The organism is Micromonospora sp. NPDC050187 (assembly GCF_044459745.1).
Classification (GTDB): Bacteria; Actinomycetota; Actinomycetes; order Mycobacteriales; family Micromonosporaceae; genus Micromonospora.
Genome location: NZ_JBITJH010000026.1, coordinates 1 through 56,659, shown reverse-complemented (window position 1 = coordinate 56,659; position 56,659 = coordinate 1). Strand labels below are relative to the sequence as shown.

General features: G+C 73.3%; 52 protein-coding genes (1 of these 52 cut by a window edge). 27 read left to right on the top strand and 25 right to left on the bottom strand.

The genetic code is table 11. From position 1 onward, the window contains the following. Together ACIBJE_RS27990 and ACIBJE_RS27985 are read left to right on the top strand one after the other, a co-directional pair. Positions 1–215: the 3' end of a glycoside hydrolase family 10 protein gene (locus tag ACIBJE_RS27990; RefSeq protein WP_396753263.1), read on the top strand. 1,450 nt of this gene lie to the left of the window's left edge; 215 of the gene's 1,665 nt are visible here — the last part of the coding sequence; its start codon lies beyond the left edge, outside the window; it ends in the stop codon at positions 213–215. 189 nt (positions 216–404) lie between these two features. After that, positions 405–944 (top strand): phospholipase, encoded by a 540-nt coding sequence (locus tag ACIBJE_RS27985; RefSeq protein WP_396753262.1) that lies wholly within the window; start codon positions 405–407, stop codon positions 942–944. Between the two features lie 19 nt (positions 945–963). Here the strand turns inward: ACIBJE_RS27985 and ACIBJE_RS27980 are convergent, their stop codons facing one another. Continuing rightward, positions 964–3,708, bottom strand: coding sequence for an ATP-binding protein (locus ACIBJE_RS27980; RefSeq protein ID WP_396753261.1), 2,745 nt, complete (start codon positions 3,706–3,708; stop codon positions 964–966). Between the two features lie 124 nt (positions 3,709–3,832). Continuing rightward, on the bottom strand, positions 3,833–4,054 hold the full coding sequence (locus ACIBJE_RS27975) for a zinc ribbon domain-containing protein (RefSeq protein ID WP_396753260.1): 222 nt from the start codon (positions 4,052–4,054) through the stop codon (positions 3,833–3,835). 78 nt (positions 4,055–4,132) lie between these two features. On the opposite strand from ACIBJE_RS27975, the gene ACIBJE_RS27970 reads away from it, so the two are divergent. From ACIBJE_RS27970 to ACIBJE_RS27955, 4 genes are all read left to right on the top strand, one after another. Then, positions 4,133–5,713 carry a lytic murein transglycosylase gene (locus ACIBJE_RS27970; protein ID WP_396753259.1) on the top strand — a complete coding sequence of 527 codons (1,581 nt, stop codon included), beginning with the start codon at positions 4,133–4,135 and terminating at the stop codon, positions 5,711–5,713. A gap of 70 nt (positions 5,714–5,783) precedes the next feature. Next, positions 5,784–6,803: a GNAT family N-acetyltransferase gene (locus ACIBJE_RS27965; protein ID WP_396753278.1), complete on the top strand. Its 1,020-nt coding sequence runs from the start codon at positions 5,784–5,786 to the stop codon at positions 6,801–6,803. Between the two features lie 94 nt (positions 6,804–6,897). Further along, on the top strand, positions 6,898–10,173 hold the full coding sequence (locus ACIBJE_RS27960) for a lamin tail domain-containing protein (protein ID WP_396753258.1): 3,276 nt from the start codon (positions 6,898–6,900) through the stop codon (positions 10,171–10,173). 168 nt (positions 10,174–10,341) lie between these two features. Continuing rightward, positions 10,342–11,310 (top strand): peptidoglycan DD-metalloendopeptidase family protein, encoded by a 969-nt coding sequence (locus ACIBJE_RS27955; protein ID WP_396753257.1) that lies wholly within the window; start codon positions 10,342–10,344, stop codon positions 11,308–11,310. Positions 11,311–11,686: 376 nt separating this feature from the next. Here the strand turns inward: ACIBJE_RS27955 and hemB are convergent, their stop codons facing one another. The 5 genes from hemB to ACIBJE_RS27930 are packed head-to-tail and all read right to left on the bottom strand — an operon-like array spanning position 11,687 to position 17,324. Then, positions 11,687–12,670, bottom strand: coding sequence for a porphobilinogen synthase (hemB, locus tag ACIBJE_RS27950; RefSeq protein ID WP_396753256.1), 984 nt, complete (start codon positions 12,668–12,670; stop codon positions 11,687–11,689). Positions 12,671–12,689: 19 nt separating this feature from the next. Continuing rightward, positions 12,690–14,270 (bottom strand): uroporphyrinogen-III synthase, encoded by a 1,581-nt coding sequence (locus ACIBJE_RS27945; RefSeq protein ID WP_396753255.1) that lies wholly within the window; start codon positions 14,268–14,270, stop codon positions 12,690–12,692. Then, a complete protein-coding gene (gene hemC, locus ACIBJE_RS27940; RefSeq protein WP_396753254.1) occupies positions 14,267–15,235 on the bottom strand; it encodes a hydroxymethylbilane synthase in 969 nt (322 codons plus the stop codon). Before hemC ends, ACIBJE_RS27945 begins: the two co-directional genes overlap by 4 nt. Then, the gene (locus ACIBJE_RS27935) at positions 15,232–16,557 is read right to left on the bottom strand and encodes a glutamyl-tRNA reductase (RefSeq protein ID WP_396753253.1); all 1,326 of its coding nucleotides are present in this window, start codon (positions 16,555–16,557) and stop codon (positions 15,232–15,234) included. The genes hemC and ACIBJE_RS27935 overlap by 4 nt, the downstream gene beginning before the upstream one ends. Beyond that, positions 16,554–17,324, bottom strand: coding sequence for a redox-sensing transcriptional repressor Rex (locus tag ACIBJE_RS27930; protein WP_396753252.1), 771 nt, complete (start codon positions 17,322–17,324; stop codon positions 16,554–16,556). The genes ACIBJE_RS27935 and ACIBJE_RS27930 overlap by 4 nt, the downstream gene beginning before the upstream one ends. 365 nt (positions 17,325–17,689) lie before the next feature. Here ACIBJE_RS27930 and ACIBJE_RS27925 point away from each other — a divergent pair, with 365 nt between their 5' ends. Together ACIBJE_RS27925 and ACIBJE_RS27920 are read left to right on the top strand one after the other, a co-directional pair. After that, the gene (locus ACIBJE_RS27925) at positions 17,690–18,988 is read left to right on the top strand and encodes a sensor histidine kinase (RefSeq protein WP_396753251.1); all 1,299 of its coding nucleotides are present in this window, start codon (positions 17,690–17,692) and stop codon (positions 18,986–18,988) included. Positions 18,989–19,035: 47 nt separating this feature from the next. Then, positions 19,036–19,692, top strand: coding sequence for a response regulator transcription factor (locus ACIBJE_RS27920; protein ID WP_396753250.1), 657 nt, complete (start codon positions 19,036–19,038; stop codon positions 19,690–19,692). Positions 19,693–19,696: 4 nt separating this feature from the next. Here the strand turns inward: ACIBJE_RS27920 and ACIBJE_RS27915 are convergent, their stop codons facing one another. Genes ACIBJE_RS27915 through ACIBJE_RS27905 form a run of 3 tightly spaced genes read right to left on the bottom strand, consistent with a single transcriptional unit; the run spans position 19,697 to position 22,237 of the window. Further along, positions 19,697–20,347, bottom strand: a complete 651-nt coding sequence (locus ACIBJE_RS27915; RefSeq protein WP_396753249.1) for an HAD family hydrolase — start codon at positions 20,345–20,347, stop codon at positions 19,697–19,699. Between the two features lie 32 nt (positions 20,348–20,379). Then, positions 20,380–20,634: a glutaredoxin family protein gene (locus tag ACIBJE_RS27910; RefSeq protein ID WP_396753248.1), complete on the bottom strand. Its 255-nt coding sequence runs from the start codon at positions 20,632–20,634 to the stop codon at positions 20,380–20,382. Further along, complete coding sequence (locus ACIBJE_RS27905; RefSeq protein WP_396753247.1) at positions 20,624–22,237, bottom strand: AMP-binding protein; 1,614 nt, start codon at positions 22,235–22,237, stop codon at positions 20,624–20,626. The genes ACIBJE_RS27910 and ACIBJE_RS27905 overlap by 11 nt, the downstream gene beginning before the upstream one ends. A gap of 459 nt (positions 22,238–22,696) precedes the next feature. On the opposite strand from ACIBJE_RS27905, the gene ACIBJE_RS27900 reads away from it, so the two are divergent. The 4 genes from ACIBJE_RS27900 to ACIBJE_RS27885 all read left to right on the top strand — a co-directional run bounded on the left by ACIBJE_RS27900 (position 22,697) and on the right by ACIBJE_RS27885 (position 27,034). Continuing rightward, positions 22,697–23,617 carry an ECF subfamily RNA polymerase sigma factor, BldN family gene (locus tag ACIBJE_RS27900; RefSeq protein WP_396753246.1) on the top strand — a complete coding sequence of 307 codons (921 nt, stop codon included), beginning with the start codon at positions 22,697–22,699 and terminating at the stop codon, positions 23,615–23,617. Between the two features lie 353 nt (positions 23,618–23,970). After that, positions 23,971–24,864 (top strand): DUF5667 domain-containing protein, encoded by an 894-nt coding sequence (locus ACIBJE_RS27895; RefSeq protein ID WP_396753245.1) that lies wholly within the window; start codon positions 23,971–23,973, stop codon positions 24,862–24,864. 44 nt (positions 24,865–24,908) lie between these two features. After that, a complete protein-coding gene (locus tag ACIBJE_RS27890) occupies positions 24,909–25,892 on the top strand; it encodes an HAD family hydrolase (RefSeq protein ID WP_396753244.1) in 984 nt (327 codons plus the stop codon). Beyond that, on the top strand, positions 25,889–27,034 hold the full coding sequence (locus ACIBJE_RS27885) for a hypothetical protein (protein ID WP_396753243.1): 1,146 nt from the start codon (positions 25,889–25,891) through the stop codon (positions 27,032–27,034). The genes ACIBJE_RS27890 and ACIBJE_RS27885 overlap by 4 nt, the downstream gene beginning before the upstream one ends. Before the next feature lie 46 nt (positions 27,035–27,080). Here ACIBJE_RS27885 and ACIBJE_RS27880 read toward each other — a convergent pair whose 3' ends face one another. From ACIBJE_RS27880 to ACIBJE_RS27860, 5 genes are all read right to left on the bottom strand, one after another. Further along, entirely contained in the window at positions 27,081–27,938 is an 858-nt protein-coding gene (locus ACIBJE_RS27880) for a lysophospholipid acyltransferase family protein (protein WP_396753277.1), read from the bottom strand. A gap of 119 nt (positions 27,939–28,057) precedes the next feature. Next, positions 28,058–29,128, bottom strand: coding sequence for an NAD-dependent epimerase/dehydratase family protein (locus ACIBJE_RS27875; RefSeq protein WP_396753242.1), 1,071 nt, complete (start codon positions 29,126–29,128; stop codon positions 28,058–28,060). 122 nt (positions 29,129–29,250) lie between these two features. Beyond that, the gene (locus ACIBJE_RS27870) at positions 29,251–29,352 is read right to left on the bottom strand and encodes a 30S ribosomal protein bS22 (protein WP_007465623.1); all 102 of its coding nucleotides are present in this window, start codon (positions 29,350–29,352) and stop codon (positions 29,251–29,253) included. Positions 29,353–29,595: 243 nt separating this feature from the next. After that, positions 29,596–29,805: a helix-turn-helix domain-containing protein gene (locus ACIBJE_RS27865; protein ID WP_088981934.1), complete on the bottom strand. Its 210-nt coding sequence runs from the start codon at positions 29,803–29,805 to the stop codon at positions 29,596–29,598. A gap of 410 nt (positions 29,806–30,215) precedes the next feature. Beyond that, complete coding sequence (locus ACIBJE_RS27860; RefSeq protein ID WP_396753241.1) at positions 30,216–31,505, bottom strand: hypothetical protein; 1,290 nt, start codon at positions 31,503–31,505, stop codon at positions 30,216–30,218. A gap of 83 nt (positions 31,506–31,588) precedes the next feature. Between ACIBJE_RS27860 and ACIBJE_RS27855 the strand changes: the two genes are divergently transcribed. Further along, complete coding sequence (locus tag ACIBJE_RS27855; RefSeq protein WP_396753240.1) at positions 31,589–31,930, top strand: PadR family transcriptional regulator; 342 nt, start codon at positions 31,589–31,591, stop codon at positions 31,928–31,930. Positions 31,931–32,243: 313 nt separating this feature from the next. Here ACIBJE_RS27855 and ACIBJE_RS27850 read toward each other — a convergent pair whose 3' ends face one another. Beyond that, positions 32,244–33,164: a proline dehydrogenase family protein gene (locus ACIBJE_RS27850; protein WP_396753239.1), complete on the bottom strand. Its 921-nt coding sequence runs from the start codon at positions 33,162–33,164 to the stop codon at positions 32,244–32,246. A gap of 136 nt (positions 33,165–33,300) precedes the next feature. Here ACIBJE_RS27850 and ACIBJE_RS27845 point away from each other — a divergent pair, with 136 nt between their 5' ends. Genes ACIBJE_RS27845 through ACIBJE_RS27835 form a run of 3 tightly spaced genes read left to right on the top strand, consistent with a single transcriptional unit; the run spans position 33,301 to position 35,339 of the window. Next, on the top strand, positions 33,301–33,597 hold the full coding sequence (locus ACIBJE_RS27845) for a hypothetical protein (RefSeq protein ID WP_396753238.1): 297 nt from the start codon (positions 33,301–33,303) through the stop codon (positions 33,595–33,597). 1 nt (position 33,598) lies between these two features. Then, on the top strand, positions 33,599–34,768 hold the full coding sequence (locus ACIBJE_RS27840) for a glutathionylspermidine synthase family protein (RefSeq protein WP_396753237.1): 1,170 nt from the start codon (positions 33,599–33,601) through the stop codon (positions 34,766–34,768). A 19-nt stretch (positions 34,769–34,787) separates the two neighbouring features. Beyond that, on the top strand, positions 34,788–35,339 hold the full coding sequence (locus ACIBJE_RS27835) for a CGNR zinc finger domain-containing protein (protein WP_396753236.1): 552 nt from the start codon (positions 34,788–34,790) through the stop codon (positions 35,337–35,339). A gap of 95 nt (positions 35,340–35,434) precedes the next feature. On the opposite strand, the gene ACIBJE_RS27830 is transcribed toward ACIBJE_RS27835, so the two are convergent. Then, positions 35,435–36,241, bottom strand: a complete 807-nt coding sequence (locus ACIBJE_RS27830; protein ID WP_396753235.1) for a sugar phosphate isomerase/epimerase family protein — start codon at positions 36,239–36,241, stop codon at positions 35,435–35,437. 121 nt (positions 36,242–36,362) lie between these two features. After that, a complete protein-coding gene (locus ACIBJE_RS27825) occupies positions 36,363–37,307 on the bottom strand; it encodes a Ppx/GppA phosphatase family protein (RefSeq protein WP_396753234.1) in 945 nt (314 codons plus the stop codon). Positions 37,308–37,380: 73 nt separating this feature from the next. Here ACIBJE_RS27825 and ACIBJE_RS27820 point away from each other — a divergent pair, with 73 nt between their 5' ends. After that, the gene (locus ACIBJE_RS27820; protein WP_396753233.1) at positions 37,381–38,178 is read left to right on the top strand and encodes a hypothetical protein; all 798 of its coding nucleotides are present in this window, start codon (positions 37,381–37,383) and stop codon (positions 38,176–38,178) included. 117 nt (positions 38,179–38,295) lie between these two features. On the opposite strand, the gene ACIBJE_RS27815 is transcribed toward ACIBJE_RS27820, so the two are convergent. Together ACIBJE_RS27815 and ACIBJE_RS27810 are read right to left on the bottom strand one after the other, a co-directional pair. Further along, complete coding sequence (locus tag ACIBJE_RS27815; RefSeq protein WP_396753232.1) at positions 38,296–38,979, bottom strand: response regulator; 684 nt, start codon at positions 38,977–38,979, stop codon at positions 38,296–38,298. A 22-nt stretch (positions 38,980–39,001) separates the two neighbouring features. After that, positions 39,002–40,315 carry a sensor histidine kinase gene (locus tag ACIBJE_RS27810; protein WP_396753231.1) on the bottom strand — a complete coding sequence of 438 codons (1,314 nt, stop codon included), beginning with the start codon at positions 40,313–40,315 and terminating at the stop codon, positions 39,002–39,004. 321 nt (positions 40,316–40,636) lie between these two features. On the opposite strand from ACIBJE_RS27810, the gene phoU reads away from it, so the two are divergent. Continuing rightward, positions 40,637–41,278, top strand: a complete 642-nt coding sequence (gene phoU, locus ACIBJE_RS27805) for a phosphate signaling complex protein PhoU (RefSeq protein ID WP_396753230.1) — start codon at positions 40,637–40,639, stop codon at positions 41,276–41,278. 90 nt (positions 41,279–41,368) lie between these two features. Here the strand turns inward: phoU and ACIBJE_RS27800 are convergent, their stop codons facing one another. Next, positions 41,369–42,136 carry a phosphoglyceromutase gene (locus ACIBJE_RS27800; protein WP_396753229.1) on the bottom strand — a complete coding sequence of 256 codons (768 nt, stop codon included), beginning with the start codon at positions 42,134–42,136 and terminating at the stop codon, positions 41,369–41,371. Positions 42,137–42,289: 153 nt separating this feature from the next. Between ACIBJE_RS27800 and ACIBJE_RS27795 the strand changes: the two genes are divergently transcribed. Then, on the top strand, positions 42,290–43,609 hold the full coding sequence (locus ACIBJE_RS27795) for an MDR family MFS transporter (protein WP_396753228.1): 1,320 nt from the start codon (positions 42,290–42,292) through the stop codon (positions 43,607–43,609). A 424-nt stretch (positions 43,610–44,033) separates the two neighbouring features. On the opposite strand, the gene ACIBJE_RS27790 is transcribed toward ACIBJE_RS27795, so the two are convergent. From ACIBJE_RS27790 to mshA, 3 genes are all read right to left on the bottom strand, one after another. Next, positions 44,034–44,774 carry a hypothetical protein gene (locus ACIBJE_RS27790; RefSeq protein WP_396753227.1) on the bottom strand — a complete coding sequence of 247 codons (741 nt, stop codon included), beginning with the start codon at positions 44,772–44,774 and terminating at the stop codon, positions 44,034–44,036. Positions 44,775–44,898: 124 nt separating this feature from the next. Then, positions 44,899–45,537 (bottom strand): YbjN domain-containing protein, encoded by a 639-nt coding sequence (locus tag ACIBJE_RS27785; RefSeq protein ID WP_396753226.1) that lies wholly within the window; start codon positions 45,535–45,537, stop codon positions 44,899–44,901. A 156-nt stretch (positions 45,538–45,693) separates the two neighbouring features. Continuing rightward, entirely contained in the window at positions 45,694–47,127 is a 1,434-nt protein-coding gene (gene mshA, locus ACIBJE_RS27780; RefSeq protein WP_396753225.1) for a D-inositol-3-phosphate glycosyltransferase, read from the bottom strand. Positions 47,128–47,269: 142 nt separating this feature from the next. Here mshA and ACIBJE_RS27775 point away from each other — a divergent pair, with 142 nt between their 5' ends. Together ACIBJE_RS27775 and ACIBJE_RS27770 are read left to right on the top strand one after the other, a co-directional pair. Next, complete coding sequence (locus tag ACIBJE_RS27775; protein WP_396753224.1) at positions 47,270–48,034, top strand: SDR family NAD(P)-dependent oxidoreductase; 765 nt, start codon at positions 47,270–47,272, stop codon at positions 48,032–48,034. After that, entirely contained in the window at positions 48,034–48,819 is a 786-nt protein-coding gene (locus ACIBJE_RS27770; protein WP_396753223.1) for a class I SAM-dependent methyltransferase, read from the top strand. Before ACIBJE_RS27775 ends, ACIBJE_RS27770 begins: the two co-directional genes overlap by 1 nt. A 42-nt stretch (positions 48,820–48,861) precedes the next feature. On the opposite strand, the gene ACIBJE_RS27765 is transcribed toward ACIBJE_RS27770, so the two are convergent. After that, positions 48,862–49,953, bottom strand: a complete 1,092-nt coding sequence (locus ACIBJE_RS27765; protein ID WP_396753222.1) for a UDP-N-acetylmuramate dehydrogenase — start codon at positions 49,951–49,953, stop codon at positions 48,862–48,864. A gap of 70 nt (positions 49,954–50,023) precedes the next feature. Between ACIBJE_RS27765 and ACIBJE_RS27760 the strand changes: the two genes are divergently transcribed. The 6 genes from ACIBJE_RS27760 (at position 50,024) to ACIBJE_RS27735 (ending at position 56,487) form a co-directional block, all read left to right on the top strand. Then, on the top strand, positions 50,024–50,788 hold the full coding sequence (locus ACIBJE_RS27760; protein WP_396753221.1) for a maleylpyruvate isomerase N-terminal domain-containing protein: 765 nt from the start codon (positions 50,024–50,026) through the stop codon (positions 50,786–50,788). A 179-nt stretch (positions 50,789–50,967) separates the two neighbouring features. Further along, positions 50,968–52,275, top strand: coding sequence for an ABC transporter substrate-binding protein (locus ACIBJE_RS27755; protein ID WP_396753220.1), 1,308 nt, complete (start codon positions 50,968–50,970; stop codon positions 52,273–52,275). Between the two features lie 23 nt (positions 52,276–52,298). After that, positions 52,299–53,264 (top strand): carbohydrate ABC transporter permease, encoded by a 966-nt coding sequence (locus ACIBJE_RS27750; protein ID WP_396753276.1) that lies wholly within the window; start codon positions 52,299–52,301, stop codon positions 53,262–53,264. Then, on the top strand, positions 53,261–54,094 hold the full coding sequence (locus tag ACIBJE_RS27745) for a carbohydrate ABC transporter permease (protein ID WP_396753219.1): 834 nt from the start codon (positions 53,261–53,263) through the stop codon (positions 54,092–54,094). The genes ACIBJE_RS27750 and ACIBJE_RS27745 overlap by 4 nt, the downstream gene beginning before the upstream one ends. After that, positions 54,091–55,461 (top strand): GH1 family beta-glucosidase, encoded by a 1,371-nt coding sequence (locus ACIBJE_RS27740; RefSeq protein ID WP_396753218.1) that lies wholly within the window; start codon positions 54,091–54,093, stop codon positions 55,459–55,461. The genes ACIBJE_RS27745 and ACIBJE_RS27740 overlap by 4 nt, the downstream gene beginning before the upstream one ends. 18 nt (positions 55,462–55,479) lie before the next feature. Beyond that, positions 55,480–56,487 (top strand): LacI family DNA-binding transcriptional regulator, encoded by a 1,008-nt coding sequence (locus tag ACIBJE_RS27735; RefSeq protein WP_396753217.1) that lies wholly within the window; start codon positions 55,480–55,482, stop codon positions 56,485–56,487. Positions 56,488–56,659 lie beyond the last annotated feature (172 nt).

Below are 56,659 nucleotides of genomic sequence, written 5' to 3'. Positions count from 1 at the left end.
ACGCGATCTACCGGCTGGACGGCCGGCAGCAGCCCGGTCGCTGCGACCTGGCGGACGCGACGCACCTGGTCGACACCGTGCGGGCGACCCCGGGCGCGGTGCAGTCCTGGGTGGACCCGACCGCCGAGGCGGGTAAGTCCTACACCTACCTGGTGACCGCGCTGGACCGGCTGTACAACGAGAGCCCGGCCAGCCCGGTGCGCTTCGTGCGCTGACCTGACGAGCACCGGATGCCCCGGGGTGGATCGTTCACCCCGGGGCATTCGTCGGTTTCTGAGCATGGCGGCAATTTTGAGCGAGACGACACCGGAAATCCATCAAGATCGATGAAAACTGTTCTCCACCTGGTAACCCGCCGGTGACACCATTCCGGCGCTCACCCCCACCCCCGGAGGAGAAATCCGATGCACCGTCGCCTCACCACCCTGCTCGCCGCCAGCGCGTTCGCGCTGCTCACCCTTCTCGGGGTCGCCTCGCCGGCCGCCGCGGTCACCCGTGACCAGAAGCTGTCGGTGATGTACAGCTGGACGCAGACCAGCGCCAGCAGCTACAACGCCTGGAACTCGGCCCGGCTGAACCAGGGCGCCTGGTCGGCGTACGCCTTCAACTGGTCGACCGACTACTGCTCGTCCAGCCCGGACAACCCGCTCGGGTTCACGTTCAACGTGTCCTGCTACCGGCACGACTTCGGTTACCGCAACCACAAGGCGATGGGCGTCTTCACCAGCGGCAACAAGGCCCGCATCGACAGCGCCTTCTACGAGGACCTCAAGCGCGTCTGCGCCACGTACAACAGCACCGTCCGCCCGGCCTGCACCAGCCTGGCCTGGACGTACTACCAGGCGGTCCGGGCCTTCGGCTCGCGGTCGGCGGTCAGCCAGGCCGACCTGGACCGGGCGGCGAAGATGAAGGCCGACGCCGAGCGGGCCGCCGCCCGGCGCTGACCCGCGCGGCGACCGACGCTCACCAGCTCGACGTGAACCGGGGGGAGGCGGGGGACAGGTCCGGGTGCTCCACCGCCAGGGCCAGCGCCGCCGCCTCCTCCAGTCCCAACTCCGTGCCGGAGGCGTAGGCGGCGTCGAACGCCGCGTCGCCCAGCCGCCGACGGGCCTCCGTCTGCCACCGCAGCCAGTACGCCCCGAACAGGCCCGGTGTGAACCGCATCCGGGCCCGGGTCGCCTGGGTCGCGCCGAAGAGCCGGGCGGCGGTGAGCGGATCGCCCCCGTCGACACAGCGCACCGCGAGCGCGTTCACCGTGTCGCAGGCCCGCCCGTGGTAGCCGTGGCTCATCCGGGAGCGGAGCGCCACCTGGAGGTGCTCGTGCGCGGCGACCAGGTCCCGCCGGGCCAGCGCCACCATGCCCAGCAGCATGTCCACCGAGCGCTGCCCCCGCTCCACCGGCCGGGTCGCCTCCACCGACCGGGCCGCGCCGAGCAGCTCCGCCGCCTCGTCCAGCGCCCCGCGCCGCCACAGCAGCTCGGCCAGACTGTAGACGGCGAGCAGCCCGTCGGCGGCCACCCCCCGCTCCCGCGCCCAGTCGATGACCTCCCGGCAGACCTGCTCCGCCTCGACGAACTGCCCCATGTCGACCAGGGGCGCGGCCCGGCCGGCGAGCACCCGGGCCAGCAGGCCGGCGTCCCCGGCCTGCCGGGCCGCCGCCTCGGCCCGCTGGGCGAAGCGCAGCTCCTCGGCGAACTCGCCGTCCGCCCCGGCGTGCAGCGAGTGCATGTGGTACGCCGCCGCCAGCTCCGCCTCGGGGATCCGCTCACCGGTCTCGGCGATCCGCCCGTAGAGCCGGAACAGCCAGAGCCGACCCTCCCGGGCCAGCCCCCGCTCCCGCCACCACAGGTCCAGGCCGCCGGCCAGGAGCAGCCCGTCCCGGGCCCGTCCCCCGGTGGTCGACCAGCGCAGCGCGGCCCGCAGCTCACCGGCGAGCGGGTCGAGCGAGTAGAGCGACAGGGTCACCGGCTGCCCGTCCGGACCGAGGTACGCCCGCCGCAGCACGTGCTGCGACCAGGCCACGTGCCGGTCCCGGGCGACCTGCTCCTCGCCGGCCGCCGCCAGCCGGCGGGCCGCGTACGCCCGGATCGGGTCGAGCATCCGGTACGTGCAGCCCGACGCGCTCGGCTCGGCCAGGATCATCGACTTGTCCACCAGCACCGAGAGGGAACCGAGCGGGTCCTCGTCGAGCAGCCACTCCACCGCCGCCAGGTCGACCGGGCCGGCGAAGACCGCCAGCCAGCGCAGCAACCGGGCCGACCGGGGGCCGAGCGTCCGGTACGACCAGGTCACGGTGGCCTGCATGGTGGCGTGCCGTTCCACCGTCGACCGGCTGCCGTCCCCGGGCAGCCCGTCGGCGGTCCGGAGTTCCACGGTGTCCTCCTGCCCGCCCGACCAGGGCCGGGGCGCGTCCGGCTCGTCCCGTCCGGCGTCCAGGGCACCGAGCACGTCGGCCAGGCGCTCGGCGAGCTGCCCCGCCGAGAGCACCCGCAGCCGGGCTGCGGCCAGCTCGATCGCCAGCGGGAGACCGTCCAGCCGGTGCACCACCCGGCGCAGATCGACGACCTCGGCCGGGCCGGGACGCCGTCCGCCCCGGGCGGCCGTGGTCCGGTCGAGCAGCAGGGCGACGGCGTCGCTCTCACCGCCGCCCGGTGACGGGTCGATCGACAGCGGCGGGATCCGCCACACCACCTCGCCGGGAAGGTTGAACGACTCCCGGCTGGTGGCGAGCACCCGCACGCCCCGCGCGCCGGTCAGCAGCCGTGAGATCACCTCGGCGATGGCGGCCGGTTGGGCGTCGCAGGTGTCCAGCACGACCAGCGTGCGGCGGGTGGCCGCGTACTCGACGAGGGTGTCCATGATCGGGCGGCCCGGCTCCGGCCGCAGACCGAAGGCGGCGGCGACCGCGAACGGCACGAGCCCCGGGTCGGTGACCGTGGCGACGTCGACGAACCACACCCCGTCCGGGTACGCCTCGACCAGCCCGGCGCACACCTCCACGGCGAGCCGGGTCTTGCCCGCGCCGCCCGCGCCGACGACGGTGACCAGCCGGTGCCCCGCCACCAGCCGCCGCAGCTCGGCCCGCTCCGCCTCCCGCCCGACGAACGAGGTGACCCGGGTGGGCAGGTTGTGTGGCGGGGCGTCAGCGGTACGCGGGCGCGGGAACTCCCGCTCCAGGCCGGGGGCGAGAACCTGGAACAGCCGTTCCCGGTCGTCGAAACCGCGCAGCCGGTGCAGCCCGAGGTCGAGCAGGGACGCCCCGGCGGGCAGCGGCTCGGCGTGCCGCACCGTCGACGCCGAACAGAGCACCTGGCCACCGTGGGCGGCGGCGGCGATCCGGGCCGCCCGGTGCACCTCCGGGCTGGCGTACTCGCCGTCGCGCGGTTCCGCGTACCCGGTGTGCAGCCCCATCCGGACCCGGGGGGCCGCCTCCGGGGTGGGCCAGTCGTGACCGGCCAGCGCCCGCTGCGCGGCCAGGCAGGCGGCGACCGCCGCGGCGGCGTCGGCGAAGGCGATGAAGAACGAGTCGCCCTCGGTGAGCAGCTCCGCGCCGTCGGCCGCGACCAGGGTGTGGCGCAGCAGGCGACGGTGTTCGTGCAGCACCGGTCGGTAACCGGCACCGAGCATCCGGGCCAGGCGCGTCGAGCCCTCGATGTCGGTGAACAGGAAGGTCACCCAACCGCTCGGGAGGCGGATCCGTGGCGACATGCGTGGAACCTCCGCCCCTGACGTCGCCGCCATGCTGCCCTATGTCGAAACCGTCACGCATCGTGAGAACGGCCGGACGGATTCGACCGCAAGGTACCGCAACCGACCGACGTGGGCGCGGGAATCAGCAGCCGCAACCGCCGCCGCAGCAGCCACCGCCGGCCGGGGCGGACCCTCCGCCGACCGGTCCGGCACCACCCCGGCCGGTCACCGCGACCGTGGAGAGGAGCTTGACGGTGTCGGCGTGGCCCTGCGGGCAGGAGGCCGGCGCACCAGCCTGCGCCATCGGCCGGTTGACCTCGAAGGTGGCGCCACAGGCGCGGCAGCGGAACTCGTACCGGGGCATGGCAACAAGGGTACGACCGGTCCTGACGTCGGCGCTGACATGGGTAATACTCGACGGGTGGTGGACGGAGAGGACAGCGTGCGGAGTCGGCCCCTGCGTCCGGCCGCGCCGCCCGACGGGCCGCTCACCGCGTCGGGCGCCGCCCCCGAATCCGTGCCGCGCACCGCCGACGTGGTGCCACAGCCCCGGACGCCGGTGCCGCCGGAGGCGCTCCGGCCGAGCGTCCCGGCACCGGCCGACTCCCCACCGGCCGACTCCCCGCCGGCCGACTCCCCGCCGGCCGACTCCCCACCGGCCGTCAGCGCACCGGTCGTCAGCGCACCGGCGGAGAACACCCCCGCCACGACCACCGCCGACCCGGCGGACGGCGCCACCCGCGCCGGAGACACGCCGGCCGACCCCGGTGCCACATCGGACGGCACACCCGGCGACACCGCAGCCGCCCCGGCAGGGAGCGCCGAGCCGGCGGCCGTCGAACCGGCCGCCACCGCAGCCGGCCCGCAGAGCAGCCCGGACCCGACGGGCGACCCCGGAGCGGAGTCGGGCGCGGCCGTCAGCGCCGGCCCCGAGGCCAAGACCGGCCCCGAGACGAAGACCGAACCCGGAACGAAGACCGAACCCGGGGCCAAGAGCGCATCAGGGGCCGGGACCGAAGCCGACCCGAAGGACGGGACCGAAGCCGACCCGAAGGACGGGTCCGACGCCGGCAAGGACGGGTCGGACGCGAAGGACGGGCGGGCCGCGCGACGCCGCTACCGGGTACCGTTCGCGCACGCCGTACGCCTGCCACCCCGGCAGGCCGCGGCCGGCGCGGTCCGGGTGACCCGGGACTGGTCGAGACGCCCCAGCGGCCGGTTCGCCCTCTCCGGGGTCTTCCTGCTCGCCCTGGTCTCCGCCACGGCGGCGGCCGGTGCGCTGCTGGTGCCGGCGACCGCCCCCGCGCCGCGCCCGGTCGCCGAGAGCGGCAGCCCCGACGCGTCCGGCGGACCGACCACCGTGCCGACCTTCCCCGGTGGGGTCGTGCCGCCCGGGACCCCGCTGCCGGGCGGGGTCACTCCCGGTGGCGTCGCCCCGTTGCCGACCGGCCGCCCGGCCGACGCGCTCGCCGACTGGGCCCGGGTCACCGGCGAGAAGGTCGGTGTCCCGCAGGTGGCCATGCAGGCGTACGGCTACGCCGAGCTGGTGCTCGCCCAGACCACCCCCAACTGCGCGCTGAGCTGGACCACCCTCGCCGCGATCGGGCACGTGGAGTCGGGGCACGGCGCGGCCAACGGCGCGAAGCTGCTGCCGGACGGGCAGGCGCTGCCGGAGATCATCGGTCTTCCGCTCGACGGCAACGGCAATCGCATGCGGATCCTCGACACCGACCGGGGCCGCCTCGACAGGGACCTCGTCTACGACCGGGCGGTCGGCCCGATGCAGTTCATCCCGACCACCTGGGAGGAGATCGGCGCGGACGCGGACAACGACGGCGTGAAGAATCCCCACGACCTGGACGACGCCGCGCTCGCCGCCGGGAACTACCTCTGCAAGGGCGGCCGGAGGATGACCGTCCCCGGCGACTGGTGGGGGGCGATCCTGTCCTACAACGACGTCCGCCAGTACGCACAGGACGTGTTCGACAAGGCCAACGAGTACGGCCGGACGAGTCGCGGCTGATCCGACGCATCCAAGCCGGACGTTCTGGATACTTCCCCCGGGCTGCCGTTGCCGGCAAGCTGTACGGGTGATGGTGCGCGAGTGGGATCCCCGGACCGCGTCGTCCGCCGAGATGGCGTCCCTGCTGGCGACGCTGAACGCGGTCCTGGCGGCCGACCTGCCCGACGACCCGCCCTGGCGGGAGACCTCGCTGCGGGAGTACCTCTCCGAGGTGATGCCCGGTGAGCGGCGGATCTCCTGGGTGGCCCAGGCGGAGCCGGCCGCCGACGGCACGCCGGGGGCGATCCTCGGTCACGTGCAGGTGCTCCTGCTCGGCGACATCGGCGTACTGGAGGTGCTGGTACACCCGGACGTGCGCCGCACCGGCATCGGCCGCACCCTGGTCCGGCTGGCCGCCCGCCGCACGTACCAGGAGGGTTTCCAGGCGGTCGGGGTCGAGGTGGTCGGCGGAACCCCGGCCATGGCGTTCTTCGAGGCGCTCGGCTTCGGTCGGGACTACGTGGAAACCCGCAGCGTGCTCCGGCTCGCCACGGTGGACTGGCCGGCGCTGGGTGCGATGGCCACCGGCATCGGCGCCGGGTACCGGATCGAGTTCTGCCCGGGCGGGCCGCCGGACGACCTGATCGAGTCGTACGCCCGGGCCAAGGCCGACTCGCGCGACATCGGGGACGGCGAGCTGAGACCCAGCTCCTACGACCCGCAGCGACTCCGGGACAGCCTGGACTGCCTGCACCGGCGGGGCATGAAGCCGTACATCGTCTTCGCCATCCACGAGCGCACCGGCGAGGTCGCCGGGCTGACCGAGGTGGTCGTGCCGGCGCAGCATCCCACCCGGGCCGACCAGTACGACACCATCGTCGTGCCGGACCACCGGGGCTACGGCATCGACCGGTCGATCAAGGCCCGGATGCTGCTGGAACTGCGCGCCGCCGAGCCGGAGCTGACCGAGGTGCAGACCTGGAACGCCCAGGCCAACGAGGCCATGCTGGCGGTGAACGCCGAGCTGGGTTACCGCCCTGACCGCCAGTGGTGCGAGTACGGCGCCGACGTGGCGGAACTGGTGCACCGGTTGGACGCACGGACCCGCTGACCGGTTGTTCACCGGCCCGTCCCGTGGGGGATGGACGTCGTACCGCATCGACGCCTACCGTGCGGTGGTCCCGCACATCCTTCGTGGAGGCCCTATGCGCCCGCGCCGCATCCTCGCCGCGCTCGCGACCGCCACCGCCGTGACAGCCACGGCCGTCGGCGTCGCACCCCTCGCGGCCAGCGCCGCGCCCACCGACCTGTTCATCTCGGAGTACGTCGAGGGCTCGTCGAACAACAAGGCGATCGAGCTGTTCAACGGCACCGGTGCCGCCGTCGACCTGGCCGCCGGTGGTTACCAGCTCCAGCTCTACTTCAACGGCTCGACCACGCCGACCAACCTGGCGTTGACCGGCACGGTCGCCGCCGGGGACGTCTTCGTCCTCGCCAGCTCCTCGGCCAACGCGGCGATCCTCGCCCAGGCCGACCAGACCACCGGCGCGAGCCTCTACAACGGCGACGACGCGATCGTGCTCCGCCGGGGCGCGACCGTGCTCGACTCGATCGGCCAGGTCGGCGTCGACCCGGGCACCGAGTGGGGCAGTGGCCTCACCAGCACCGAGAACAACACCCTGCGCCGACTGCCCACGGTGACCACCGGGGACACCGACCCGTCGGACGCCTTCGACCCGGCCGCCCAGTGGACCGGTTCCGCCACCGACACCTTCGACGGGCTCGGCACGCACACCGCCGACGGTGGCGGCCCGGTCGACCAGCCGGCCGCGCTGACCTGCGGCCCGGCCCTGGTCACCTCGGCCGGCACGGCAGCGACCCGGGAGGTCACCGCGACCGACGCGGACGACCGGATCGTCGACCTGGCGGTCAGCGCGGTCGCCCCGACCCCGACCGCCGGCACGATCGGCCGGACCGCGTTCACCGCCGCCGGCGCGGTGGGCGGCACCGCCCGGGCCACCGTGACCGCCAGCGCCGACCTGGCCGCCGGGGCGTACACGGTCACCCTGACCGCGACCGACGCGGACGGGGGCACCGCCACCTGCACGCTGGCCGTGACGGTGACCCGCGAGCTGACCGTCGGCGAGGTGCAGGGGTCGACCACCGACACCGAGTCCGGCCCGGCCGACCGGTCCCCGCTCGCCCCGCCCTCGGGCAACGGCACCAGCAGCGCCCTGTACGACGTCCGGGGCGTGATCACCCAGCGCACCCTGGCGCGGACCTCGGCCGGGGCGGACCAGCACGGCTTCTTCCTGCAGAGCCGGGCCGACGCCACCGACGGCGACCCGACCAGCTCGGACGGCATCTTCGTCTTCATGGGCTCGTTCACCTCGCTGATCGGCGGCTACGTGCCGACCGTCGGCGACGAGGTGGTGCTCCGGGCCCGGGTGTCGGAGTACTTCGACATGACCCAGCTCTCCTCGGCGTCCCTGGTCCGGAAGATCGCCTCCGGGCTGGACGTGAACGCCGTCGTCGCGGTCACCGACGCGGTCCCGCCGGCCGACCTGACCGCCGCCGGGCGGTTCTGGGAGCGGCACGAGGGGGCCCGGCTGCGGGTCCGCGCCGGCAGCGGCGCGGTGAGCGGGCGGGCGGTCTTCGCGTCCACCGCCGACGCCGAGACCTGGCTGGTCGACCGGGACGACCCGCTGCTGGACCGCGCCGACGCGTACGCCCGCCGGGTGTTCCGGGACGCGCACCCGCTGGACAACGACCCGACCCGCGTCTTCGACGACGGCAACGGCCAGCGGATCATGCTGGGCAGCATGGGCGTCAAGGCCACCGCCGGGGACAGCACCGCCCTGCTGCCGCCGGCGAAGACCTTCGACACCCTGACCGGGGACGCGTACGGCGCGCTCTACTACTCCTTCGAGAAGTACGGCGTGCAGGTCGAGCAGGCCGCCTTCACCTCCGGTGCCGACCCGTCGCGGAACGCCCCGCCACGGCCGGCCGACCGGTCGAAGGAGATCGCGGTCGCCACGTACAACGTGGAGAACCTCTACGACCACCGGGACGACCCCTTCGACGGCTGCGACTTCACCGGCAACGCCGGGTGCCCCGGAGTCCGGCCGCCGTTCGACTACGTCCCGGCGAGCGAGGCCGACTACCGTGAGCAGCTCGGCAACCTCGCCGACCAGATCGTCACCGACCTGCACGCCCCGGATCTGATCCTGGTGCAGGAGGCCGAGGACCAGGACATCTGCACGGTGGCCGGGGGCGCGCTGGTCTGCGGCGACACGAACGACGCCGACGGCGCGCCGGACACCCTCCAGGAGTTGGCACTGGCCGTCGCCGCCGCCGGTGGTCCGGCCTACGCCGCCGCGTACGACCGCACCGGCGCGGACGCCCGGGGCATCACCTCCGGGTTCCTGTACCGCACCGACCGGCTGTCGCTGGCCGGGGCGACCGCCGCCGACCCGCTGCTCGGCTCCTCCCCCACGGTCGTGTACCGGGCGGCGGGGCTGCCCTCCAACACGGACGTGCAGAACCCGAAGACGCTGAACGCGCTGCTCCCGCCGGACGTCGACACGTCCACCGGCAAGGACGGCGACAACGTCTTCACCCGGGCGCCGCAGCTCGCGAAGTTCACCGTCCGGGCCACCCCGGGCGGCTCCGAGTCGTACACCCTGTGGGCGCTGAGCAACCACTACTCGTCCGGGCCGGACAGCCGGGTCGGGCAGCGCACCGAGCAGGCCCGGTACGGCGCGGCGATCGTCACCGCGATCGAGGCGTCCGACCCGCACGCCCGGGTGGTCTACGGCGGCGACCTGAACGTCTTCCCCCGCCCGGACGACCCGATCGCCACCGGCGCGAACCCGACGCCGTCGGACCAGCTCGGTCCGCTGTACCAGGCGGGCCTGCGCAACCTCTGGGACGACCTGGCCGCCGAGGTGCCCTCGTCGGCGTACTCGTACAGCTTCGAGGGGCACGCGCAGACGCTCGACCACCTCTTCGTCAACGAGGCCCTGCACGCCGACCTGGTCCAGGTGCGGGCGGCGCACATCAACGCCGACTGGCCGGCCGAGCACGCCGGGGACGGATCGCGCGGCTCCAGCGACCACGACCCGCAGGTGGCCCGGTTCTCCTCCCGGGCGTCGTTGAGCGTGGCGGACGTCCGGGTGGTCGAGGGCGACCGGGGCGACACCCCGGCCACCTTCACCGTCACGGTGTCCCGGCCGCTGTCCCACCCGGTGCTGGTCTGCGCCGGCACGCTCGGCGTGACCGCCCGGTCCGGGCAGGACTTCCGGTCGTACGCCGGCTGCCGGACGCTCGCCCCCGGGCAGACCTCGGTCGCGTTCCCGGTCGACGTCCGGGGTGACCGCAAGCGGGAGGCCGACGAGAAGTTCGCCCTGGTGGTGACCGGCGTGCCGGGCCTGCTGCTGACCGACCCGATCGCGTTCGGCACCGTCGTCGACGACGACTGACCGCCTCGCGGCCCGACCACGGCCCGTCACCCGGACGCCCGGGTGGCGGGCCGCCGCCGTTCCGAGAGCTGTCCGCGCTGTCCATCGCCAGATCGACATTCATGATCTACGATCTGTTGCACCGGTCACCCCGCGAACCGGCCGGACCCCACGAACCAAGGATGGGCCATGTGTGAGAACGATCGTCCCGTCGGGATGTCCGGACTGACCGTCAGCCGACGCACCGTCTTCGCGGCGCTGGGCGTCGGGATCGGCATCGGGGCCGTCGGCCTGCCGACGGCGGCGAGCGCGGCGGTGTCCGGTTGGAGCAACCCCACCCTCGGCACCCTCACCTCCGGTTACAAGACCCCGTCCCGGCCCGGCCACTACGGGTGGGACATCGCCAACAGCCAGGGCACCCCGATCTACGCCGTCGCCGCCGGCACCGTGCGCGACATCCGCACCGGCTCCTACCCGGGCGACCCGAACAGCGGACCGCTGCCCGGTCGCACCGGCAACAGCGTCCACATCGACCACGCCGACAGCTACTTCTCGTACTACGGCCACCTGCACCGGGTGCTGGTCAGCGACGGCCAGCGGGTCAGTTGTGGTCAACTCATCGGCCTGATGGGCACCACCGGCAACTCCACCGGGCCGCACCTGCACTTCGAGATCCACCGGCCCCGTCTGACCTCGACGGACCCCCGGACGTTCCTCGCGAACCGGGGCATCAGCCTGGGTTCGACCGCGCCGATGGGCACCACGGGCTGGCCGAGCGTGTCGCAGGGCACCACGTCCTGGACGGCCCGGGTGATCCAGTACCTGCTGCGCGGACGGGGTGTCTCCACCGTGGTGGACGGCTACTTCGGCCCGGGAACCGCGTCCTCGGTCCGGACGTTCCAGAGCAGCAAGGGCCTGTACGTCGACGGCCTGGTCGGCCCGATCACCTGGACCGCGCTGATCCTGCCGTTGCAGCAGGGCAGCTCCGGGGACCTGGTCCGGGGCCTCCAGACGGCGCTCAACGCCCGGGGCGCCAGCGTCGCCGTGGACGGCTCGTTCGGCGCGCAGACCACCACCGCCGTCCGCAACTTCCAGAGTTCCCGTGGCCTCGTGGTGGACGGGCTGGTCGGACCGGTCACCTGGAGCACGCTCATCTGACCGACGCCACCGGGGTTGTGGGGCACCGCAGCAACCGGATCCGCTGACGAGCAGCGACCGCCAGCAGGGCGGCCAGGACCCGGTTCACCACGCCTCCGCCTGTTGAACCGGGGTCACCGCGGCACGGGTCCGGGTCCGCCGCCGGGCGTCGGCGGCGGCCAGCGCCGACCGGGCCCGGGTACGCCCCGCCGGCGGCAGCCGGTAGTAGCGGCGTCGCGGCCGCCCCTCGGGCCTGCTGGTCGATGACCTCCCACCGGCTGTCCACCCAGCCGGCCGCCTCGAGCCGGGCCAGGATCGGGTAGATCGTCCCGGGCGTGCCGGACTGCCGAACCGCCCGGAAGGGGCGGCAGGAAGGCGCGAGGAAGGGCGGCTGGGGTCAGTGACCGTCGCGCAGCAGGCCGGCGGCCTCGACCGCCCAGTAGGTGAGGATGATCTGCGCACCGGCCCGCCGGATCGAGGTGAGCGTCTCCAGCATCGCCCGCTCCCGGTCGATCCAGCCGTTCGCGGCGGCGGCCTCGACCATCGCGTACTCGCCGGAGACCTGGTAGGCCGCGACCGGCACGTCCACCTCGGCCCGGACTGCGGCGACCACGTCCAGGTACGGCAACGCCGGCTTGACCATCACCATGTCGGCGCCCTCGGCCACGTCCAGCGCGACCTCACGCAGCGACTCGCGCAGGTTAGCCGGGTCCTGCTGGTAGGTGCTCCGGTCCCCGTCGAGGCACGACTCCACCGCTTCCCGGAACGGGCCGAAGAAGGCCGAGGCGTACTTCACCGCGTACGCCAGGATCGCGACGTCCTGGTACCCGGCGGCGTCGAGCGCCCGGCGGACCACGCCCACCTGACCGTCCATCATCCCGGACGGGCCGACCACGCCGACCCCGGCGGCGGCCTGCGCCACCGCCATCTCGGCGTACGCGGCCAGCGTGGCGTCGTTGTCCACCCCGCCGTCCGGGGTGAGCAGCCCGCAGTGCCCGTGCGAGGTGAACTCGTCCAGACACAGGTCGCTCATCACCACCGTGGCGTCGCCGACCTCGCTCACCACGTCCCGGATGGCGACGTTCAGGATGCCGCCCGGGTCGATGCCGCCGGAGCCGGTGGCGTCACGCTGCGCGGGCACCCCGAACAGCATGATCCCGCCGACCCCGGCCTGGACCGCCTCCACCGCCGCCTTGCGCAGCGACTCCCGGGAGTGCTGGACCACCCCGGGCAGGGTGGCGACCGGCCGGGGCTCGGTCAGGCCCTCCTTGACGAACATCGGCAGGATCAGCTCCGACGGTGCGACCCGGGTCTCGGCGACCAGCCGCCGCACGGCCGCGTTGCGACGCAGCCGGCGGGGGCGGATCTCGGGGTACGGCATGACTGCTGCCTCCTGAGGGCTAGCGGAACCTGAGGGCGGTCGGCCCCTGCACCTTCGAGCCCCGGCGCTGCTTGGCCGGCATCGCGGCCAGCTTCTCCCGCAGTTCCACGGCATAGGCGGCGAGCGCCTCCACCAGGTCGGGCACCGAGGCGTGCGGCGGCTGCACGTCGACCCGGAGGCCGAACTCGGTGGCCGTCTCCGCCGTCTTGGGCCCGATCACGGCGACAACGGTACGCGCGTGCGGCTTGCCGGCGATGCCGACGAGGTTCCGCACCGTCGAGGAGGAGGTGAAAAGGACCGCGTCGAAGCCGCCCGACTTGATCGCGTCCCGGATCTCGGCCGGCGGCGGCGCGGCCCGGACCGTCCGGTAGGCGGTCACGTCGTCGACCTCCCAGCCCCGCTCGGTGAGCCCGGCGGCGAGGGTCTCGGTGGCGATGTCGGCGCGCGGCAGCAGCACCCGGCCGACCGGGTCGAGGACCTCGTCGTGCGGGGAGAACTCGGCCAGCAGCCCGTCCGAGGACTGCTCCCCCGCCGGGACCAGCTCCGGCTGGATACCGAACGCGCGGACCGCGTCGGCGGTCGCCTCGCCGATACAGGCGATCTTGACGCCGCCGAAGTGCCGGGCGTCCAGGCCGTGCTCGGCGAACTTCTCCCAGACCGCGCGCACCGCGTTGACCGACGTGAAGATCACCCAGGCGTACCGGCCGTCGACCAGGCCCTTGACCGCCCGCTCCATCTGGGCGGGGGTACGCGGCGGCTCGACCGCGATGGTCGGCACCTCGCACGGGATCGCCCCGTACGCCCGCAGCCGCGCGCTCATCACGCCGGCCTGCTCCTTGGTCCGGGGGACCAGCACCTTCCAGCCGTACAGCGGGCGGTTCTCCCACCAGCTCAGCTTGTCCCGCTGGCCGACGCCCTCCCCGACGGTGAGCACGACCCGGCCGGTGAAGCCGAGCGCGGCGGCGACGAACGAGTCGACGGTCGACGTGGTGGTGTACTGGGTCTCCCCGGTGCCGTCCCCGGTCACCCCGACGCCGGTGGTGCCGTCCACCCCGGCGGAGAGCAGGCCGTCGCGGATCGCGGCGAGGTCGCCCGCGTCCACGGCCAGCGCCAGCGAGCCCCGGCCGACGGCGGCGGCGAGCGCCTCGAAGTCCAGCGTGGTGACGTCCTCGACGTCGGCGGCGGTCCGGACGCCCGGCAGCGGCACCCCGGCATAGGTGGCGACGCCCTCGGCCTGCCCGACGCCGGGCACCACCTCGAAGTGCGCGGCGGTACGCGCCACCGCCTGCACCTCCTTGACCACGGAGTCGTGCCCGAACGGGTCACCGGCGACCAGGTGCACCGCGTTCAGCCCGGAGCGGGCCGCCGAGATGAGCACCTTCGCCACGTCACCCGGCGCGCCCTCGGCCGGAGTGAACTGGGCGTCGGGGCGGGCCTGGGCGCGGACGGCGTCGAGCAGCGACTCGGGTACGCCCCGGTCGTACACCACCTGGTCCGCGTCGACCAGGGCGTCGTGCGCCCGACGGGTCAGCAGGCCCGGGTCGCCGGGTCCGGCCCCGACGAACGCGATGTGGCCTACGGGCTTACGGGTGCGGGTCATTCTGTGCTCCCAAATTGCTGGGTCCCCGGGCCGGCGTGGTCTGGCTGGCCGAGGATCGAGTCGGCGCCACGGGCGAGGAGTTCGGCGGCGAGCGCCTTGCCGATCTCCGCCGCGTCGGCGGGCGTTCCGGTGCGGGACAGCCGGATGTCTCGGGTGCCGTCCGGGCTGATCACCGCCCCGCGCAGGTAGATCTCATCGCCGGTGTCGCCCTCGGCGACCTCGGCGTAGGCGGCGACCGGAGCGGAGCATCCGGCCTCCAGGGTGGCCAGCAGCGCCCGTTCCGCGGTCACCGCGGCCCGGGACGGCGCGTGGTCGAGCACGGCGAGCAGCTCGACCAGGTCCGAGTCGTCGGCCCGGCACTCGACGGCCAGCGCGCCCTGGGCGGGCGCGGGCAGCATGAGCATCGGGTCGAGCGTCTCGGTGATCTCGTCGGTCCGCCCCAGCCGGGCCAGCCCGGCGCGGGCGAGGACGACCGCGTCGAGATCGGCGTCGGGCCCGAGCACCCGGCTCAGGCGGGTGTCCACGTTGCCGCGGATCGGCACGACGGTCAGCTGCATCCCGAGTGCGTGCAGCTGTGCGACACGGCGCAGCGCGCCGGTCCCGACGGTGGCCCCGGACGGCAGTTCGGCCAGCGTACGGCCGTCGCGGGCGACGAGCGCGTCCCGCGGGTCCTGCCGGGGCGGCACCGCCGCGATGTGCAGCCCACCGGGTTCGGCGGTGGGCAGGTCCTTGTACGAGTGCACGGCGAGGTCGATCTCGCCGGCGGTGAGCGCGTCGCGCAGCGCGGAGACGAAGACCCCGACCCCGAGCCGGTGCACCGGCGCGGAGGAGCGGTCACCGGCGGTGACGATCTCGACCAGTTCGACCGGGCGGCCGGTCGCGGCGGTGAGCGCGTCGGCGACGTGACCGGACTGGGCCATCGCCAGCGCGCTGCCCCGGGTGCCGAGGCGCAGGGGGGCGGTCATCGCTCTCCTTGGTCGGAAGTGATGTCGGGCACCGTGTCGACCGGGGAGGTCTGCGGCACCTGAAGGTCGAAGAGTTCCCGCAGCAGGGCGGCGTACTGGTCGCCACCGGGTTCGGCGGCGAGCTGCCGGACCCGCACGGTGGGCTGGTGCAGCAGGCGCTGCACCACCCGGTGGACCGTCCGGGCCACCTCGGCCCGCTGGTCGTCGGTGAGGTCCGGGCGGCGTTGGGACAGCCGGGCCAGCTCGGCGGCGACCACGTCGTCGGCGCGTCCGCGCAGGGCGGCCACGGTCGGCGCGACGTCCGCTCCGCGCAGCCAGGTCAGGAAGGACTCGACCTCGCCCGCGACGATCCGGTCGACCGCCGCCGCGTCGGTGGCGGCCGGTCCGCCGGCCAGCACCGCGGCCATCCGGTCGATGTCGATCACCTCGACCCCGGCCAGCTCCGCGACTCCCGGCCCGACGTCGCGCGGGACGGCCAGGTCGAGCAGGACCAACGGTCCCCGGTCGGCGTCCCGCCCGGCGAGCGCCCGGCGCACCACGGGGTGGGTGAGGACCGGTTCGGTGGCCGCCGTGGCGGCCACTACGATATCCACTGTGGAGAGCGCGTCGGCCAGCTCGGTCATCGGGACGGCGCTGGCCCCGTACGACTCGGCCAGCCGCACCGCGCGGTCGGTGCCCCGGTTGGTGACGGTCAGCGGCCCGGCGCCGAGCCGGGAGAGGGTGGCCACGCCGAGCGCTCCCATCGCGCCGGCTCCCACGACCAGCGTCGGGCGGCCCGCCAGGGTGCCGTCGAGCTGCTCGGCGGCCAGGTTCAACGCGGCACTGACCACGCTCTGGCCGGCCCGGTCGATCCCGGTCTCGGCGTGAGCCCGCTTGCCCACCCGCAGCGCCTGCTGCATCAGCTCGTGCAGCAGCCGGCCGGCCGAGTCGGCGCCGACCGCCCAGTGGTAGGCGTCCCGGAGCTGGCCGAGGATCTGCGCCTCGCCGACGACCATGGAGTCCAGCCCGGCGGCGACCCGGAAGACGTGGTCGACCGCGGCGGCGTCGTAGTGCACGTAGAGGTGGTTGGCGAGGGTGGCGGGCGGCGCGCCGGCCTGCTCGGCGAGGACGGCGCAGATGTCGCCGAGACCACCGTGGAAGCCGGAGACGGCGGCGTACACCTCCACCCGGTTGCAGGTGGAGACGAGCACCGCCTCGCTGACGTACGGCTGGGCGACCAGGCGGTCCAGGGTTCGGGTGAGTTCGGCCGGGGCCACCGCCAACTGCTCCAGGACAGCGACCGGAGCGGTGCGGTAGGACGCGCCGACGGCGAGCAGTTTCACGTGCCGATCGCCTCCTGGGGGTCGGTGGTGGGGGCGCCGCCGGCGAGGGTGGTGAGGGTGGACGGGCCGGTGCCCGGCAGGGCGGTGAGCGACGCCTTACGATGCTCGTGGAAGGACAGGATCTGCAACTCGATGGCGAGATCGACCTTGCGCACGTCGACCCCGTCGGGCACCGTCAGGACGCACGGCGCGAAATTCAGGATGCTCGTCACACCGACCGCGACGAGCTGGTCGGCCACCGCCTGGGCGGCCCCGGCCGGGGTGGCGATGACCCCGATGGCGAGCTGTTCCTCGACCGCGATCCGGGGCAGCTCGTCGATGTGCCGCACGACCAGCCCGTTGACCTCTTCGCCCACCCGGGCCGGGTCGGCGTCGAAGAGGGCGGCGATCCGGAAGCTGCGGCTGGCGAAGCCGGCGTAGCCGGCCAGGGCGTGACCGAGATTACCCACGCCGACCAGGGCGACCGCCCGTCGCTGGGTGAGCCCGAGCACCGACTCGATCTGCTCGATCAGCAGCCCGACGTCGTAGCCGACGCCCCGGGTGCCGTACGAGCCGAGGTGGGAGAGGTCCTTGCGGAGCTTGGCGGAGTTGACTCCGGCGGCGGCGGCCAGCCCCTCGCTGGAGACCGTCTCGTGGCCGGTCTCGGCAAGGTGGTGGAGGGCACGGAGGTACTCGGGGAGCCGCGCGACGGTCGCTTCCGGCAGATCCGGAAGCGCCGGTACGGCACCGGCGCGCCTGGGCGCGCCTGGGTGACGGTGCTGACTCATGAGACTCCGTGCGGTGCGATCCTGGACCAGCTCCGGTCGCCGGCCGTTTCGGGACTCCCGCTGGCGACCGATCTTGCCGGCTGTGCTAGCAGGGCGCGTCGAAACTACACAGTAGGCGCTTGTGAAGACGTGCACAAATCGCGATCTTGCAAATGCACGACGCGACAACACCAGGCCCCTCCGTTTCGCACCCGCCATTGAGCGGGCACTCCGGCACCGCGTCGCGATTATTGCTTAATTCCGACTTCTCTGACCAATTGCGCTCGGGTCCACCGGCCGTGTCCTGCGAGGTAGGGCCAGCCCCACCCCAGGTACGGCGGTGTACGGGATGGGTCGGCACCACCGCCGCGCCTAGCCTCTAACCCATGACCACGGCCAATCCCGCCACCGGAGTGACGGCCCGCACACCGCGCCTTCCCCGACGACTCCTCACCGATTCCGGATACGTCCTGCTCGGTCTGCCGCTGGCAGTGGCCAGCCTGGTGGTCCTCCTGGTGGGGCTGGCGTTGGGGCTGGGGCTGCTGGTGCTGGTGGTCGGTCTGCCGGTCCTCACCGGGACCCTCTACGCCGCCCGGGGACTGGCCGACATCGAGCGGCTGCGCCTGGCCGCCGTCCGCCGGCAACCCCGGATCCGACCGCGCTACCGGCTCCCGGAAGCCGGTGCGACCGCCTGGCGGCGGATCTTCCTGCCGATGCGCGACATCCAGTCCTGGCTCGACCTCGCCCACGGCATCTTCCGGCTGCCCGTGGCGATCGTCACCTTCGTGCTGACCATCACCTGGTGGGCGGTGGCCCTCACCGGCACGCTCTACGGGGCGTACGACTGGGCGATCCCACACCCTCCGGAGAACGTCGAGCTCAACGAGCTGCTCGGGCTCGGCGACACCACCCGGGCCCGGGTCGGCCTGCACACCGCCATCGGGCTGTTCTTCCTGCTCACCCTGCCGATGGTGGTCCGTGGCTGCGCGCTGGTCCAGGCCGGCTTCGGTCGGGCGATGCTGACCGGGGTGGCCGAGATGCGCGACCGGATCACCGTGCTGGAGGAGCAGAAACGGGCTGCGGTCTCCGCCGAGGCGTCGGCCCTGCGCCGGCTCGAACGGGACATCCACGACGGCCCCCAGCAGCGACTGGTCCGGCTGGCCATGGACCTCGGCCGGGCCCGGCAGCAGCTCGCCAACGACCCGGAGGCGGCCGGCCGCACCCTGGACGAGGCGCTCGACCAGACCCGGGAGACCCTGGCCGAACTGCGTGGCCTGTCCCGGGGCATCGCCCCGCCGATCCTGGTGGACCGGGGCCTGCCCGGCGCCCTGGCCGCCCTGGCCGGACGCGGGCTGATCCCGATCGAGCTGCGGGTCGACCCGGATCTCGGCACCCCCGACGGCCGGCCCGAGGCGGCGGTGGAGCACGCGGCCTACTTCGTGGTCGCCGAGGCGCTGACCAACGTGGCCAAGCACGCCCGCGCCAGCGAGTGCCGGGTGACCGTCGGCTGGCGGGACGGACACCTGGAGATCAGCGTGGTCGACGACGGACAGGGCGGCGCGCACCTGGCCAAGGGTCACGGCCTGGCCGGCATCGCCGACCGGGTCCGCGCCGGCGGGGGCGTCCTGGAGGTGACCAGCCCGGTCGGCGGTCCCACCGAGATCCGCGCCCTCCTGCCCGGCTGACGCCGCCGGGGCGCTCCGGCGAGGTCGACGTGGTAGACAACTGAACCATGCGGGTGGTGATCGCCGACGACGCCGTACTGCTCCGGGAGGGGCTCATCCGGTTGGTGACCGAGAACGGCCACCAGGTGGTGGCCGCCGTCGGGGACGGCGACGCGCTGGTGGAGGCGGTGACGACACACCGGCCCGACGTCTCGATCGTGGACGTCCGGATGCCGCCGTCCCACACCGACGAGGGGCTACGGGCGGCGGTGACCGCCCGCCGGCTCGTGCCGCGTACGCCGATCCTGGTGCTCTCCCAGTACGTCGAGGTGGCGTACGCCGACGACCTGCTCGCCACCACCGGTGGAGCTGGCGGCGGGATCGGCTATTTGCTCAAGGACCGGGTCGCCGCGATCGACGAGTTCCTGGACGCGCTCGCCCGGGTGGCGTCCGGTGGCACGGTGCTGGACCCGGAGGTGGTGGCGCAGTTGCTCGTCCGGCGGCGGCGCGACGACCCGCTGCGGGAGCTGACCCCGCGGGAACGCGAGGTGCTGGCCCTGATGGCCGAGGGGCGCTCGAACACCGCGATCGCCCGGACGCTGGTGGTCAGCGACGGCGCGGTGGAGAAGCACGTCCGCAACATCTTCACCAAGCTCGACCTGCCCCCGGACACCCACCACCTGCACCGCCGGGTCCAGGCCGTGCTCACCTACCTCCGCACCTGACCCCTCAGCGCAGGGTGGCGGCCAGCTGGACGGCCTCGGTGAGGGTCTCGGCCACCGGGTGGCGGGAGGCACGCAGGCGGACGGCGTCGGTGAAGCCGCCGGTGTAGAGGACGGCCCGGCCGCCGACCGCCTCCGCCGCGTCGGCGTCGTCCAGCGAGTCCCCGATCAGCACCACCGAACCGCCGTCGACACCCAGCTCGGCGAGGTGCCGCCGGAGGGACTCCGCCTTGCGGTCGCCGCCCACCTCGGCCCGCAGCCCGTCGACCCTCGTGAAGTGCCCGGTCAGCCCGTACGTGTGCACGGTCGGCACCAGCTCGTCGTGGAACCACATGGACAGCAGCGACTGGCTGCCGGGCCAGGCGGCGATGGCCGAGCGGGCGTCCGCGGCCAGCTCGCAGGTGGTCAGGCCGACCCGGTACGCGTCGTGGAAGACCTTGTCGAGCCGACCGAACGCCTCCTCGTCGACGGCCCGGCCGAGCACTTCGGCGTAGTAGTCGGCGATCGGGCGGCGGAACCGCACCCGGTGCTCGTCGGCGCTGACCGCCGGGCCGCCGACGCTGGCGAAGGCCGCGTTGGTGCAGGCGACGATGAGGTTGAGATCGTTGAGCAGGGTGCCGTTCCAGTCCCACACCAGGTGGCGGCGAGCAGGGGTCATCCGGTCACCATAGCCAGGGGTGGTCGCGGCGGTCAGAGCTGCGGGGTGGTGAGGTCGCGCAGCAGCCGCTCCTCCTCGACCCGCCAGTAGCCGTGCTCCCGGCCGTCGAGGAGCACCACCGGCAGCCGGTCGCCGTACTCGCGTTCCAGCTCCAGGTCCCCGGTGACGTCGCGTTCGGTCCACCGGTCGCCGGTGACGGCGACCACCCGGGCGAGCGCCTCGCGGGCGTCGTCGCAGAGGTGGCAGCCGGGTCGGGTGATCAACGTGAGCCGGGCGTCACTGGACATCGGAACCTCCGTGGGCGTCTCCGGCGGCGGGCGGCCGGAGCAGGGTCTTGCGCACCTTGCCGATCGCCGAGTGCGGCAACGCGTCGACGAACTCGACCGACGTCGGGCACTTGAACCGGGCCAGGTGCCGGGCACAGTGGGCGAGCAGCTCCTCGGCACCCACCGTACCGGCCGGGGTCGGCACGACGTACGCCCGGACGGTCTCGCCGGTGCGCGGGTGCGGCACACCCAGCACCGCCGACTCCGCCACCGCCGGATGTCCCTGGAGCACCAGCTCCACCTCGTGCGGGTAGACGTTGAACCCGTTGACCAAAATCACCTCACGCAGCCGGTCCACCAGGAAGAGGGCGCCGTCGGCGTCGGCGTAGGCGACGTCCCCGGTGGCCCACCAGCCGTCCGGGTCCGGCCCGCCGCGTCCGTCCGGCCAGTAGCCGGCGAAGAGGTTCGCGCCCCGGACCACGATCTGGCCGGGGTCGGTGCCGGGCGAGGAGACGTCGAGATCCATCTCGTCGGCGTCGTCCTCGGGCGGGGGCACACCGTCCCGCCACAGGTCCGTCCCGTCCGGCGCGACCAGGCGCAGTTCCACCCCGGGCAGCGCCCGCCCGATCGAGCCGGGCTTCGGCTCCCCGTCGACCAGGGTGGAGGTGAGCACCGGAGCGGTCTCGGTGAGGCCGTACCCGACGTGCACCGGACGACCGGCGACCCCCGCGAAGCGCGCCGCGACCGCCGGCTCCAGCGGCGCCGCGCCGCAGACCGCGGCCCGGACCGACGCCGTCGCCGCCGCGACCGCCTCGCCCGCCGCCGCCCAGGCCTGGAACATCGACGGTACGCCGACCAGCACGCTCACCCGGTGCCGGGCGATCTCGTCGAGCGCCCCGACGGTGGTGAACTCGTCCACGAGCACGCCGGTCGCCCCGTGGTACACGACCGACCCGAGCCCGGTGTTCAGCCCGTACGCGTGGAACAGCGGCAGGGCCAGCAGCACGGTGTCGTCCGGCCCGACCACCGGCGGGGTGATCCGCTCGACCTGCTCGTGGTTCGCGGCCAGCGCGCGGTGCGACAGCATGGCCCCCTTGGGCCGGCCCTCGGTGCCGGAGGTGTAGAGCAGCACGGCGAGGTCGTCCCCGCCCCGGATCGACGGCACCGCGGGGCCCGGCTCGTTCGGCACTTCGGTGTGCACGGCGGTGAGGGCCGGCAGGTCCGGGGCGATCCCGGCGACCAGGTCGGCCACGGTCGGCGTGGCGATCAGCACGGCGGCACCGGAGTCGGCCAGCACGTGCCGCAGTTCGGTGGCGGTGAGCCCGGGGTTGAGCGGCACGGCGACCAGCCCGGCGCGGAGCGCACCGAGGTAGCCGAGCACGAAGTCCGGGCAGTTGGGCAGGGCGACGGCGACCCGGGCCGGCGGCTCACCGGAGGTCGGGTCGGTCGCCGGAGCGGCCCGGGTGAGCGCGCGGGCCACCCCGTCCACCGTCGCGTCCAGTTCGGACCAGGTCACCGTCCGGTCGCGCCAGTGCAGCGCGACCCGGTCGGGACGACGGTCGGCCGCCCGGCGTACCCGGTCGGCGAGGTTCGGCGTTGAACTTCCCGCTGTCTGCTGCTGCACGGTCGCTGAGTCTGGCACAGTGGGCGGCCGACAGACCATGCCCGTCGATAGGTTGCCGGGCGGCCGGGGCGCGCGACGCCACCTGACAGGCCCGCTACCTGCGGTTTCGCCCCTAATCACCTCCCTCGGCGAAAGTCAACCGGCGCCGACGGACAACGCGTCCGGCCCCGGTGCGACATGGCGGTAAATACTTTGGCTCTGTGTAACGGACTTGCCACGCATGGGTGACGTTGGCCCTATTATCACTCGGGTCGACTCGCCCCATTTGCCGTGAGTCGACACCCCTCAGCCCGAGGAGGCCACCGTGCCTGTGACCGTATTGGACCAGCACCGCACCGGGGTCTGCCGTCAGCCGGCGAGCCCCGGAGCAGCACCGACCGTCCGGATCGGAGGCGAAATCGTCTCGATCGCCCCGCAGCGGGCCGACCGGACGGCGTCCCCCGGCTGGAGGGAGGCCCGGTGACCACGTTCGGTTACGCTGAGCAACCGACGGGACTGGTCCCGATGCGTCAACTCGACGACACGTGGGGTCTCGGGGAGGGCGACGACGGGACGGCCAGACGGACGCGCAACCGACCGCACCCGAACGAACCCCCTCCCCGCTCGGCACCGCCCGGCGGCAACGCGAAGCCGACCGGGGGTCGGGTCGCGTCGCCGGCCCGGCCGAGCATGCCGGCGCAGGGCCGCCGGCCCGGCGACGAGGCGGAGCCGGTCGACCCGGCCGCCGCCGAGACCGCGCTCCTGCCGGCGGTTCCGGCCAGCGGCGCGGAGCCCGAGCCACCGGCTCCCCCGCCGAGCCGCCCGGACCCGTCCGACCCGGCGACCGAGGTGTGGTCGCTGGTGGAGCGGGCCAAGGCCGGTGAGACGGAGGCGTTCGGCCTGCTCTACGACCGGTACGTCGACACCGTCTTCCGGTTCGTCTACTTCCGGGTCGGCAACCGCCAGCTCGCCGAGGACCTCACCTCCGACACGTTCCTGCGGGCACTCAAGCGGATCGGCAGCTTCACCTGGCAGGGGCGGGACCTCGGCGCCTGGCTGGTGACGATCGCCCGCAACCTGGTCGCCGACCACTTCAAGTCCGGCCGGTACCGGCTGGAGGTGACCACCGGCGACGTCATGGACGCCGACCGCGAGGACCGGGGCCCCGAGGGGAGTCCGGAGGCGGCCGTGGTCGAGCACATCACCAACGTGGCCCTGCTGACCGCCGTCAAGCAGCTCAACCCGGAGCAGCAGGAGTGCATCGTGCTCCGCTTCCTCCAGGGGTTCTCGGTCGCGGAGACGGCGAAGGCGATGGGCAAGAACGAGGGAGCGATCAAGGCCCTCCAGTACCGCGCGGTACGCGCCCTGGCCCGCCTGCTGCCGGACGGCTTCCAGCCCTGAGCAGGTCGACGCGTCGACACCGACGGGCCACCCCTTCGGCAGACAGTGACAGCCATCACTCTCGCTCATTCTCGGCACTCCCGGCCCGTAACCACGGCCCGGCACCGACCGTTTCTCCGGGTGCGACCGGTGTTCGCCCGGCAAGCTCCCAGACCCGCGGTACGGGCGGCCACGCCCGCCACGACTCGCGCCGACCGGTGTTCCACCGGTTCCCGCCGTCACCCGGCGGCGGGAACCGCCCGGTCGGCGGCGACGAGCCGGCCCCACCGGTCCTCGGCACCGCCGAGAGCCAGCCGGCCGACGGGTGACCACGACGGTCGGACGACCGTGACCAGTGAGAGGAGATGCCTGCGGTGGACAGCAACCTCTTCTCCCGTCGGCGTGCCGAGCGTTTCGCGCAACTGCTCGACGAGGCCAACGGCGGCCGTCGGCACCACGTACGCTCCCGGGTCGACGACCGGCTCGGCGACCTGGTCGGTCTCGGCCGGCAACTCGGTGCCGCCGCCCCGCCGGCCGAGGTGGACCCGGACTTCCGCTCCGGCCTGCGGGCGATGCTGGTGGCCACCGCGGAACGCGAGGGCCTCGGCACGGGGGCCGCTCCGGCGGCCGGGTCCGAAGCGGCCGGTCGGCGGACGACCGCCGGGCCGTCCCCGCGCGGCCCACTCGTGCCCCCGGTCACCGCCCGCCGGGCCCGCGCCCGGGGTGCCATCCTGATCGGGGTCGCCGCCGGTGCCGTGGCCCTCTCCGGCATCTCGGCGGCGAGCGAGAACGCCATCCCCGGCGACGCCCTGTACGGCATGAAACGCTCCACCGAGCGCGCCCAGCTCGTCCTGGCCAGCTCGGACCTGAGCAAGGGTCAGCTCTTCCTGGACTTCGCCCGGAACCGACTCGCCGAGGCGAGCGAGGTGCGGGGCGACCGGGCGGCCTTCGAGGCGATCCTCGACGACATGGACGAGGACACCCGGCAGGGAGTACGCCTGCTCACCACCACGGCGGTACAGCGCACCGACGCCGCCGGCCTGGACGCCGTCGACACCTTCGTCACCGGGCAGCGCCGGGCGGTGACCGCCCTGCTGGACGGGGCGTCCCGCGCCGAGCGGGACCGGGCTCGCGGCTCCCTGGCGCTGCTCGACGCGGCTCAGCAGCGTTCGGACGCGCTGCGGGCGGCCCTGACCTGTGGTGCCCCGCCGGCAGATGCGGCCGACCCGCTCGGCCCGACCGCCGGTCCGTGCCCCACCACCCGCTGACCGCCGCCCGGGAACGCCCCAGCGCCGGTCGACCGCGATCTTCCTTGGCTAGTCTCGCGGATGGCAGGCGTCGCACCGCTCGCGGTGGGCGTCGTGCCGGACCGGCCGGCCGCACGCCCTGCGGCCGGCACGTCGAGCGGAGGGAGTCCTGCGTGGTCCGGACCCGGAAGGTGACCGTCAGCACGGACGCCCACGGGCACACCGCAGGTTGGGCCCCCACCGGACTGGAGCCGCCCGGCCGTCCCGCGCCCGATCCGACCGCTGCGGCCTTCTTCGACATCGACAACACGATGATGCAGGGCGCCTCGATCTACTGGTTCGCCCGGGGCCTCGCCGCCCGGAAGTACTTCACCACCGGCGACCTGGCCCGGTTCGCCTGGCAGCAGCTCCGGTTCCGGCTGCTCGCGACCGAGCACGCCGGGGACATGACGCACGCCAAGGAGACCGCCCTCGCGTTCGTCGAGGGCTGGCGGGTGGACGACGTCGAACGGCTCACCGAGGAGATCTTCGACGAGCTGATGGCCCCACGGATCTGGGCCGGCACCCGCAAGCTCGCCCTGCGCCACCTCGACGACGGGATGCGGGTGTGGCTGGTCAGCGCCGCGCCGGTGGAGATCGGCCGGGTGATCGCCGCCCGGCTCGGCCTGACCGGGGCGATCGGCACGGTCGCCGAGATCGTCGACGGCGCGTACACCGGGCGGCTGGTCGGCGACCTGATGCACGGTCCGGCCAAGGCCGAGGCGGTCGCCCAGCTCGCTGCCGTGGAGGGGCTGGCCCTGCCGCGGTGTGTCGCCTACAGCGACTCCGCCAACGACCTGCCGATGCTCTCGACGGTCGGGCGGGCGGTCGCGGTCAACCCGGACGGTGTGCTGCTGCGCACCGCGCGGGAGCGGGGCTGGGAGGTCCGGGACTTCCGTACCGGCCGTAGGGCGGCCCGGATCGCGGTGCCGTCGACGGCCGCCGCCGGGCTGCTGGCCGGTGCGGTCAGCGCCGGGGTGGCCCTGCACCGTCGACGGCGACTCCGGTGACCCACCGCCGGTGGCCGACGGCGGCACGGCTTCCGAGCCCGGCCCGGCGGTACCGTCCCGGACTGGCCGGGCTCGCCGTGGCGGTCGCCGCCGGCACCGCGCTGGTCACGTTGCCGCAGGCCGGTCCCCGGACCGTCGAGCCGGCGCCGCCGCCGCGTCGGATCGAGCAGGAGTGGCCCGAGGCCGTACGGCAGGAGCTGCCGGCCCGGCTCGCCGACGGTACGGCGTACAGCCCGGTCTGGTTCCTCGACCCGGACGTCTCGATCGGCACCGCGCCCAGCCCAGACGGACGTCACCTGCGGCTGGTGCGGCGCTCCGCCGACGGCGCGGTCCGCCAGCTACGGCGACTGCCCGCTGCCGGGAGCCCGCAGTACGCCGGGTTCACCGGCTCCGGCGCGGTGATGGCGTGGGCGGAGACCACCACCGGCCCGAACGGCCGGGGGCGTACCGAGCTGTGGACGGTGGAACCGGGCTCGGACCGACCGGCCCGACGGGTGGCCACGGACGGCGGTGACATCCTCCTCCTCAACTCCCGGCACGACCTGGTGATCGGCTCGGGTCGGCTGCACTGGGTCGCGGCGGCCCCCGGGAGTGCCCCGGCGACCGAGGTGCGCTCGGTGCCGCTGGCCGGGGGCCGGGTCACGGTGCGGACCGAGCCGGGAGCCTGGACGCTGTCGGCGTGGCCGTGGCTGGTCAGCGCGGCGACCGGTGGCGGCGGCCCGGTGCGGCTGCGCCACCTGGTCGACGGTACGGAGCGCACGGTGCCCGCCGGCCCGGACGAGCTGCTCAGCTGTGGTCCGGTCTGGTGCCGGGCGCTGGTGCCGGCCGGGGCGGGACCGGGCCTGCTGGACCTGTTCCGCCCGGACGGCCGGGACCGGCACCGGGTGGCCGGCGGGGACGCCAGCGCCGCGCTGGTCGACGTGGCGGTCCGGGACCGGTTCGAGGTGCTCCTGGGCACCGGTCCGGCGGGCACGGTCGGCGACGGAGTCCAACTGCGGCTCTACGACCTCACCCGGCGGCGGACGCTGGTGGCGGCCGACGGGGTGGGGCTGGTGCTCTGTCGGGGGGACGTGCTCTGGTGGTCCACCGGCGGACGTGAGGTGACCGGCTGGCGCACCCTGGACCTGCGCACCCTGACCTGAGCCGGGCCCGACGCGGGCGGAACCGGGGCCGAACCGGCGGTGGACGTCAGGGGCCGAACGGGTCGGGCCGGCGTTCCAGGAGCTGGTGCAGGGTCTGCTGGATGGTCTCCCGGACCTGGTCGGCGAGGTTGAACACGACCAGCGGGTCGTCGGCCGAGTCGGTCAGGTGCGCGGTGGGGATCGGCGGGCAGAACTCGATCAGCCACTTGCTCGGCAGCGGCACCAGGCCCAGCGGCCCGAGCCACGGGAACGTCGGGGTGATCGGGAAGTAGGGGAGCTTGAGCAGCCGCGCGAGCGGCTTGACGTCGGCGAGCATCGGGTAGGTCTCCTCGGCGCCGACGATCGCCACCGGGACGATCGGGGTGCCGGTACGCAGCGCGGCCGAGACGAACCCGCCCCGCCCGAAGCGTTGCAGCTTGTACCGGTCGGCGTAGAGCTTGCCGATGCCCTTGAACCCCTCGGGGAAGACGCCGACCAGTTCGCCGTTGCGCAGCAGCCGCTCGGCGTCCGGGTTGCAGGCGACCGTGCCGCCGGACTTGCGGGCCAGCTCGGAGACGACCGGCATCCGGAAGACCAGGTCGGCGCCGAGCAGCCGCAGGTAACGGCGGGCCGGATGCTGGTCGTGCAGGGCCGCGGAGAGGATCAGCGCGTCCAGCGCGACGGTGCCGGAGTGGTTGCCGACCACCAGGCCCGCCCCCTCTGCGGGCACGTGCTCCAGACCGGTGACCTCGGTGCGGAACCAGTCCCGGTAGAGCACGCGCAGCAGCGGGTGCAGGACCGCCCCGGTCAGCTCCGGGTCGAAGCCGAACTCGTCGATCTCGTAGTCGCCGGCCAACCGGCGACGCAGGAAGGCCAGGCCCTGGGCGACCCGGCGGTCCCACTGGTCGACCGGGCGGTCCGGCACGGCGGGGGGCTCCGGGTGGTGGTGACCGTTGCGGCGGGCCGGTCGGGCCAGGTCGGCGGCGTCCGGTGGCTCGAACGGCCGGCCCACCGGCACGTCCCGCTCGGTCCCGTCGGGCCGGCTCACGACTGCTCCCGGACGGCCGCCCGGACCTGTCGGATGCCGGCGAGGACGGCCTGTTCGGCGGCGGCGAGCTGGTCGCGGGTCACCACCACGCCACCGTGGTGGGCGCGGAGGAAGTCGTCGAAGGCGGCGGCGGTGGAGCGCGGGGTGAAGCCGTACTCGGCGACCAGCCGGCTGGTGTCGACCACCCGGCCGTGCACGAAGAGGTCGACCTGGTCGAGACCGAGTCGGCCGTATCCGAGCGTCCGGGCCAGCGCGACCGCCCCGGACAGCCCCGGTTCCAGCACCGGCACCTCCAGCCGACCGGCCCGACGGATGGCCTGGGAGAGCGAGAGCACGCCCGGACCGGCGACGTTGTAGGTGCCGGGATGGTCCTCGACGACCGAGCGGTGCAGCACCTCCAGGGCGTCGTCGAAGTGGAGGAACTGCAGGCGGGGGTCACGGCCGAGGACGGTGGGGACGACCGGCTGGCGGAAGTACCGGGTCAGTGTGGTGTCGGCGGTGGAGCCGATGAACGGCGCGAAGCGCAGCACGGTCGCGGTGACGTCGGGGCGACGACGACGGAAGCCGCGGACGTACCCCTCGATGTCGAGGATGTCGCGACCGAACCCGCCGCGCGGAAGCTCGCGCGGCTCGGTCTCCTCGGTGAAGACGGCCGGGTCGCGGAAGGAGACGCCGTAGGCGGCGGTCGACGACCGGACGACGACCTTGCGCAGCCGGGGCGCCCGCTGGCAGGCGGCGAGGAGCTGCATGGTGCCGATGACGTTCTGTTCCTTCATCGCCGCCCGACCGCCCTGCTGCCGGTCCGGGGCGGTGACCAGGGCGAGGTGGGCCACCGCGTCGACCTCCAGGTCGGCGAGGAGTTCACCGAGCGAGCCGGCGTCGACGCGCACCCGCTCGACCCGGTCGAGCAGGTCGACCGGCTCCGTCGTGCCCGGCGGGTCGACGCCGATCACCCGGTCGATCCTCGGGTCGGCGGCGAGCCGGGCGGCGACGTGCGCGCCGAGGTAGCGACTGACCCCGGTCACGACGACGACCCCCGGAGCACCCGAGGTGCCACCGGGGGTCATGTCGCGCACCCTGCCCGGCAGGCCGGATCATCGAGCCGGGACGTCCACGGCCTTCTCACCTGAGCCTCCGGGAGTCGACAGATGGCAAGTGGTACACGGTGCCGGGTCACGCCCGGCACCGGTCACTTGCCGAGACGGCGACGCTGGACGCGGGTCTTGCGCAGCAGCTTGCGGTGCTTCTTCTTAGCCATGCGCTTGCGGCGCTTCTTGACCACCGAGCCCATACGACAGCCTTTCGATGCAACGTGCGGGGCGGACCAGAGGCACCACGACATGGTGCTGGTACCGCTTGCGGACAACGGACCGGACCTGATGGGTGGCATCGCGGCGCACCGCTGGGTGGTCACGGTCGGGATCCAGGGTAGCCGGAGAGCATCAGCAGGACCAACGCGCCCCCGTCGATGCCCGTCACGACGCCACGGGGAGGCACTCCGCGCACCCCGATCCGTGGTTCCGGTGGAAGCCCGTCAGGCCGTCTCGGAGAACGCTCCGCGCAGGTACTCGTGCACCGCGTGTTCGGGCACCCGGAACGACCGTCCGACCCGGACGGCGGTGAGCTCACCGCTGTGCACGAGCCGGTAGACCGTCATCTTCGACACCCGCATGACCGCCGCCACCTCGGCGACGGTGAGAAACTTGACCTCCGACAGCCGTCCGTCGGACTGCGACCCGGCCATGACTCACCGACCCATCCCATGCCCAGCGCGGCCTGAGACGGGTTCGTCCCGCCACGAGGGCAACGCGCGTGTTACCAGTACGGTAACGGGACGGCTGTGAACGGCGCGATCCCTTCGCGCATTTGATCTCGTCGTGAGTTTGCTTCCGCCCTGTTGAGCTGCGGCGGAAGGCGCCCGGTGGCTCCGGTGGCGCCACCGGGGCCACCGGGCGGGCGCCCCGGGCCGATTGCGGACACGGTCCGGGGCTCCGCACTGGGAGCGTGCTCAGTGTCTCAGACCCGACCGGCGGCCCGGACGGCGGTCGATCATGGTGGCCCACAGCGGCGGTGAGCTGGGGCGGGACGCTCCCCGGGCAGACGGACGGCGCTTTCACCGCAGGCAGGCGGCGCTTTCCGCGGCGGGCGGATCGGTCAACGGGCCACCGCCCGGCGCACCTGGGCCACGCAGTCGTCGTGCAGCTTCGACCACGGCTCGCCGTAGACCTCCTGGGCGGCCTCCGCCACCGGCCGACGGTCGTGCACCACCGCCGCGAAGAAGTCGAGCAGGCGCTGACCGCCGTACCGGTCCACCAGGTACCGGACCGCCAGGTAGCCGACGCCGTAGCTGGCCGCGACCCGGTCGGCGGGGGCGTCGTCGGTGGGAGCGAGGGTGTCGAGCCGGCCGTCCCAGCCGCCGGTGGCCATCAGCCGCCGGACGTCGTCCAGCCCGGCGTACCGGCCCACCGGTCGGCCCGCCGCACCGGCCAGCTCGGCCGTCCCCTCGACCAGCCACCAGGCGTGCCGGTCGGACCAGCCGCCGGCGGGCAGCGACGCGGCGTGGGTCAGCTCGTGCCGGAGCAGGTCGGCGACGCCGCCCGCGCGCAGCGCGTCCGCGTTCAGCACCACCTCGTGGTGTCCACCGCCGACGGTCACCACGTACCCGCCGGTCCATGCCGGCCGGCCTCCGCCGTACCAGCGCCGCCACCCGTCCCGACCGGCGTAGAAGATCCGGTACCGGTCGGGCCGGAGGCCGTCCACGGCGTACCGGTCGGCGACCGTCGCGGCAGCCTCGGCCTCGGCGAGCAACCCGGGGAGACGGGCCCGCAGGTCGGGGGTGGTGGCCACCACGGTGCGCCGGCCGACGGCGGCCACCAGTTCGCTGACCTCCCACGGCCGGGTACCGGTCTCGGCGGAGGTGGAGGGCTCGACGGCGACCAGGCGGGGCCCGTCGGCTGTCTCCCGCCACCGGGTCGCGGCCAGCACCGGGCTGGGGGTGCAGTCGGGCACGACGAGGCAGTACCGGTAGGTGACCGCCTGCCGCCACTGGCCCGGCTGACCGGGCGTCGGAGTCGGGTGCCCGCTGGGCTCGGCCCGCCAGACCGCGATCCGCAACGCGCGCAGGGAGGTGAACCGCCGGGTGAGATCGCCCCGGGCAGCCGGCTCGGCGACCGCGAGGAAGCCGTCCCGGTCGCCGCGCAGCAGCGCCCCGGCCTGCCGCCCGAGCTGGGTGTCGATCGCGGCGGCCAGCCGGGCGACCGGACCGGTCGCCGGAGAGCCGGGACGCGTCGCCGGGTCGTCGGTCGACCGGCCCGCCGTCTCCCGGACCACCGCCGCCACCAACGCCGCCGGCAGGAGGCAGCCCAGGGCCACGGCCACCACGGCGACGGCCGCCCAGAGGAGCCCGCGCCGCCTGCGCCGCGACCCGTGCCGCTCGTCCTCCACGGCGGGGAGAGTACGCCATTCGGCTGGCCGGACTGCCGTTTGCGCCGGCTGGTCAGGGCTTCCGGCTTACCTAGACTCCGGACATGGCTCGTACCGGCCCCCGGCTCACCCCGCAGACGGTCGAGGTGCTGCGGCTGCTCCTCGCCGCGCCGGACCGACCCCGGTACGGCCGGGACATCGCCCGTCAGACGAAGCTGAAGACCGGCACCCTGCACCCGATCCTGGCCCGGTTGGAGCTGGCCGGCTGGGTGGAGAGCTTCTGGGAGGACCCGGCCGCGCACGAGGCCCAGGGCCGGCCGCGCCGCCGGTACTACCGGCTCACCGCCGACGGGGTACGGGTGGCCGGCACGGCCGTCGCCAATCCGTCCGACGACACGCGCGCCACCGCCGTGCCGCCCACCCTGCGTCCGCATCCCGGCTTCTAGCCGCACGGACCGGGGTACCCGCTCCGGTCAAGGGTCACCGGGCCACATTGGCAGCACGCGAAAGAAAAGCTCACAACTGCGCCGGTCAATGTCTAGCTAGGTAGTTTTCAGGAAGCGCTCGCCGACCGGACACGTCGGCCGGGTCCCGGCCGGTCGGCCACCGGACCCTGCCGGCCGCCCGGCGCACCGACCCGCCGGAGAACGGGGGCGGTGGGTCGGGCGAGCGCCCCTACGGGCCCCACCGGACGCCCGGTGTGGCGCGGGCCGGCGGACGAGGGGTCTCCGCCGGCCCGCTCCGCGCCCGCCGGACCGGTCACTTCCGGGAGAGCAGGGCGCGGCCGAAGAAGGCGAGGTTGGCCGGGCGTTCGGCGAGCCGCCGCATGAGGTAGCCGTACCACTGGTCGCCGTAGGGCACGTACGTCCGGACGGTGTAGCCGGCGGCGACCAGTCGGGCCTGCTCCTCGGGCCGGATGCCGTAGAGCATCTGGAACTCGAAGCTGCCCGGTCCCCGGTCGAACCAGCGGGCCCGGTCCTCCCCGATCGCGATCAGGCGGGGGTCGTGGGTGGCGAGCATCGGATAGCCGGCCCCGGACATCAGCACGTTCATGCAACGCACGTAGGAGCGGTCCACGTCCCGGGCCGACTGGTAGGCGACGGACTCCGGCTCCCGGTACGCGCCCTTGCAGAGCCGGACCCGGGAACCGGCGGTGGCCAGGTCCCGACAGTCCGCCTCGGTCCGCCGCAGGTACGCCTGGAGCACCGCCCCGGTGCCGGGATGGTCCTTGCGGAGCTTGGACAGGATGTCCAGCGTCGAGTCGGTGGTGGTGTGGTCCTCCATGTCCAGGGTGACCGTGGTGCCCGCCTCGTCGGCGGCCACGCAGATGGCCCGCGCGTGGTCGTAGGCGAGCTGCTCGTCGAACTTCTGGCCGAGGGCGGAGAGCTTCACGCTCACCTCGGCGGCCGGGGTGAGCCCGGCCCCGCGCAGCGCCCGCAGCAGGGTGAGGTACTCGTCCCGGGTGGCGGTGGCCTGCTCGGGCTTGACGGTGTCCTCGCCCAGGTAGTCGAGGGTGACCATGAGGCCGTCACCGACGAGTCCGCGGGTCACGCGCAACGCGTCGTCGGTGCCGGCGCCGGCGACGAACCGGCGGACGACGTCCCGGGTGTAGGGGGCCGTCTCGACGAGCCGTTCGACCCGGGATGACCGGGCCGCGGCGAGGATGACCGAACGGAGCATGAGCCGAGGGTAACGCCCGGGCCGGGAACCGCGCCCGGCAGCGGCCACCTCCATTACCGGCCCGGTTTGCCCCGTAATAGCCGCACGAGAAATCGTTGACCAGGGCGGTTTTCGTGCACGACCGGTTGACGACGCGGTGGCGACCATCCGCTACAACGAACGGGTGGAAAACCGCTCCCCTCGCCGGCTCCGGTCGGCCACCGTGCAACTCGGCACGCTCACCGTGCTCGCGCTGGCCCTGTCCGGGTGCAACATGACCTCGGACGACGACGATGACGACTGCGCCCTCGGCCCGAGCGGCGGAGGCGGCACCGTGGCGCTGGCCCTCCAGAAGCCCACCCCGGCCACCGGGGTGGCCGCCCCGGAGCCGGCCTCGGCGGCCGTCCCGGAGCGCGGCGGTTTCGGCACCCACCTGGCCGACTGCGGCGGCTGACGTGCGCCGGGAGACCCGCACGCCCCGGCCCGACTGGCAGGCGACGATCCGCGAGCAGGGGCTGGTCTACGCCGAGACCGAACTGCCCGACGGCGAACTCATGTCGTACTGGGACGAGACCGCCACGTACGCCTTCGACCTGGACGAGGTGCTCCGGCTGGAGGAGGCGACCGAGGAGCTGCACCGGATGTCGGTGGCCGCCGCCGAGCACGTGGTGGCCCGCAACCGGTACGCCGACTTCGGCATCCCGGAATGGGCGGCCGAGGCGGTGGCCCGGTCGCTGCGCGAGCGTCCGCCCAGCCTCTACGGCCGGTTCGACCTCTGGTACGACGGCTCCTGGCCGCCGAAGCTGCTGGAGTACAACGCCGACACCCCCACCTCGCTGGTCGAGGCGGGCATCATCCAGTGGTACTGGCTGGAGCAGACCCGGCCCGACCTGGACCAGTGGAACAGCCTGCACGAGCGGCTGGTCACGGCCTGGCACCGGATCGGTCGGGAGTTGCACGACCCGACCGTGCACGTGTTCTGGTCGCGGGAGGAGGACTCCGGCGAGGACCAGATGACCGCCGGCTACCTCGCCGAGTGCGCCCGGCAGGCCGGGCTGAAGGCCGAGCTGATGCCGATCCAGGAGATCGGCTGGGACGGCCGCCGCTTCGTCGACCGGTTCGACCGGCCGATCACCACCTGTTTCAAGCTCTACCCGTGGGAGTGGATGGTCGCCGAGCCGTACGGCCGGCTCGCCCTGGAACCGGGCACCCCGACCACCTGGATCGAGCCGGCCTGGAAGCTGCTGCTGTCCAACAAGGCGCTGCTGGCCGTCCTCTGGGAGCTGTACCCCGGGCACGAGCTGCTGCTCCCGGCGTACCTCGACTCGCCCCGGGGGATGCCCGAGTACGTCGTCAAGCCCCTGCTCGGTCGGGAGGGCGGGTCGGTCCGGATCGTCACGGCCGGCGGTGCCGAGATCAGCAACCCGGGCATCTACGGCGACGAGGGCTGGTGCTACCAGGAGTTCCGGGCCCTGCCGGAGTTCGCCGGCAACCGGATGGTGCTCGGTAGCTGGATCGTCGACGGCGAGTCGGCCGGGGCGGGCATCCGGGAGAGCGAGAGCCTGATCACCGATGGTTACGCCCGGTTCCTGCCTCACTACATCGATGCGCCACGCGCTTCCTGAGTCGTCTACCGTTGGGGGTGTGAACTTCGACGCGTACGCCCGAAACGGCGTTGACCTCGTCAACGCCCGCCTGGACGACCTCGACGACCTGCGGTCCCTGCTCCCCGGTGCCGATGCGGGGCTGCGCGAAGAGATCACGGAACGGGATCTGGCGACCTTCCGCCGGGCACGGAAACGCCTGCGTGGTGTCTTCGAGTACGGCGCCTCCGGCCAGGACTCCGAGGCGGTCGCGGAGCTGAACGCCCTGCTGGAGGCGTACCCGGTACACCCGCACATCTCCGGGCACGACTCCAGCGACTGGCACATGCACCCGGCGAGCCGGGGCGCCTCGATGGCGGTCGACTACCTGGCCGGCGCGGTCTGGGGGTTGGCGGTCTGGCTCTGCGAGTACGGCAGCGCCCGGTTCGGGGTCTGCGCCGACGAGCGGTGCGGCAACGTCTACCTGGACACGTCGTCCAACTGCTGCCGGCGGTTCTGCTCGGAGCGCTGCGCCACCCGGTCGCACGTGGCCGCCCACCGGGCCCGCAAGCGCGCCGCCACCGCCGACCAGCCGCTCACGCCGGTCAGCTGAGTCAGCCCGGCTCCCGACTGAGTTGATCAAGAAGTTTGTGTCACCCGGACGTCGGATCGTGACGCGAACTTCTTGATCAACGGCAGGAAGGGCGGTCAGGCGTCGACCGGGGACGGGGCGGCGAGGTGCTGACGGGCGAAGTCGAGGGCGGCGCGCAGGTCGGCCTCGCGGACCGCACGGCTCTTCGCGCCCCGGGTGGCCACCTCCACCGCCACCGAACCGGTGAAGCCTCGGCCGGCCAGCGAGGAGAGCAGCTCGGCGCAGGGCTGGTTGCCCCGCCCCGGCACCAGGTGCTCGTCGCGTCCCTCGCCGGTGCCGTCACCGAGGTGCACGTGCGCCAACTGGTCACCCATCCGGTCGGCCATCGCCAGCGCGTCGGTGTGCGAGGCGGCGCAGTGCGACAGGTCGAGCGTGTACGCGTCGTACCCGGTGTCGGTCGGGTCCCAGCCGGGCAGGTACGGCACGAACTGCCGGCCCGCCATCCGCACCGGGTACATGTTCTCCACCGCGAAGCGCAGCCCGCCGTGCCGCCGGCCGATCTCGGCCATGCCGTCGGCGAAGCCCCGGGCGTAGTCGCGCTGCCAGGTGAAGGGCGGGTGGACGACCACCGTCGGGGCCTCCAGGGTCTCGGCCAGCTCCGCCGCCTTCCGGAGCCGCTCCCACGGGTCGGGGCTCCACACCCGCTGGGTGACCAGCAGGCAGGGCGCGTGCACCGACAGGACCGGCACACCGTAGTGCGCGGCGAGACCGCGCAGCGCGCCGGCGTCCTGGCTGACGGCGTCCGTCCAGACCATCACCTCGACGCCGTCGTAGCCGAGCGCCGCGGCCAGTTGGAACGCCGCCGCAGTCGGCTCGGGGAAGACCGAGGAGCTGGAGAGGAGCACCGGAACGCGGGAAGTCACATCAACCAGGGTAGCCCGCGTCGATGACGGCATCGTGACGAGCAGTCGCAAACCGCCCGTAACCTCCGGATCCGATCACACGGATCCCGGCCAGTCGCCCACACCGACCCTGGCCGGTCGCTCACACCGGTCCGAGCTGGTCCAGTCGGCGGAGGATGACCCCCTCCCGCAGCGCCCAGGGGCAGACGTCCAGCGCCTCGACGTCCAGCCGACGCAGCACCGCCTCGGCCACCACCGCCCCGGCCAGGAGCTGGTGCGAGCGGCCGGCACTGACCCCCTCCAGTTCGGCGAGCTGGACGGGCGGGATGTGCCGGATGAAGGTGAGCACCTGCCGCAGTCCGGTCCGGGTGAGCCGGCGGGGGGCCCAGAGACCGGCGCTGGACGGGGCCGCGCCGGCCAGCCGGGCCAGCGTCCGGAACGTCTTCGAGGTGACCACCGGTCGGTCCCAGCCCACCCCGGCCATCTGCTCGACCACCGGGTCGAGCTTTCCGTCGACGTACTCCCGCAGGTCGTCGACGACCTCGGCGGGGGGCGGGGTGGCGGTGGTCGGGTCCACCCCCAGACGCTCCCGGGTCAGCCGGCCCGCGCCGAGCGGCAGCGAGACCGCCACGTCCGGGTCCTCGTCGATACCGGCGGCCACCTCCAGCGAACCGCCGCCGATGTCCAGCACCAGCAGCCGGCCGGCGGACCAGCCGAACCAGCGCCGTACCGCCAGGAAGGTCAGCCGGGCCTCGTCCGCCCCGGCGAGCACCTCCAGCCGTACGCCGGTCTCGTCCCGGACCCGGGCCAGCACCTCGGCGCCGTTGGTGGCGTCGCGGACGGCGGAGGTGGCGAACGCGATCAGGTCGTCGGTGTCCAGGCCGACGGCCGCCTGCCGGGCCATGCCGACCGCCTCGACCAGCGCGTCCGCGCCCGCCCGGGTCAACGCGCCGTCCGGGCCGATCTGCTCGGCGAGGCGGAGCACCACCTTCTCGGAGTGCGCCGGCCAGGGGTGGGCACCGTGGTGCGCGTCCACCACCAGCAGGTGCACCGTGTTGGAACCGACGTCGAGGACACCCAGTCGCATGGTGAAGACCCTAGAGCCCGCCCGCGTACGCGGCTCGCCTGCCGGTTGGCCGCACCCGGCGTAGGCTGGCCGGATGGAGATCCGAGTGCTGGTGGACGAGCCGGCTGACCCGCGCAGCCGGGAGGTGCCGCTGGATTTCCCCCGCGAATGGGTCGAGTTCGTCGACCCGGCCGACGACCGGCACGTCGTCCGCGCCGACCTGACCTGGCTGCTCTCCCGCTGGACGTGTGTCTTCGGCCGGGGCTGCCACGGCATCGTCGCCGGACGGGCCGCGGACGGGTGCTGCTCGCACGGCGCGTTCTTCACCGACGCCGACGACGAGAAGCGGGTCCGCGCCGCCGCGAAGCGGCTCACGCCGCAGACCTGGCAGCACCACCGGCGTGGGTTCAAGAACTGGACCGAGATGGACACCGTCGACGGCAAGAACCCGGCCCGGCGGACCGCCACCCAGGGCATCGACGGCCCGTGCGTATTCCTCAACGACGCCGACTTCCCGGCCGGGGGCGGCTGCGCGCTGCACGCCCAGGCGCTGCGGGACGGGGCGCACCCGCTGGAGTACAAGCCGGACGTCTGCTGGCAGCTGCCGATCCGGCGGGACCAGGAGTGGAGCAATCGACCGGACAACACCAAGGTGCTGGTGACCACGCTGGCCGAGTTCGACCGGCGGGGCTGGGGCTCCGGCGGGCACGACCTGGACTGGTGGTGCACCTCGTCGCCGGACGCGCACGTCGGCGGCGAGCCGATGTACCTGTCCTACGGGCCGGAGCTGACCGCGCTGATCGGCGAGCCCGCGTACGTCAAGCTCACCGAACTGTGCGCGGCCCGCCACCGGCAGGGCCTCGTCGCCCCCCACCCGGCCACCCCGTCCTGACCGCCGGGGCGGAGTGGGTTGGGGTTGGGTGGTAGCAGGGGTCCCCTGCTACCGCCTGGTGATGAGCAGGGGTCCCCTGTTACCACCTCAGCCGGCTACCACCTCAGCCGGACGGGCCTACGGCTCGAACTTGTAGCCCAGGCCCCGCACCGTGATGATGTAGCGCGGCGCGGACGGCTCCGGCTCGACCTTCGAGCGCAGGCGCTTGACGTGCACGTCGAGGGTCTTGGTGTCGCCGACGTAGTCCGCGCCCCAGACCCGGTCGATCAACTGCCCCCGGGTGAGTACCCGACCGGCGTTGCGCAGCAGCAGCTCCAGCAGCTCGAACTCCTTGAGCGGGAGCTGCACCGGCGCACCGTCGACGGTCACCACGTGCCGTTCGATGTCCATCCGGACCGGGCCGGCGGCCAGCGTCGGCCCGCCCGTCTCGGCCGCCTCGACGCTCTGCCGCCGCAGCACCGCCCGGATCCGGGCGACCAGCTCGCGCGGCGAGTACGGCTTGGTGACGTAGTCGTCCGCCCCGATCTCCAGGCCGACCACCTTGTCGATCTCGCTGTCCCGGGCGGTGACCATGATGATCGGCACGTGGGAGCGCTGGCGGAGCTGGCGGCACACCTCCGTACCGGACATCTCCGGGAGCATCAGGTCGAGCAGGACGATGTCCGCGCCCGTCCGGTCGAACTCGGTGAGGGCGGAGGTCCCGGTCGCGGCGACCGACACCTCGAAGCCCTCCTTCCGAAGCATGTAGGACAGGGCGTCGGAGAAGGACTCCTCGTCCTCGACCACCAGAACGCGGCTCACCAGGGGTTTCCTTTCGGTACGGTCAGACCTGCCGGAGCTCGGCCGGGCCGGCCTCGATCTCAGCGGACTGGAGTGTCGCCGCCAGGTCGTCCGGCGGACGGGCGGGCAACCGGAGGGTGAACGTCGAGCCACCACCAAGAGTGCTCGACACGTCGACCCGTCCGCCATGGTTGCTCGCGATGTGCTTGACGATCGCCAGACCCAGGCCGGTGCCGCCGGTCGAGCGGGAACGGGCCTGGTCGGCGCGGTAGAACCGCTCGAAGATCCGGTCCACGTCGGTGGGGGCGATACCGATGCCCTGGTCCGCGACGGCGACCCGGACATGCTCGTCGTCACTACTGACCGTGACGGTGACGGTGGTGTCCGCGCCGGAGTAGATGATCGCGTTCTCCACCAGGTTCGCCACGGCCGTCGCGATCTGGTTGTCGTTGCCGTACACGGTCAGACCCCGCCCGCCCTCGACAGCGATGGCCACCCGCCGGGCGGCGGCCGTGGTGCGGGTCCGGTCGAGCACCTCGGCGATCACCCAGTCCACCGCCACCGGCTCGGGGGCGGGCTGCGGTTCGGCACCCTGCAACCGGGTCAGCTCCAGCAGCTCGTGCACCAACCGGCCCAGCCGGGTCGACTCGTGCTGGATCCGTTCGGCGAACCGTCGGGCGGCCGCCACGTCCTCCGACCGGTCGGCGGCGGTCGGACCCGCCGCTCCGGCGATGCTCGGGACGGCCGGTTCGGTGGCGTCGAGCAGCGCCTCGGCGAGCAGTTGGAGCGCACCGATCGGGGTCTTCAGCTCGTGGCTGACGTTGGCCACGAAGTCGCGGCGGACCCGGGCGAGGCGGTGCGACTCGGTCACGTCGACGGCCTCGACGGCGACGTGACCGCCGCCGATACCCATCGCCCGCAGGTGCACCCCGAGCGGGTCCGGTCCGACGTTGTCGCGGCCCCGGGGCAGGTCGAGCTCGATCTCGCGACGCACGCCGGTGCGCCGCACCTGCCCGGCGAGGGTACGGATCAACGGGTGGGCGGCCATCGAACCGGGAGTGGTGCCGGTCCGGAGCAGCCCCATCGCCCGGGCGGCCGGGTTGACCAGCACCGGTTGATCGTCGGAGTCGAGCACCACCACGCCGGCCCGGAGTGAGTCGATCGTTCTACGGCCGAGGCCGGAGAGGCCTGCCTGCTGGTCGTCGGGCATCGCGGGCCTTCCTGCCGTGTTCCACCCGGATCCTGCGGCGCTCGTGCCCGAGGCGCGCGACCGGAGGGCGTACCGGGCCAGCAGGAGCCCGGTGACCAGCCCGATCACCAGGGCCAGCACCACGCCGACCGTCGTTGCCCAGTCCACCCGGCGATCGTAGGGTCATTGTTCACCTGGCAACCGTGCAGAATGGGCCGAATCACTCTCACTTCCGGGAGTGTTCACCATCCCGACGGTGGGCGTTCACCGTGGTTCACCCCGACTCCGCCTCCCGCCCCTACGGTTGGCGCCGCACCCACCGCGTCGCCCGGTCGGCGGGACGGCCACCGAACCGCGCCGCCGACTCCAGGGCGGCGAGGACCGCCCCGTCCCGGGCGACCACCGACCCTCGCCCGCCCCGCCCCGCAGGGGCGGCCACCCACCCGCGCCGCCGAGATCCAGGGCGGCCACCGACCACAGGACGTGACCATGCGCGACGAGTTCCGGGCCGAACTGCAGACCGTCAGCCAGCTGCTGGTGGACATGGCCGGGGGAATCCGGGCCGCCATGCGGCAGGCCACCCGGGCACTGCTCACCGCCGACCGGAAGGCGGCCGAGATCGTGATCGTGCGGGACGCCGAGATCGACGGCCTCTACCGGGACGTCGAGGAACGCGTCTGCGAGCTGCTCGCCCGGCAGGCTCCGGTCGCCTCGGACCTGCGGGCGGTGATCACCGCGCTGCACGTCGCGGCCGACCTGGAGCGGATGGGCGACCTCGCCGACCACGTCGCCAAGACCGCGCTGCGGCGGCACCCCTCCCCCGCCGTCCCCGCCGAACTACGGCCGATCTTCACCGACATGGCCGAGATCGCGGACCGGATGGCAGGGAAGATCGCCTCGGTGCTGGCGGACCCGGACGCGGATCTCGCCGCCGAACTGGACCGTGACGACGACGCCATGGACGACCTGCACCGCAGTCTCTTCGGGGTGCTGCTCGACGAGGCCTGGCCGTACGGGGTGGAGACGGCGATCGACGCGACGCTGCTCGGCCGGTTCTACGAGCGCTTCGCCGACCACGCGGTGAACGCCGGCGAGCACGTGGTCTACCTGGTCACCGGCGAGCCGGTCTGAGGCGCCGCCGCCCGCCCGGGGTGGTTGCAGGGGTCCCCTGCTACGCAAAAAGCGGTAACAAGGGACCCCTGCTAACACGCAGGCGGGTGGTCAGCGGCCCTGGTTGGCGACGGCCGCGGCGGCGGCCTTGGCAGCGGTCGGGTCGAGGTAGGTGCCGCCCAGGGTGAGCGGGCGCAGCTGCGGGTCGAGGTCGTAGCGCAGCGGGATCCCGGTGGGGATGTTCAGCTTGGCGATCTCGGTGTCCGAGATCTGGTCCAGGTGCTTGACCAGGGCACGCAGCGAGTTGCCGTGCGCGGCCACCAGGACCGTCCGGCCGGCGAGGATGTCCGGCACGATCGAGTCGTACCAGTACGGCAGCATCCGCTCGACGACGTCCTTGAGGCACTCGGTCCGCGGCATCAGCTCGGTCGGCAGCAGCGCGTACCGGGGGTCGCCGGCCTGGGACCACTCGTCGGCGTCGTCGATCGGCGGCGGCGGGGTGTCGTACGAGCGGCGCCAGAGCGTGAACTGCTCCTCGCCGTACTCGTCGAGGGTCTGCTTCTTGTTCTTGCCCTGCAGGGCGCCGTAGTGGCGCTCGTTGAGCCGCCAGGACCGGCGCGCCGCGATCCAGTGCCGGTCGGCGGCGTGCAGCGCCAGCTCGGACGTGCGGATCGCCCGGCGCAGCAGGCTGGTGTGCACGACGTCGGGGAGCAGGTCGTGCTCGCGCAGCAGCTCGCCGCCACGACGCGCCTCGGCCTCACCCTTGGCGGTCAGGTCGACGTCGACCCAGCCGGTGAAGAGGTTCTTGGCGTTCCAGTCGCTCTCGCCGTGCCGCAGCAGGACCAGCGTCCCGACGGTGGGCCCTTCGCTCACAGTCATGGGGATCATCCTGCCCGAACCGTGGTCCGGACACGCGGCGGGAGGTGGTGACGACCACCACGTGGAAAAGCGGGTGACCCGCGCAGGGGCCCGGGACTAGGTTGCGTAAGGCACTACACAACGATCGGTCATTACGACAGCGGGGGCGCGGGCGTGCGGACGGTACGGGGCTGGTTCCAGGAGACGACCGGCGGCCTACCGACCACCTTCTGGTATCTCTGGGCCGGCACCCTGATCAACCGGCTCGGCTCGTTCGTCCTGGTCTTCCTCGCCATCTATCTGACCCAGGAGCGCGGCTTCTCCGAACTCCAGGCCGGCCTGGTGCTGGGGCTCTGGGGTGTCGGCGGAGCGGTCGGCACGACCGTGGGCGGCATGCTCACCGACCGCTGGGGACGCAAGCCCACACTGCTCACCGCACATGTCGGCGCGGCCACCATGATGCTGGCGCTGGGCTTCGCCCGCCCGCTGTGGGCGGTGGCCACCGGGGCGTTGCTGCTCGGCCTCTTCGCCGAGGCCTCCCGGCCGGCCTTCGGGGCGATGATGATCGACGTGGTCCCGGAGCGGGACCGGCTCCGGGCCTTCTCCCTCAACTACTGGGCCATCAACCTCGGCTTCGCCAGTGCCGCCGTGCTCGCCGGTCTCGCCGCCGAGGTCGACTACCTGCTGCTCTTCGTCATCGACGCCGTCACCACGCTGACCACCGCCGTGGTCATCTTCGTCAAGGTGCGGGAGACCCGGCAGCCGAGCGTCCGGGTCGGCGGCGCGACCGCTCCCCGGGGTGCCCTGCGCACCATCCTCAGCGACCGGATCTACCTCGGCTTCGTGGCGCTCAACCTGCTCAGCGCGCTGATCTTCCTCCAGCACATCTCGATGCTGCCGATCGCCATGGGCGAGGACGGCCTCTCCACCACGACGTACGGATCGGTGATCGCGCTCAACGGCGTCCTGATCGTGGTGGGTCAGCTGTTCGTCCCCCGGCTGATCCGCGGGCGCAGCCGGTCCCACGTGCTCGCCCTCGCCGCCGTCGTGATGGGCGTCGGCTTCGGGCTGACCGCCTTCGCCGAGGCGGCCTGGTTCTACGGGCTCACCGTGTTGATCTGGACCCTCGGCGAGATGCTCAACTCCCCGTCGAACTCCACGCTGATCGCCGAACTCTCCCCGGCCGAGCTGCGCGGACGCTACCAGGGCGTGTTCTCGCTCTCCTGGCAGATCGCCGGGGCCGCCGCGCCGATCCTCGGCGGCCTGGTCCGGCAGGAGGCGGGCAACGTCACGCTCTGGCTGGGCTGCGCCGTGATCGGTGGGGTCATCGCCGCCGCCCACCTGCTCTCCGGGCCGGCCCGGGAACGGCGGGCCGTCGCGCTGCGCCCGTCGGCCGGCACGCCGGCCGAGCCGGCCACCGTCCTCGTGCCACCCGCCCCGCAGGCGGCGGAGGCCGCGGCGACCGCACCGGCCGAACCCTCCACGCCCCGCTGACGAACCCCGGGAGGCCGGCTCTCGGGAGTGGGGGGTCCAGGCGCCTGTTCCGTCCGGGCGGCCCGTGGAACGCGAAAGCGGGCGTCCTGCCCGACCTTGGTCGGATTGGACGCCCGCATCGCTCACCCGGCGGCGGCGGGCGACACTCACCCCCGTAAGCGTCGCCCGCTCGCGCCGCCGGTTCAACAGGTGGGCGCCGTCCCCCAACGGCGATGGTCCACCCGTCCCCCTACGTCACGCCTGGTGCGCGGATCTGCTCGATCCGCCGCTCCCCCGAACGTTTCCAAGCGCGGCGTAGGGCAATAAAGCTAGTTCGGTCAGTATCCGAAGACAACCGTTTCGGGCTGTCTCGCCGGTCACAGCCGGTTACCTGACTCCACCGTTGACAACGTCGGCATACCCGCCCCGCATTCCGGTAAACAGGTCACGCGTCCTCCCGATCGGGTGACTCGGTCCGGAAGAAGTTGCTGGGCCGGCCGTCCCGCAGCTGCTCCTGGTAGATCAGGTTCAGCCGACGCTCGTCGAAGGTGCGGAACCAGTCGTTCCAGGTGATCTGGCGCAGCCGCCGGCTCTCCCGGTACCCGGGAAGATCGAACGTCAGCACCCCGGCCCGACCGTCGCGCTCGGTACCGGTGATGGTGGCCGGTTTCGCCCCGCGTGCCCGCGCCCAGCGTTGGATCACGTCGTGGTTGGTGGTGACCAGACTGCGCCCGGGACGCTCCGGTCGGTCCGCGGTCGACTCGATCCGCTGGGACGAAGTCACCGACCGGGACGAGGCCCGCCCGGTGCGGGTGGCCGTCCGGCTCGGCGTCGCGGCCGCCCGGGTCTTCCGCTCCGACCTGCCCTGCCCGGCGCGGGTGGACGTCGTGGACGCCCCCGTGGACGCCGCCCGCGCCGGCGCGCTCCGCCGGCCGCCCGCGGCCGCCCGTCCGGACGGGCCGGTGCTCCGTTTGCCGGCTCCGCCGCGACGCTCCGCCCTCGCCAGGGCCTGCATCAGTTCCGGCTTGCGCAACCGGGAGACACCCGAGATCCCGTACGCCCGCAGCCGCTCACGGATCTCGTCCACCCGCAGTTGCGCGAGATCGGACGTGGAGGTCTGCCGACTTTCCGTCCGCCGTCTCGTCGTCGCGGTCCCGCCGCGACCAGAGCTGTTCCGCTGAGCCATGGGACGCTCACGCTCCTCGACAGTCCGTCGTCGCGGTGGGTCCCCGTGCCGCACCGCGCGATGTGCGGCATACCCGTCAGGCCGGTTCCGAACCGCCGGACGCCCCGGAACCGTCCGGCCCCGGTCACTCCGCCCGGTCGTCGTCGGTGCGGACCGCCGATCGGTCGGCGGTGGCTGACGGGCCGTCACCGGTGGCCGCCGGCCGTTCGCCGCCGCCGGTAGCCGCCGGCCGTTCGCCGTTGCTCGGCGACGGCGGTTCACCGGCGCTGGACGAGGGGACGAAGAGGTGGGCGAACGCGGCGAGGTTCGCGGTCGACTCGCCCCGCTTCACCCGCCACTCCCACTCGCGGCGGATCGCCGTGCCGAAGCCGATCTCCAACATCGTGTCGAACGACTCGTCCGCGTAGGTCAGCACCGCGCCGAGAAGCCGGTCCAACTCGTCGGCGTCCAGCCCGGCGAGGTTGACCCGGCCGGTCAGGTAGACGTCGCCCACGGTGTCGATCGAGAAAGCCACCCCGTACATGCGGGCGTTGCGTTGCAGGAGCCAGGCCCAGAGTTCCTCGCGCCGCTCATCCGGCTGACGCATCACGAACGCCTCGACGCGCAGCGCATGGTCGCCGACGACCAGGTTGCAGATCGTCTTCAGCTTGTGGGTGCCGGGCAGGGTGACCGCGACCGACGCGGGGCCGGTTGCCTCGTGCTCCAGCTCCCGCTCCGCGCAGTAGGCCCCGATCAGGGCGACAACCTCGCTCTTCGCGCTCATCGACCCCACTCTACGACCGCCGGCGGCGGCCCGCCCCGGTCCACCGGCTCGGGTCCACCCGCTCGGCCGGGCCGTCCGCTCGGGCGAGTCGGCCGCTCGGTAACGCCAGCCGCTCGGTCGAGTCCGCCGCTCGGCCGGGCCGTCCGCTCGGTCATGTCAGCCGCAGGAGAGCACCGCGCCGTCGGCGGCCAGTTCAGAGGTGAGCCGGTCCCGGTTGTCGGCGATCGTCTCCCGGTAGACCGCGAGCAGCCCGTGCACCGTCCGGTCCCAGGAGAAGTGCGCGGCGTGGCGCACCGCCCCCCGGGCCAGGGCCGTCAGCCGGGGCCGGTCCGGCAGGAGCTGCCCGATCGTGCCCGCCCAGGCGGTCGGGTCGTGCCCGTCGACCAGCACCCCGCTCACCTGGTCGCGGACCGCGGTCACCAGACCGCCGACGGCCGCCGCCACCACAGGTGTGCCGCAGGCCTGCGCCTCCAGGGCCACCAGGCCGAACGACTCGTTGTACGACGGCACCGCGACCAGGTCGGCGGCCCGGTACAGGGCCGGCAGGTCGTCCCCGGTGCACGGCGGCAGGAAGCGGATCCGGTCGGCGACCCCGAGGGTGGCGGCCAACTCGATCAACGAGGTCGGCCGGTCCAGGCCGCTCCCGCTGGGGCCACCCACGATGACCACGGTCACCTGGTCGGCGAGGAGCGGGTCACGGGCGCGCAACGCGGCGACCGCGCGCACCAGCACGTCCGGGGCCTTCAACGGTTGGATCCGGCCGACGAAGGCGACCACGTACCCCTCGGTGGGCAGGCCGAGCCGGCGGCGGGCGGCGCGCCGGGCCAGGACCGGGTCGCCCGCCGCGGGGCGGAACCGGTCCAGGTCGACACCGGGTTCGACCACGGTGACCCAGGCCGGTACGGCGTCGTACCGGTCGATCAGGTCGCGGGCCTCGACGCGGGTGTTGGCGACCAGCCGGTCCGCCTCGGCGACGACCTGCTCCTCGCCGATCACCCGGGCCTTCGGCTCGGGCCGGTCCCCGGCCGCGAGCTGGGCGTTCTTCACCTTGGCCAGGGTGTGCGCGGTGTGCACCAGCGGCACCCCCCAGCGCTCCTTCGCCAACCAGCCGACCTGCCCGGAGAGCCAGTAGTGGGAGTGGATGAGGTCGTACCAGCCGGGCGGGCGGGCCGCCTCGGCCCGCAGCACCCCGGCGGTGAAGGCGCAGAGCTGACCGGGAAGCTCCTCCTTGGTGAGCCCCTCCAACGGGCCGGACGTCACGTGCCGGACGTGCACGCCCGGTGCCATCTCGACCACCGGCGGCAGGTCACCGGAGGTGGCCCGGGTGAAGATGTCGACCTCCACACCGGCGGCGGCGAGCCGGCGGGCGACCTCCACGATGTAGACGTTCATCCCGCCCGCGTCGCCGGTGCCCGGTTGGTGCAACGGCGAGGTGTGCACGGAGATCGTGGCGATACGTCGGGGCCACGGCCGGGCACCACGCTGACGACCGACACCGGTGTGCATCTCCGCCACGTCCGCTCCCTCAACCACGGTGAATGCCGTCCGCACGACCGGCGCTTCTCGGTCAACCCGCACGCCGGATCCCATCTTCCCGATCAGCGTCGGGAAATGTGTCCGGGCGTCCGGCGAGCGTGACGGACCTCATCGGTGACGGAGGTCATCCGGCACCGGACGGACGGATCCGGGCCGCGAGGGACGCACCTCGCACCCGGGAGACGACAATGGCCGGATGACCCCTGTCGCCATCGTCACCGGAGCGTCGAGCGGGATCGGCGCGGCCACCGCCCGCCGGCTCGCCACCGAGGGCTTCCACGTGCTCGCCGCCGCACGCCGCGTCGACCGGTTGGCCGACCTGGTCACCGGGATCGCCGCGGCCGGTGGCTCGGCCACGGCCGTCGCGTGCGACGTCACCTCCGACGAGTCCGTGGCCGAGCTGGCCGCCGCCGTCGAGCGGGCCCCCGGGCCGGTCACCCTGCTGGTCAACAACGCCGGGGGCGCCCGTGGGCTCGACCCGGTGGAGTCCGGCTCGATCGGCGACTGGCAGTGGATGTACGACGTGAACGTGCTCGGCACCCTCCGGGTGACCCAGGCGGTGCTGCCCGCGCTGGAACGCTCCGGCGCCGGCACGATCGTGATCGTCAGCTCCACCGCCGGGCTCGGCGTGTACGAGGGCGGCGGCGGGTACGTTGCCGCCAAGCACGCCCAGACCGCGGTCGCCGGCACGCTCCGGCTGGAACTCTGCGGCCGACCGGTCCGCGTGGTGGAGATCGACCCCGGCATGGTGCGGACCGACGAGTTCTCCCTGGTCCGCTTCGACGGCGACGCCGAGCGCGCGGCGTCGGTCTACGCCGGGGTGGCCGAGCCGCTGGTCGCCGACGACGTGGCGGACTGCATCGCCTGGTGCGCCACCCGCCCCCAGCACGTCAACGTCGACCGCCTGGTGGTCCGGCCGCTGGCTCAGGCCGCCCAGCACAAGGTGCACCGGGTGGGCTAGTGGCACAGCGACCCCAGGGCGTGGTCACCCGGGGGACGACCAACCCGAACCGGCTCCGCCGGGTGGACAACTGGATCGTCGCGACCTGCGGCGACCAGCTCCGCGCGGCGACCGATCCGCTGGTCGTCGACCTGGGGTACGGCGCGACACCGGTCACCGCCGTGGAACTGCGGGCCCGGTTGGCCGCCGGGGTCCGCGCCGACGTACGGCTGGTCGGCCTGGAGATCGATCCGGCGCGGGTGGTCGCCGCCGCCCCCGCCGCCGACCCGCCCCGGCTCACCTTCGCCCGGGGCGGCTTCGAGCTGGCCGGACTCCGGCCCGCCCTGGTCCGCGCGTTCAACGTGCTCCGCCAGTACGACGAACGCGACGTCGCCGCCGCCTGGCGGACGATGACCGCCGCGCTCGCCCCGGGCGGGTTGCTGGTCGAGGGGACCTGCGACGAACTGGGCCGGCTCGGCGGCTGGGTGCTGCTCGACGCCGACGGCCCGCGCTCGCTCACCCTGGCCGCCCGGCTCTCCGCCCTGGACACCCCGGCCACCCTGGCGGAACGGTTGCCCAAGGCGCTGATCCACCGCAACGTCCCCGGTGAACGCGTGCACGAACTGGTCCGGGCGCTCGACGACGGTTGGCGGGCGACGGCGGCGTACGCGCCCTTCGGCCCCCGGCAGCGCTGGGTGCAGACGGTGGCGGGCCTACGCGAGGCGGGCTGGCCGCTGCTGGACCGTCCCCGCCGCTGGCGACTCGGTGAACTCACCGTCCCGTGGTCCGCCGTGGCCCCGCGGTAACAAGGGTCCCCTGCTACCACCTCAGCCCGCCAGGGGGCCGGCTCAGACCACGCAGTTGACCAGGACGGGCTCCGGGCGCAGGGTGACGCCGAAACGGTCGTGCACCCCGTCGCGGATCTGCCGGGCCAGGGTGATCAGGGCGGCGGTGCTGGCGGTGCCGGAGCGGTTGGTCAGCGCCAGGGTGTGCTTGCCGGAGATGGCCACCCCCTCCGGCCCCGGGTGCCCCTTGGCGAAGCCGGCCTTGTCGATCAGCCAGGCGGCGCTGACCTTGACCACGTCCCCCGCGCCTGGCCAGGACGGCGGTTCGCCCAGATCGGCGGCGCGCTCCCGGAGCAGCTCGTATGCGGGGCGGTCGAGCACCGGGTTGGTGAAGAAGGAACCCACCGAACGGGTGTCCGGGTCGGTCGGATCGAGCACCATGCCCTTGCCGGCGCGCAGCCGGCGTACGGTCTCGCGGGCGTCGGCCAGCGGCACCCGGTCGCCGACCTCGACCCCGAGCGCCCGGGCCAGTTCGGCGTAGCGGACCGGGGTGGACAGCGGAGAGCGGTGCAGTCGGAAGTCGACGGAGAGCACCACCCAGCGGTCGCTGTACCGGAAGACGCTGGACCGGTACGCGAACCCGCAGTCGGCCACCTCGATCCGGCCGACGGTGCCCTCGTGGCAGTCGTAGACCTGGACGCCGGTGATCGTCTCGGCGACCTCCTGGCCGTACGCGCCGACGTTCTGGATCGGGGTGGCGCCGGCCGAGCCGGGGATGCCGGCGAGGCACTCCACCCCCGACCAGCCGTTGGCGACGGTGGTGGCCACCAGGTCGTCCCAGGGTTCGCCGGCGGCGACCCGGAGGGTCACCGTGTCGGCGTCCTCGGCGACGACCCGGAAGCCCCGGGAGCGGACCAGGACGGCGGTGCCGTCGAATCCGGCGTCCCCGATCACCAGGTTGCTGCCACCGGCGACCAGGAGGACCGGTTCGTCGCGCCGGTACGCCTCGCGCACCCTCTGTACGATTTCCTCGGCGCTGGCAGCGGTCACGAGTCGGTTCGCCACACCACCGAGCCGCAGGGTGGTGTATCTCGCCAGGGAACGGGCGTCGGCGGAATCGGTGTCAGCTGTCGGCTGGGCGTAGGCGTCTGGCACGCCTTTCACCCTAGGCTGGGCAACAACCGTGACATGGCACAGGTGGCACGGTCACCCCGGGAGGATCGCGATGAGCAGACCGCACGTCAGCAAGGATTTCTGGATCGGCGCGCTCCGGACAGAGGGCCCGGCGTTCGCAGCCGCCGTGGCCGAGGCGCCGCCGGAGACGCCCGTCCTCTCCCGCCCCGGCTGGACGGTCACCGACCTCGTCCTGGATCTCGCCGGGGTCTACCGGTTCGCCCACGAGCGGGTCGCCGCGGGGCAGGCCACCGCTCCGGCGGCGCCGCGCCCGGAGCGTCCCGAGGTGCCCGCCGGTGCCACCCCGTTGCAGGTCTGGCAGGAGTCGTACGACCGCTTGCTGGCGCTCCTCGACGGCCTGGACCCGGAGGTGCCGGCGTGGAACTGGGCGCCGCAGCCGAAGCGGGCCGGCTTCTGGCTGCGCCGGACGGCGCACGAGACCGCGATCCACCGCTGGGAGGCGCAGCTCGCCATCGCGGCGGGTGAGCCGATCGAGGCGAAGCTCGCCGCCGACGGGGTGAGCGAGGTGCTGGACACCTTCCTGCCGGCGGGCCGGCGTCCGGCGCCCGGCCAGTGGCGCGGGGTGGTGCAGCTGGTGGCGACCGACGCGGGGCAGGAGTGGTTCCTGCGGCTGCGCGGCGAGGGGGTGGCGCTGCTGGACACCGGCACCATCCTCGACCACGACGACCACCACGCGCGGGCGCACGCGGTGGGCACCGCCAGCGACCTGCTGCTGGCACTGCGGGGCCGGGTGGACTTCGGCACCCTGGAGGTGACCGGGGACCGCTCGCTGTTGGCGGGGCTGCGGGTGGTCTGACCGCCGGGACGGCGGCGACGAGGCGGGGGCGCGATCGCCCCCGCCTTTTTCGACATATGGACGGAGAGCGCTCTCTTGACAGGGGTCCCGGGACCCACCACCCTTGCGTGAGAGCGCTCTCTCACCACCAACCGGCTCACCGCCGCAGCACATACCGACCTGAGAGGGGTCCGATACAGATGGGTGCCAATCCGCGCCGCCGCCTGGCGGCGATCGCCCTGGTCGCGGCCACCGCGTTGCTCGCCCCCACCGCCTGCGGCGGGAGCGACGAGCCCGCCGAGGACGGCAAGATCACGCTGACCGTCGACGTCTTCGGCCAGTTCGGCTACGAGGAGCTGTACCGGGAGTACGAGGCCGCCAACCCCAACATCAAGATCGTCGAGCGGGGCACCGGCGGCAACCTCGACGAGTACTCGCCGAAGCTGACCCAGTGGCTGGCCGCCGGCAAGGGTGCGGGGGACGTGGTCGCCATCGAAGAGGGGTTGATGGTCGAGTACAAGGCCAACCCCGACAACTTCGTCAACCTGCTCGACCACGGCGCCGGTGAACTGAAGGGCAACTTCCTGGAGTGGAACTGGAACCAGGGCCTCACCGCCGACGGCAAGCACCTCATCGGTCTCGGCACCGACGTCGGCGGCATGGCGATCTGCTACCGCAAGGACCTCTTCGCCAAGGCCGGACTGCCCACCGAACGGGACGAGGTCTCCAAGCTCTGGCCGACCTGGGCGGACTACATCACGGTCGGTGAGCAGTTCAAGGCGAAGAACACCGGCGCTTCCTTCCTCGACGCCGCCACCAACATCTTCAACACCATCGTGCTCCAGGCCGCCGGCAACGGGCCGGGCTACCACTACTACGACACCAGCGGCAAGCTGGTGGTCGACAGCAACCCGGCGGTCCGGCAGGCCTGGGACACCACGATGGACATCGTCGACTCCGGGCTCTCCGGCAAGTACGGCTCCTGGTCGGAGGAGTGGGTCTCCGCGTTCAAGCAGGCCAAGTTCGCCACCATCGCCTGCCCGGCCTGGATGACCGGCGTCATCGAGGGCAACGCCGGCCCGGCCGCCAAGGGCAAGTGGGACATCGCCCGGGTGCCCGGCGAGGGTGGCAACTGGGGCGGCTCGCACCTGGCCGTGCCGAAGCAGAGCAAGCACCAGGCCGAGGCGATCGCGCTGGTCAAGTTCCTGACCGACGCCAAGGGGCAGATCGGCGCGTTCAAGACCAAGGGCCGACTGCCGTCGTCCACCCAGGCGCTGACCGACCCGGCGATCCTCGACGCGAAGAACCCGTACTTCTCCGACGCCCCGGTCGGGCAGATCTTCGCCGAGGGCGCCAAGACCCTGAAGCCGGTCTACATGGGTCCGAAGAACCAGGCGGTCCGGACCGAGGTGGAGAACGCCGTCCGCACCGTCGAGCTCGGTCAGCGCAGCCCCGAGGAGGGCTGGAAGGACGCGGTGAACAACGCCAAGAAGGCCGCCGACAAGTGACCGTCGGACTCCAACGGCCACCGGTGGGGGCCCCGACGCCCCCACCGGCCCGGCCCCCGAAGGGGGTACGCCTCGCCCGGCTCGACCAGCGCTGGTCGCCGTACCTCTACATCGCGCCGTTCTTCCTGCTCTTCGGGGTTTTCGGGCTCTACCCGCTGGGCTACACGTTCTGGGTGTCGTTGCACGACTGGGATCTGCTCGGCAGTGACCACCCGTTCGTGGGCATGGAGAACTACACCAAGCTGATGGCCGACGCGGACTTCTGGCACGCGGTGGTCAACACCCTGGGGATCTTCGTCATCTCCACCGTCCCGCAGCTGCTCGCCGCGCTCTGGCTGGCGAACCTGCTCAACCGGCAACTGCGGGCACGGACGATGTTCCGGATGACGGTGCTGGTGCCGAACGTGACCTCGACCGCCGCCGTGGCGATCGTCTTCGGCGTGCTCTTCGGCCGCGAGTTCGGCATGGTCAACTGGCTGCTCGACCTGGTCGGGATGGACCCGGTCGGCTGGAAGTCCGACCGGTTCGCCTCCTGGGTGGCCATCTCGGCCATGGTCGACTGGCGGTGGACCGGCTACAACGCGCTGATCTTCCTGGCCGCGATGCAGGCGATCCCCCGCGACCTGTACGAGTCGGCGGCGATCGACGGGGCCAACCGCGTCCGGCAGTTCTGGTCGATCACCGTGCCGCTCCTCAAGCCAACCATCATCTTCACCGTCATCATCTCCACCATCGGCGGGCTGCAACTCTTCACCGAGCCCCGCCTCTTCCACTCCGGCACCAACCCGATCCGGGGCGGACCGATGCGGGAGTCGCAGACGGTGACCATGTACATGTTCGAGAACGCCTTCGCCCCCCACTACAACTTCGGCTACGGCTCGGCGGTGGCCTGGCTGCTCTTCGCGCTGATCGCGGTCGTGGCGGCGATCAACGTACTGATGCTGCGCCGGCTCGCCGGCGGCGGACGGAAGAAGGAGGGTGGCCGATGAACCGGCTCTGGTCGGCCAGCCGGCTCACCTACGCGGCGCTGATCGTCGCCGGCTTCCTGTCGATCTTCCCGATCTACTGGATGTTCGTGGTGGCCAGCCGCTCCAGCGACGCGATGGGGCAGGTCCCGCCCCCGGTCACTCCGGGCGGCAACCTCGGGGCGAACATCGCCCGGCTCTTCGACAACACCGACGCGTACTTCCTGGCCGGTCTGATCAACTCGGCGATCGTGGCCACCACGGTCACCGTCTCGGTGGTGTTCTTCTCCACCCTGGCCGGGTTCGCGTTCGCCAAGCTGCGCTTCAAGGGACGCAACGCGCTGCTGCTGGTGATCGTGGCGACCATGATGGTCCCCACCCAGCTCGGCGTCATCCCGCTCTACCTGCTGATGACCAAGCTGAACTGGAACGACCGGCTGCCGGCGGTGATCGTCCCGGCCCTGGTCACCGGCTTCGGCGTGTTCATGATGCGGCAGTACGCCGGCCAGGCGATCAGCAACGAACTGATCGAGGCGGCCCGGGTGGACGGTTGCAGCACCGCCCGGATCTACTGGAACGTGGTACTGCCCGCGCTCCGGCCGGCCACCGCGGTGCTGGGGCTGCTCACCTTCATGACCACCTGGAACGACTTCCTGTGGCCGTACGCGGTACTCAACGACCCGGAGAACCCGACCGTGCAACTATCGTTGCGAGCACTCTCGGACGGCTACTACCAGGACATGTCGCAGGTGTTCACCGGGACTGCCATCGCCACCCTGCCCCTGCTGCTCGTCTTCGTCCTGTTCGGCCGCCAGATCATCGGCGGAATCATGGAAGGTGCGGTCAAGGCTTGAACACGCTGCGATTTCCCGAGGGGTTCGTCTGGGGAGCGGCCACCGCCGCGTACCAGATCGAGGGCGCGGCCCACGACGACGGTCGCACCCCGTCGATCTGGGACACCTTCAGCCGTACGCCGGGGAAGGTCTTCCAGGGGCACACCGGCGACGTGGCCTGCGACCACTACCACCGCTACCGGGACGACGTGGCGCTGATGGCGGAACTGGGGCTGCAGGCGTACCGCTTCTCGGTGGCCTGGTCCCGGATCCGGCCGGACGGCACCGGCCCGGTCAACCCGCGCGGCCTGGACTTCTACGACCGGCTGGTGGACTCCCTCGCCGAGCGGGGCATCGATCCGATCGTCACGCTCTACCACTGGGACCTGCCACAGATCCTCGAGGACCGGGGCGGCTGGACCAACCGGGAGACCGCCGAGCACTTCGCCGAGTACGCCACCGCCGTCCACGCCCGCCTCGGCGACCGGGTGCGCACCTGGACCACGCTCAACGAGCCGTGGTGCTCGGCGTACCTGGGCTACGGCAGCGGGATCCACGCGCCCGGGGTGCAGGACGCCGGGGCGGCCTTCACCGCCGTGCACCACCTGCTGCTCGGGCACGGCCTGGCGGCCCGCGCGCTCCGCGCGGCCGGCGCGCAGACCGTCTCGATCACCCTCAACCCGGCGGACGTCCAGCCGGCCGATCCGAACAGCGCGGCCGACGCCGCCGCGGTCCGCCTGGTCGACGGCATGCAGAACCGGATCTTCCTGGACCCGCTGACCGGTGCGGGCTATCCGGAGGACATGCTGACCCACATCGCCCGGCACGTCGAGCCGACCTTCATCCGCGACGGCGACGAGAAGACCATCGCCGCGCCGATCGACCTGCTCGGCATCAACTTCTACCAGCCCACCTACGTGGCCGGGCGGCCCGACGCGGCCGGGGGCGGCGGGACCTGGCCGGGCACCGACGGGGCGGTGGAGTTCCTGCCGGCGGCCGGTCCGCTCACCGAGATGGGCTGGTCGATCGAGCCGGCCGGGCTGGCCCGCCTGCTGGAGCGGATCCACACCGACTACCCCGGCCTGCCGATGATGATCACCGAGAACGGCGGGGCCTTCCCCGACCCGGTCCGCCCCGGCGACGGGCAGGTGGCCGACGACGACCGGATCGCCTACCTCGACGGGCACCTGCGGGCGGCGCACGAGGCGATCGGCCGGGGCGTGGACCTGCGCGGCTATCTCGTATGGTCGTTGCTGGACAACTTCGAGTGGGCCGAGGGCTACCGGAAGCGGTTCGGGATCGTCCACGTCGACTACCTGACCCAGCGGCGGACCCCGAAGGCCAGCGCCCGGTGGTACCAGGAGGTGATCTCCCGGAACGGGCTGTGACGAGCGGTGGTGACGGGGATGACGACGGCGCAGCGACCCACGCTGGAGGCGGTGGCCCGACGGGCCGGGGTGTCGCGGGCGACCGTGTCACGGGTGGTCAACGGCTCGACCACGGTCGCCGAACCGATCCGGGCCGCGGTGCACCAGGCCGTGGCCGAGCTGGGGTACGTGCCGAACCTGGCCGCCCGCAGCCTGGTCACCCAGCGGACCGACTCGATCGCGCTGATCATGCCCGAGGCGGCCACCCGGGTCTTCTCCGACGACCAGGTCTTCCCCGGCATCATCCGGGGGGTCAGCCAGGAGCTGGAGGCCGCCGACAAGCAGCTCGTGCTGATGCTCGCCGGCTCGCCGGCCGGACGGGAGCGGGTGGAGCGGTACACCACCGGCCGCCACGTCGACGGGGTGCTCTTCGCCTCGCTGCACGGCGCCGACCCGCTCCCCGCCCGCCTCGCCCGGCTGGGCATCCCGGTGGTGTGCAGCGGGCGCGGGCTCGGCGACTCCCCGGTCCCGTACGTCGACGTGGACCACGTCGGCGGGGTGACCCGCGCGGTGCGGTACCTGGTCGAGACCGGCCGTCGGCGGATCGCCACCATCGCCGGCCCGCAGGACATGGTCGCCGGCATCGAGCGCCTCACCGGTTACCGGGACACCGTCGCCGCCGCCGGCCTGCCCGAGCTGGTCGCGTACGGCGACTTCACCCGCGAGTCCGGGGCGGCGGCGATGCGCCAACTCCTCGCCGCCGACCCCGACCTGGACGCCGTCTTCGCCGCCAGCGACCTGATGGCGCACGCCGCCCTGCGGACGCTCCGCGAGGCCGGACGGCGGGTGCCGGAGGACGTGGCCGTGATCGGCTTCGACGACATCGAGACGGCTGCCTACACCGAGCCGCCGCTGACCACCGTCCGGCAGCCGATCCTGGAACTGGGCCGGGCCGGCACCCGCCAGGTGCTGCGCATCGCCGCCGGCGAGACCGTCGAACCCGCCCTGATCCTCCCCACCGAACTGGTGCTGCGGGCCTCCGCCTGACCCTCCGCTTCCGTCTCTCCCCCGTCGCCCGCCGCCCGCAAGATCGACACGGATTGCGGCATGTCGGGGTGTCGCCCCACCTTGGGTTCAAGTGGTTGTTGCAACGGGGTGGATTCTCGTGAGGATGAGGGTTCATGCCAGGGAGACGGTTGTCGTCCGCGGAGCGGGCGCA

Coding starts and splice junctions, on each gene's coding strand:
- hemC (WP_396753254.1), bottom strand. CDS start 15,235: ATGACCGCCCCCCTGCGCCTCGGCACCCGGGGCAGCGCGCTGGCGATG.
- phoU (WP_396753230.1), top strand. CDS start 40,637: ATGCGCGACGAGTTCCGGGCCGAACTGCAGACCGTCAGCCAGCTGCTG.
- ACIBJE_RS27785 (WP_396753226.1), bottom strand. CDS start 45,537: ATGAGCGCGAAGAGCGAGGTTGTCGCCCTGATCGGGGCCTACTGCGCG.
- ACIBJE_RS27985 (WP_396753262.1), top strand. CDS start 405: ATGCACCGTCGCCTCACCACCCTGCTCGCCGCCAGCGCGTTCGCGCTG.
- ACIBJE_RS27775 (WP_396753224.1), top strand. CDS start 47,270: ATGACCCCTGTCGCCATCGTCACCGGAGCGTCGAGCGGGATCGGCGCG.
- ACIBJE_RS27930 (WP_396753252.1), bottom strand. CDS start 17,324: ATGAGTCAGCACCGTCACCCAGGCGCGCCCAGGCGCGCCGGTGCCGTA.
- ACIBJE_RS27980 (WP_396753261.1), bottom strand. CDS start 3,708: ATGTCGCCACGGATCCGCCTCCCGAGCGGTTGGGTGACCTTCCTGTTC.
- ACIBJE_RS27960 (WP_396753258.1), top strand. CDS start 6,898: ATGCGCCCGCGCCGCATCCTCGCCGCGCTCGCGACCGCCACCGCCGTG.
- ACIBJE_RS27870 (WP_007465623.1), bottom strand. CDS start 29,352: ATGGGCTCGGTGGTCAAGAAGCGCCGCAAGCGCATGGCTAAGAAGAAG.
- ACIBJE_RS27875 (WP_396753242.1), bottom strand. CDS start 29,128: ATGACCCCCGGTGGCACCTCGGGTGCTCCGGGGGTCGTCGTCGTGACC.
- ACIBJE_RS27955 (WP_396753257.1), top strand. CDS start 10,342: ATGTGTGAGAACGATCGTCCCGTCGGGATGTCCGGACTGACCGTCAGC.
- mshA (WP_396753225.1), bottom strand. CDS start 47,127: ATGGGATCCGGCGTGCGGGTTGACCGAGAAGCGCCGGTCGTGCGGACG.
- ACIBJE_RS27745 (WP_396753219.1), top strand. CDS start 53,261: ATGAACCGGCTCTGGTCGGCCAGCCGGCTCACCTACGCGGCGCTGATC.
- ACIBJE_RS27800 (WP_396753229.1), bottom strand. CDS start 42,136: ATGACTGTGAGCGAAGGGCCCACCGTCGGGACGCTGGTCCTGCTGCGG.
- ACIBJE_RS27820 (WP_396753233.1), top strand. CDS start 37,381: ATGGAGATCCGAGTGCTGGTGGACGAGCCGGCTGACCCGCGCAGCCGG.
- ACIBJE_RS27925 (WP_396753251.1), top strand. CDS start 17,690: ATGACCACGGCCAATCCCGCCACCGGAGTGACGGCCCGCACACCGCGC.
- ACIBJE_RS27825 (WP_396753234.1), bottom strand. CDS start 37,307: ATGCGACTGGGTGTCCTCGACGTCGGTTCCAACACGGTGCACCTGCTG.
- ACIBJE_RS27945 (WP_396753255.1), bottom strand. CDS start 14,270: ATGACCCGCACCCGTAAGCCCGTAGGCCACATCGCGTTCGTCGGGGCC.
- ACIBJE_RS27965 (WP_396753278.1), top strand. CDS start 5,784: ATGGTGCGCGAGTGGGATCCCCGGACCGCGTCGTCCGCCGAGATGGCG.
- ACIBJE_RS27865 (WP_088981934.1), bottom strand. CDS start 29,805: ATGGCCGGGTCGCAGTCCGACGGACGGCTGTCGGAGGTCAAGTTTCTC.
- ACIBJE_RS27755 (WP_396753220.1), top strand. CDS start 50,968: ATGGGTGCCAATCCGCGCCGCCGCCTGGCGGCGATCGCCCTGGTCGCG.
- ACIBJE_RS27975 (WP_396753260.1), bottom strand. CDS start 4,054: ATGCCCCGGTACGAGTTCCGCTGCCGCGCCTGTGGCGCCACCTTCGAG.
- ACIBJE_RS27760 (WP_396753221.1), top strand. CDS start 50,024: ATGAGCAGACCGCACGTCAGCAAGGATTTCTGGATCGGCGCGCTCCGG.
- ACIBJE_RS27850 (WP_396753239.1), bottom strand. CDS start 33,164: ATGCTCCGTTCGGTCATCCTCGCCGCGGCCCGGTCATCCCGGGTCGAA.
- ACIBJE_RS27735 (WP_396753217.1), top strand. CDS start 55,480: ATGACGACGGCGCAGCGACCCACGCTGGAGGCGGTGGCCCGACGGGCC.
- ACIBJE_RS27855 (WP_396753240.1), top strand. CDS start 31,589: ATGGCTCGTACCGGCCCCCGGCTCACCCCGCAGACGGTCGAGGTGCTG.
- ACIBJE_RS27915 (WP_396753249.1), bottom strand. CDS start 20,347: ATGACCCCTGCTCGCCGCCACCTGGTGTGGGACTGGAACGGCACCCTG.
- hemB (WP_396753256.1), bottom strand. CDS start 12,670: ATGCCGTACCCCGAGATCCGCCCCCGCCGGCTGCGTCGCAACGCGGCC.
- ACIBJE_RS27790 (WP_396753227.1), bottom strand. CDS start 44,774: ATGGCTCAGCGGAACAGCTCTGGTCGCGGCGGGACCGCGACGACGAGA.
- ACIBJE_RS27920 (WP_396753250.1), top strand. CDS start 19,036: ATGCGGGTGGTGATCGCCGACGACGCCGTACTGCTCCGGGAGGGGCTC.
- ACIBJE_RS27910 (WP_396753248.1), bottom strand. CDS start 20,634: ATGTCCAGTGACGCCCGGCTCACGTTGATCACCCGACCCGGCTGCCAC.